Consider the following 56,247-nt stretch of genomic DNA (forward strand, 5'->3'; position numbering starts at 1 on the left):
CGAAGAAGGCGGCGCAGAAGCCCGGCAAAGGCGCGGACAAGGCCGCCGAGAAGTCTGCCGACAAACCCGGGGAGAAGACCGGCAGCATCAGGGCCGCGGCCAAGCCCGCCCCGACGGCCCCGGCCGCGAATGCCGGCACGCGGGTCGCGGCGGTGGGGGCACCCAACCTCGGCGCCTCGCTTCAGGACGCCGACCCGGCCGCCGTCGTGACGGCGGCCAACGCCTACTTCAACGGCTTCCAGACCCTGACCGGCTCGTTCATCCAGATCGGCGCGGACGGGCGCCGCATCGGCGGCAAGCTGTCGCTGGCCAAGCCCGGGCGCCTGCGCTTCGAGTACGACCAGCCCTCTCCGCTCGAAGTGGTGGCCGATGGCACCTCGGTGGCGGTGCGCGACCGCAAGCTCGGCACCCAGGATCTCTACTTCATCTCGCAGACGCCGCTGAAATTCCTCCTTCGCGAGAAGATCGACCTCGCCCGCGACCTCACGGTCACCGAAGTCACCAACGATCCGGGCGGCGTGCGCGTCGGCCTGGAGGACCGTTCGACGCTCGGCGGCACCTCGAAGATCCAACTGTTCTTCGACGCCGAGGTGAAGACCCTGTCGCAGTGGCGGATCACCGATCCGCAGGGCTATCTCACCACCGTGCAGCTCTCGAACCTGCAGAAGGACAAGGCGGTCGACGGATCGCTGTTCTTCATCAATTACGGCCGTGCCGAGGACAAGGCGATGCAGCGCCAGATCGAGAGCCAGAATCCCTGAATGGCCCCCGGGGACCAGAGACGACGACAACATGGCCGGCGAAGAGCGGTTTCGACCTGTCGCGGATGACGGGCGGCCGGCTCCGCGCCGTGCTGCACGGCCTCGCGCTGGAGGAAGAGGCCGCCGCGGCGTGATATTCCCGACCCGTGCGGGTTGGGCTAACGGAGCGTGATCCCCCGCCCCGCTCCGCAGGCTTCTTCCGTTGCGCCTCACCGTCACGACCTGGAACATCAACTCGGTGCGGCTGCGCATCGAATCCGTGCTGCGCTTCCTGCGCGAGGCCCGGCCCGACGTGCTCTGCCTCCAGGAGACCAAGTGCCCCGACGACCTCTTCCCGCTCAAGGCGCTCGAGGGGTCGGGCTACGAGAACGTCGTCTTCGCCGGGCAAAAAGGTTATAACGGCGTCGCGATCCTCTCGCGCTTTCCCCTGCTCACCCGCGACGTGATGAGCTTCTGCCAGCGGGCGGATGCGCGCCACGTCTCGGCGGTGCTCGGGCCCGAGGCGGGCCCGGCGGCGGGCATCGTGCTGCACGATTTCTACGTGCCGGCCGGCGGCGACGTGCCCCACCGCGACCTCAACCCGAAATTCGCGCACAAGCTCGACTTCCTCGCCGAACTGCGCGCCTGGGGCGGGCGGCGCGTCGCGGGCCCGGCGATCCTCGTCGGCGACCTCAACGTGGCGCCGCTGGAGCATGACGTCTGGTCGCACAAGCAGCTCCTCGACGTGGTGAGCCACACCCCCGTCGAGACCGAGGCGCTGGAGACCCTGCGCGGCGAAGCCGGCTGGATCGACGCGGCCCGGCTCCTCACTCCGGAGCCGGAAAAGATCTACACGTGGTGGAGCTACCGCTCGCCGAACTGGGAACGCGCCGACAAGGGCCGGCGCCTCGACCACGCCTGGGTCTCGCCCGACCTCGCCGGCACGGTGCGCAAGGTCGCGGTGTTTCGCGAAGCGAGAGGCTGGGAGAAGCCCTCCGACCACGTGCCGGTCACGTTGACGCTGGAACTGTAGCCCGGGAACGCGGGCGCCTTCCCGGGCATTTGGCCTCCGACCTCACCGTATCGAAGGGAGCCCGCCCGAATGCGTTCGATCCTGCGCCAGATCCTCGTCGTCTTCCTCCTGCCCAGGGCCATCGCCTACCTGCGCCGCCGCTACGGCGGCGGCCGCGCCGCGGGTTCCCACCGCGGGTCCTGAATCCGGGTTCCCAAAGGGATCATCCCTTTGGCGGGGCGCCGGGGTGGAACCCCGGCTTCCCTTCAACCAGGGCTCTGCCCTGGACCCGCGAAAGGACTCGTCCTTTCGAAACCTGGACTTGCTGCGACCCGCCGACGGCCGTAGCCGAACCAGATCGCCAGCCCGAGGCCGAGCCAGACCAGCAGGCGCAGCCACGTGTCGCCGGGCAGGCTCGCCATCAGGGCGAGGCAGGCGAGAATGCCCAGCACCGGCACGAGGACGCCGCCCGGCACCCGGAAGGGCCGCGCCCGCTCCGGCTCCGTCCGGCGCAGGATCAGCACGCTGGCGCAGACGAGGATGAAGGCGAGCAGCGTGCCGATGCTGACGAGTTCGCCGAGGATGCCGATCGGCACCAGCGCCGCCACGAGGGCGGTGGCGAGCCCGATCAGCCCCTGCGCCACGAACGGCGTCCGGCTCCGTTCGCCGATGCGCGAAAACAGGTCCGGCAGCATCCGGTCGCGGGCCATGGCGTAGCCGATCCGCGCCTGCCCGTAGAGCGCGGTGAGCGCCGCCGTCGTCAGCCCGATCAGCGCGCCCGCCTTGATCGCCACCGAGAAGCCGGTCAGCCCCGTCACCGTGATCGCCTTGGCGATCGGATCGGCGACGTCGAGGTCGCGGTAGGGCACGAGGCCGGTCAGCACCGCGGCCACCGCCACGTAGAGCGCCGCGGTGACGATCAGCGAGCCGATCAGCCCCACGGGCGCGTCCCGCTGCGGATCGCGGGTCTCGCCGGCCGCGGTCGAGACGGTCTCGAAGCCGACATAGGCGAAGAACACGACGCCTGCCCCGCGAAAGATGCCGCTCCAGCCGAAGGCCCCGAACGCGCCCTCGTTTTCCGGCACCAGCGGGTGCCACAGTTCGGGCCGCAGGTGAGCGGCGCCGACGGCGAGGAAGGCGAGGATGATCGCCACCTTCAGCGCCACCAGCACGGCGTTGGTGCGGGCCGCACCCCGGTTGTCGCGCATCAGCAGGGCGGTGAGCGCCAGCGTCACGAGCGCAGCCGGCAGGTTGACCACCCCACCCTCCCCCGGCGCCGCGGCGAGCGCAGCCGGCAGCCTGAGCCCCGCATCGGCCATGAGGCTCTGCGCGTAGCCGGACCAGCCGACGGCGATGGTGGCCGCGGCCATGGCGAATTCGAGCACCAGATCCCAGCCGATGATCCAGGCCGGCAGCGCGCCCAGCGTGGCGTAGGTGTAGGAATAGGTCGAGCCCGCCACCGGGATCATCGCGGCGAGTTCGGCGTAGCACAGGGCGACCAGCCCGCTCGCCACCGCGCCGAGCACGAAGGAGAGCATCAGCCCCGGCCCGGCGAAGTTGGCCGCCGCGGTGCCGGTGAGCACGAAGATCCCGGCCCCGACCGTCGCGCCGACGCCGATGCAGACGAGGCTGAAGGCGGAGAGGTTTTTTGCCAGTGACGGACCGCCCGGGCCGGAATCGTCGGCGATCAGGGCGGCGACGGGCTTGCGGGCGCCGAGGGCGGGATGGGGCATGGGGTCTCGCTGAGCTTGGTGCGGATCACGCCCGGCCACGCGAAATCCGCGCCGGTCGTGAATGTCTCCACGAAACCCTTACCGCACCGCCGCGGCCGGAGACGAGCAGATCGAGTGATCGGAAGTTTTGCGAGGCACTCCGAGGCCGTGCGGGGCGCTTGTCGGAGACCCCGAATGACGGGCGGGGGCAAGAGGAGCGCCGGTCAGGAGCCGTTGCCCGAGTTCGGAGCCATGCCGAGCACGGCACTGGCGCTTCCCACGGTTTCGTGTATGGTCCGCGCCGCCTCGACCCGGCTCACGGGCGGGGCTTGTGCCGCTTGCGGCTGACCGTGCTGGACGACATCCCGGCACCGGCCCGACCGCGAGTTTTTCAAAGGTGCCCTTCCCCTCACCTGGGCGGCGCCTCCGATCGAACTTCCATCTGAAAGGCCTGCGATGTCGATCACGGCAGAGCGCAAGACCGCGCTCATCAAGGAATACGCCAAGGGCAACAAGGACACCGGCTCGCCGGAGGTCCAGATCGCCATCCTCACCGAGCGGATCACCAACCTGACCGCCCACTTCAAGACCCACGGCAAGGACAACCACTCCCGCCGCGGCCTCCTGAAGCTGGTCTCGCAGCGCCGCTCGCTGCTCGACTACCTGAAGCGCAAGGAAGAGGCGCGCTACCGCACCCTCATCGAGCGCCTCGGCATCCGCCGCTAAGGCCTTTCTCGAAGCGTCGCGCGGTCCCTCGGGACCGCGTTTTCACGATCCGCGCACTCGGCCGAAGGGGACGCCGGTTCGGCGTGAAGAGGGCGCGGCAAAGCAAGAGGGACCGTTCGGGCATGGGGCCCGGCCGGTCCGTCCCCGGGTGGCTTGAAGGCGAAGGGCGCCAGGGCAGGATCGCGAGACGCTTCCATCGAGGCAAGCGTCTCGCCGTCTTGCCTCTGGCGGCGCCGGGCTCACCCGACCCGTATGTTCGAAGGCAAGAGACACCATGTTCGACGTCCAACGCGAAGAGCTGATCTGGGGCGACCGCAAGCTCGTCCTCGAAACCGGCAAGACCGCCCGCCAGGCCGACGGCGCCGTGGTCGCCACCTACGGCGAGACCACCGTGCTCGCCACCGTGGTCGCGGCCAAGGAGCCCAAGCCCGGCATCGACTTCATGCCGCTGACCGTGAACTACCAGGAGCGCGCCTACGCCGCCGGCCGCATTCCCGGCGGCTACTTCAAGCGCGAGGGCCGCCCGTCCGAGAAGGAGACGCTCGTCTCCCGCCTGATCGACCGGCCGATCCGCCCGCTCTTCGTCGAGGGCTGGCGCAACGACACCCAGGTCGTCGTCACCGTCCTCAGCCACGACCTCGAGAACGATCCCGACATCGTCTCGATGGTGGCGGCCTCCGCCGCGCTGACGCTCTCCGGCGTGCCGTTCATGGGCCCGATCGGCGCCGCCCGCGTCGGCTACATCAACGGCGGCTACAAGCTGAACCCGCTGGTGACCGAGGTCTCCGAGTCCACCCTCGACCTCGTCGTCGCCGGCACGCAGGACGCCGTGCTGATGGTCGAGTCCGAGGCGCGTGAGCTCTCCGAGGACGTGATGCTCGGGGCCGTGATGTTCGGCCACAAGCACTTCCAGCCGGTGATCGAGGCGATCATCCGGCTGGCCGAGAAGGCCGCCAAGGAGCCGCGCGCCTTCGCTCCGCCGGAGAACGCCGACGTCGAGAAGGCGGTGCTGGAGATCGGCGAGGCGGAGCTGCGCGAGGCCTACAAGAAGACGGTCAAGCAGGAGCGCTACGCCGCGGTCGACGCCGTGAAGGCGAAGGTCGTCGCCGCGCTCTGCCCCTCCGAGGGCGAGCAGACGTTCGCTCCTGAGAAGGTCAAGGCGGCCTTCAAGGAGGCCCAGTCGAAGGTGGTCCGCTGGAACATCCTCGACACGGGTTCGCGCATCGACGGCCGCGACGTGAAGACCGTCCGCCCGATCGTGTCGGAAGTCGGCGTGCTGCCCCGCGCCCACGGCTCGGCGATGTTCACCCGCGGCGAGACCCAGGCGCTGGTCGTCGCCACGCTGGGCACCGGCGAGGACGAGCAGTTCATCGACGCGCTCGAAGGGACGTACAAGGAGCGCTTCCTGCTCCACTACAACTTCCCTCCCTACTCGGTCGGCGAGACCGGCCGCATGGGCTCGCCCGGCCGCCGCGAGATCGGCCACGGCAAGCTCGCCTGGCGCGCGATCCGGCCCGTGCTGCCGCCGGCCCACGAGTTCCCGTACACGATCCGCGTGGTCTCCGAGATCACCGAGTCGAACGGCTCCTCCTCCATGGCCTCGGTCTGCGGCGGCTCGCTGTCGCTGATGGATGCGGGCGTGCCCCTGCGCCGTCCGGTGGCCGGCATCGCCATGGGCCTGATCCTGGAAGGCGAGCGCTTCGCGGTGCTCTCCGACATCCTCGGCGACGAGGACCATCTCGGCGACATGGACTTCAAGGTGGCCGGCACGGACGAGGGCATCACCTCGCTCCAGATGGACATCAAGATCGCCGGCATCACCGAGGAGATCATGCGGGTGGCGCTCGCCCAGGCCAAGGACGGGCGCGCTCACATCCTCGGCGAGATGGCGCACGCCCTGACCGCGGCCCGTCCGGAGCTCGGCGAGTACGCACCACGCATCGAGACGATGCAGATCCCCACCGACAAGATCCGCGACGTGATCGGCACCGGCGGCAAGATCATCCGCGAGATCGTGGAAAAGACCGGCGCCAAGATCAACATCGAGGATACCGGCGTCGTGAAGATCGCCTCCTCCGACGGCAAGGCGATCAAGGCGGCCTACAACTGGATCCGCTCCATCGTCGCCGAGCCGGAGGCCGGCACGATCTACGACGGCACGATCGTCAAGATCATGGAGTTCGGCGCCTTCGTGAACTTCTTCGGCGCCAAGGACGGCCTCGTCCACATCTCCGAGCTCGCCCCGCAGCGGGTCGCCAAGGTCGGCGACGTCGTCAAGGAGGGCCAGAAGGTCAAGGTGAAGTTCCTGGGCGCCGACGAGCGCGGCAAGATCCGCCTGTCGATGAAGGTCGTCGATCAGGAGACCGGCGAGGACATCACCGAGCGGCTCAAGGCCGAGCGCGCGGAGCGCGGCGAGCCGGAGCGCGAGGAGCGGGGCGACCGCGGGGATCGTGGCGATCGCGGCCCCCGCCGCGACCGCGGCGAGCGCCGTCGGGAGTCGTCGGGCGAGTAAGCGCCTCACACGGCACGAAAAAGGGCGGCCGGGAGGCCGCCCTTTTTCTTGTCCGGTCGATCAGGACCGCAGCGCCTCCAGTATCGGCCGGAGCTTGCACACTTGCGGCGGTGGCGCTCGATCAGGCTGGGGATGGGAGCAGGGCTTTCCTCTCGCCCTGCCGTTGCCTGACGAAGACACGTCGGCCGGCCGAACAGGCTCTCGGATCGGCGACGCGGTGCGGGTGCCGGTGACCATCGAAAACCTGCCTCCCCACGGAACGGCGCCGCCCGCCCGGCGTTCGCCCCGCGAACCCGAAAAGGGCATCCGAGAAGGAGCGTGTTTTCCGTGAACGAGATGATCGAGGACATTTTCTCCGGCGAGCCGAACCTGGGCATGACCGAGCGCGCGGTCTCCGTCGCGCTGGGGCTCGGCATCGCCGCCGCGGCGGCCCAGCCGCGGCCGAACAAGCTCCTGAGCCTCGCCGCCCTGGTGGTGGGCGTCGGCCTCGCCGTGCGCGGCGCCACCGGCCACTGCGCCGTCAAGGCGGTCGCCGGCGGCGGGCGCGACCTCACCGCCTGATCGCCTTCGCAAGCCCGACGAGAAGGGGGCGCCCCTCGCGGGAGCGCCCCCTTCTCGTTCGACGCAGGGCCCCGGCGGTCAGAGCGAGCGGCTGCTGGTCCGGCCGGCGATGAAGCCGTAGATCGCCAGCACGATGCAGGCGCCGACGATGGAGCCGATGAAGCGGGCGCCCTCGTTCGGCCCGTACCAGCCGATCGCCTGGCCGATGAAGGTGGCGACGAAGGCGCCGACGATGCCGAGGATCGTCGTCATGATGAAGCCGGCGGGCTCCTTGTCGCCGGGCATGATGAACTTGGCGATGACGCCGGCCACGAAGCCGATGATGATGGTCCAGAGAATTTCCATGTCGTCTCAACCCCGAAGAACGTCGCCGCACCGAAGGTCCGATGCGTAGACTTGACCGTATTCGGGTGACAAACGCACGAGCGACGATGCCGGTTGCCTCGCAAACCGCCCGAGAACCGAAAAAAGCCCGTCGGCGCGCGGCGGGCCTCCCGGCAATCGGCACGAGCCCCTTTACGGGCAACCACCTGCGGCGGCAGAAGGGTCAGCCTTCCAATGAACCCGAGACCGGCACCCGACCCATGACCATCGAACGCTACGAGACCGGCCCCCGCATGAGCCAAGCGGTCGCCCACGGCGACCTCGTCTTCCTCGCGGGGCAAGTGGCCGCCGACGTGGTCGGCACCGGCGTGACCGCGCAGACGCAGCAGATCCTGGAGCAGATCGACCGGCTGCTGCTGGCGGCGGCCAGCGACAAGTCCCGCATCCTGTCGGCCACCGTCTACCTCGCCGACATGGGGGGCTTCGCCGAGATGAACGCCGCCTGGGACGCCTGGGTGGACCGGGAGAACCCGCCCGCCCGCGCCACCGTCGAGGCGCGGCTCGCCGGCCCCGAATACTACGTCGAGATCGTCGTCACCGCGGTGCGGACCAAGCCGTGATCCGGCGGCGCCTGCTGGCGGGGCTCGCGGCCCTTCCCTTCGTGCTCGGCTGCGCGGCCGGTCTGCGGGCGCAGGAGCGCGTCGTCAACATCTACAACTGGTCGGACTACATCGACCCGAAGGTGCTCGACGACTTCACGAAGGCGACGGGGATCAAGGTCGTCTACGACACCTACGACAACAACGAGATCCTCGAGACGAAGTTGCTCGCCGGCCGATCCGGCTACGACATCGTCGTGCCCTCCGGGCCCTTCCTGCAGCGCCTGATCAAGGCGGGGGTCTTCCTGCCCCTCGACAAGGGGAAGATCCCCAACCTGAAGAACGCCTGGCCCGAGATCGACAACCGCCTCCAGGCCTACGATCCCGGCAACACGTTCGCCGTCGATTACATGTGGGGCACCACCGGCATCGGCGTGAACGTGGCGGCTTTGCGCGAGCGCCTCGGGGCCAACGCAGTCCTCAACAGTTGGAGCCTCGTGCTCAATCCGGGCTCGATCGGCAAGCTCAAGGATTGCGGCGTCATGCTCCTCGATTCCCCCGAGGACCTGATCCCCTCGATCCTGCCCTTCTACGGCTTCAAGTCGGACTCGAAGCGCTGGGACGACATCACCACCGTCACCGACGCCCTCTACAAGGTCCGCGGCTCGGTGCGGAAGTTCCATTCGTCGGAATACATCAACGGGCTCGCCAACGGCGATCTCTGCCTCGCGGTCGGCTATTCCGGCGACGTGATGCAGGCGAAGCGGCGCGCCGAGGAATCGAAGAACGGCGTCGAGATCGCCTACTTCATCCCGAAGGAGGGCACGCTGATGTGGTTCGACGCCTTCGCGATCCCGAAGGACGCCGCCCACCCGGCCGAGGCCCACGCCTTCATCGACTACATGATGCGCCCCGAGGTCGCGGCGGCCAACACCAACTTCGTGTCCTTCGCCAACGGCAACCTCGCCTCGCAGGCCTTCGTGAAGCCGGAGATCATGGGCAATCCCGGCATCTACCCGGACGAGGCGACGATGCAGCGGCTCTCGATCAACACCGCCTGGAACGACTCGACCCAGCGCTTCGTGACGCGCGCCTGGACGCGGGTGCGCACCGGCCGCTGAGCGCCCTGCCCCTCATCCCGTTTCCGGTCGATCGCCTCGGGTTTCGCCCCAGTCCGTCATCGCGAGCGGCAGCGAAGCGATCTACCGTGTCTCAGGTCAAGCGGTCTGGAAGGTCTTTCCGGCGCGGACCATGGCGTTGAGGGTGGTGACGAGCTTTCGCACGACGGCGATGAGGGCGAGTTTGTGGGGCTTGCCGGCTTGGCGCAGGCGCTCGTAGAGGCGGCGGAAGACGGGGTTGTGGCGGCTGGCGGTCAGGGCGGCCATGAACATCACGTCGCGCAAGGCTTTGCGTCCGCCGGTGATGCTGGCCGAGCGGATCGAGGAGCCGCTGTGGCAGGTGATGGGCGCCACGCCGACCAGAGCCGCGACCGTGCGCCGGTTCAGGCGGCCGAGTTCCGGCAGCCACGCCAGCAGGGCACGACAGGCCACGGGTCCGACGCCCTTGCACGTGCGCAACAGGGCGGCGGTGCGAGCCAGTTCGGCATCGGCGGCGATGGCTTCGTCCAAGGCCGCGCCGATCGCGGCGATCTGGCCGTCGAGCAGGGCGAGGCTGGCGGTGATCGAGGCGCGCACGATCGTGCTCTCGGTGCGTTCGGCCCGGCACTGCTCGGCCTGTCGCTGATCCTTGAGCTGGCCGAGCCGGGTCATCAGTTCGGCGAGCGCGCGCTGAGCCGGGCTCGGCAGCGGCGGGGCGACTTCGTCCACGGTAAAGGCCGCCAAGGCGGCCAGGACGGCGGCGTCGATCCGATCGGTCTTGGCCAGCCGCGCCTGGGCGCGGGCGAACGCCCGGGCGCGGCCGGGATGGATCCGGCGGATCGGCAGCCCCAGCGCCGTGGCGGCTTCGATCAGCGGCCACTCGTAGCCGCCGGTGGCTTCGCACACGAGGTTGGCGCAGGCGCGCCAGTGCGGCTTGGACAAGGCGGCCGTCAGGGCCGCGACCGTGTTGTCGATGCGGGCGGTGCGTCCGCGCGTGTCGGCCAGATCGACCCAATCCTTCGAGACATCGGCGCCGAGAAAGCAAGGGGAGGCTGGCGCGGTGTGGGCTGGCGAGGCTACCATGACGAGGCCTTTCGCGAGACAGGCAAGGTCCTCTGGCACGGGATTGTAAGCTCGGGCTGCGCCCGCTCTACCGTTCGTGCTCAAGACCGTGGAGGCGCCGCCGACGGATCAAGATTGCTTGCGACCTCGCAGTCGATCCAGAAGCGATCCCGCCGGCGGCCCTCCCGTTGTCGCTCCGGTTCCGTCGCCGGAAAAGACCGACAAACCCAACGTACAATCCAGGGCGCGACATCTCCGAAAAGGGCGCGCCCTGGATTGCTGGCGCCGAGCCTCGCGATGGCGGAGGAGAGCCCGAACACCAACCGGATGCCGTATCGTCCGCTCGGCGGGATAGCTGGGCAAGCGCCCCGGCTCTCGCGAGCCGGGGCCTTTTCATGTCGTGGTCCCGAAGGGAGCGACCGATTACTCGGCCGCGGCCGGGGGCAACTCGCTGAGCTCGGCGGCGTTGGCCGCGTTCTCGGCGGAGCGCTGCTGCAGGATCAGGCTGTCGCGGCGGCGGGCGATGGAGCGGATGTCCGCCGCGAGCGAGCCGGTGCCGGCCGGGATGAGCGAACCGACGATGACGTTCTCCTTGAGGCCTTCCAGGGTGTCGACCTTGCCGTTGACCGCCGCCTCCGTGAGGACGCGGGTGGTCTCCTGGAACGAGGCCGCCGAGATGAACGACTTGGTCTGCAGGCTCGCCTTGGTGATGCCGAGCAGGACGGGCACGCCCTGGATCGGCTTCTTGCCCTCGGCGAGCAGCTTCTCGTTGAACTCGGCGAGTTCCGTCCGGTCGATCTGGTCGCCGGTGAGGATGTCGGAATCGCCGCCGTCGGTGATCTCCACCTTCTGCAGCATCTGCCGGACGATGACCTCGATGTGCTTGTCGTTGATCGACACGCCCTGGAGCCGGTAGACCTCCTGGATCTCGTTGACGAGGTAGGCGGCCAGCTCCTCCACGCCCTTGATCGCCAGGATGTCGTGCGGCGCCGGGTTGCCGTCGACGATGTAGTCGCCGAGCTCGACCACGTCCCCGTCCTGCAGGTGGATGTGCTTGCCCTTGGGGATCAGGTACTCGACCGGCTCCGAACCGTCGTGCGGCGTCAGCGTCAGGCGACGCTTGTTCTTGTAGTCGCGGCCGAACTGGATCGAGCCGGACTTCTCGGCGATGATCGCCGCATCCTTCGGGCGACGTGCCTCGAACAGCTCCGCCACCCGCGGCAGACCGCCGGTGATGTCGCGGGTCTTGGCCGATTCCGTCGAGACGCGGGCGAGCACGTCGCCGGCCTTCACCTTCGCCCCCGGATCGAGACCGATGATGGCATCGACCGGCAGGAAGTAGCGGGCATCCGAGCCGCGCGGCAGCTTCACCGCCTTGCCGTCCCGATCCAGCACCAGCATCGCCGGCTTCAGGTCGGAGGTGCGGGCCGAGCCGCGCCAGTCGATGACGACGCGCTTGGCGATGCCGGTCGACTCGTCGGTGGTCTCGGTGATGGACTGACCGTCGTAGAGATCCTCGTAGCCGACGATGCCGTCCACCTCGGCGACGATCGGACGGGTGTAGGGATCCCACTCGGCGATCCGCTGCCCGCGCTTGATCGTGTCGCCCTCGTCCACGCGCACCTTGGCGCCGTATTGCAGGCGGTGGACCGCCCGCTCGGTGCCGTCGGAACCGACGATCACCACCGCGACCGAGCGGCCGGTGGCGATGAGGTCGCCGTCCGAGTTCTTGGCCAGCGACCGGTTGCGGATGCGGATCGTGCCCTCGAAGCTCGACTCGATGAAGGACGAATCCGCGATCTGCGCCGCGCCGCCGATGTGGAAGGTGCGCATGGTGAGCTGGGTGCCCGGCTCGCCGATCGACTGCGCCGCGATGACGCCGACGGCCTCGCCCATGTTGACGGGCGTGCCGCGGGCGAGGTCGCGCCCGTAGCAGGTGGCGCAGACGCCGCTCTTGGTCTGGCAGACCAGCACCGAGCGGATCTTCACCTCCTGGATGCCGGCGGCGTTGATCGCCGGCAGGTGGCGCTCCTCGATCGTCTCGCCGGTCGCGACGATGACGCTGCCGTCGCTCGCCACCAGATCCTCGGCCGCGGCACGGCCCAGGATGCGGATGGCGAGCGGGGCGACGACCTGGCCGGCATCGATGATGGCGCGCATCTTGATGCCGTTGGTGGTGCCGCAATCCGTCTCGCGGATCACGGCGTCCTGCGCCACGTCGACGAGGCGGCGGGTGAGATACCCGGAATTCGCGGTCTTCAGCGCCGTGTCCGCGAGGCCCTTGCGGGCGCCGTGGGTGGAGTTGAAGTACTCGAGAACGTCGAGGCCTTCCTTGAAGTTCGAGATGATCGGGGTCTCGATGATCTCGCCCGAGGGCTTGGCCATGAGGCCGCGCATCGCCGCGAGCTGCTTCATCTGCGCCGGCGAACCGCGGGCGCCCGAGTGGCTCATCATGTAGATCGAGTTGACCTGACGGTCGGCCCCCTTGTCGTCCTTCTGGACGGCGGAGATCCGGCCCATCATCTCGGCGGCGAGCTTGTCGGAACACTTCGCCCAGGCATCGACGACCTTGTTGTACTTCTCGCCCTGGGTGATCAGGCCGTCGTTGTACTGCTGCTCGTAATCCTTCACCAGCGCGCGGGTGTCGTCGACGATCGACCACTTGTTCTCCGGCACGACCATATCGTCCTTGCCGAACGAGATGCCGGCGCGGAAGGCGTGGCTGAAGCCAAGCGCCATGATGCGGTCGCAGAAGATCACCGATTCCTTCTGACCGCAGTGGCGGTAGACGGTGTCGATCATCGCCGAGATCTCCTTCTTCGTCATCAGCTTGTTGACGACGTCGAAGGGCACCTTCGGGTGCCGCGGCAGCACGCCGGACAGGATCACGCGGCCCGGGGTCGTGTCGTAGATCTTCGACACGGGCTCGCCGTCCGGCCCGAGGCCGCGCCAGCGCCACTTGATCTTCGAGTGCAGCGACACGGTCTTGGCCGCGAGCGCGTGCTCGAGCTGACCGATATCGCCGAACACGCCCTGCATCGGGTTGTTCCTGTCGCCGGCCTTGTGCTCGCCGACCGCGCCGTCGGCGACGATCGAGAGGTAGTAGAGGCCGAGAACGATGTCCTGCGACGGCACGATGATCGGCTGGCCGTTGGCCGGGTGCAGGATGTTGTTGGTCGACATCATCAGGACGCGCGCCTCCAACTGGGCCTCGAGGCTCAGGGGGACGTGCACGGCCATCTGGTCGCCGTCGAAGTCGGCGTTGAACGCGGCGCAGACCAGCGGGTGGAGCTGGATCGCCTTGCCCTCGATCAGCTTCGGCTCGAACGCCTGGATGCCCAGCCGGTGCAGCGTCGGCGCGCGGTTGAGCATGACGGGATGCTCGCGGATGACCTCATCGAGGATGTCCCAGACCTCCGGCTTTTCCTTCTCGACGAGTTTTTTTGCTTGTTTGACGGTCGCGGAAAAGCCCTTGGCGTCGAGGCGCGCGTAGATGAACGGCTTGAACAGCTCCAGCGCCATCTTCTTCGGCAGGCCGCACTGGTGCAGCTTCAACTCCGGGCCGACCACGATGACCGAGCGGCCCGAGTAGTCGACGCGCTTGCCGAGCAGGTTCTGGCGGAAGCGGCCCTGCTTGCCCTTCAGCATGTCGGCGAGCGACTTCAGCGGACGCTTGTTGGCACCCGTGATGACGCGGCCGCGGCGGCCGTTGTCGAACAGCGCATCGACCGCCTCCTGAAGCATGCGCTTCTCGTTGCGGATGATGATGTCGGGCGCACGCAGCTCGATCAGCCGCTTCAGGCGGTTGTTGCGGTTGATGACGCGGCGATAGAGGTCGTTGAGGTCGGAGGTCGCGAAGCGGCCGCCGTCCAGCGGCACCAGCGGGCGCAGGTCCGGCGGGATGACCGGCACGACCGTCAGGATCATCCACTCGGGGCGGTTGCCGGAGAGCTGGAACGCCTCGATGATCTTGAGGCGCTTCATCAGCTTCTTGGGCTTCAGTTCGGAGGTCGTCGTCGCGATCTCCTCCTTGAGCGCGGTCGCGATGCCTTCGAGGTCGAGTTCCTGCAGGATGCGCCGGATCGCCTCGGCGCCGATCATCGCCGTGAACGAATCCTCGCCGTACTCCTCCTGCGCGCGCAGGTACTCCTCCTCCGACAGGAGCTGACGCTCCTTGAGGGGGGTGAGGCCCGGCTCGATGACGACGTAGGACTCGAAGTACAGGATTCGCTCGAGATCCTTGAGCGCCATGTCGAGCAGCAGGCCGATGCGGCTCGGCAGCGACTTCAGGAACCAGATATGCGCGACGGGGGCGGCCAGCTCGATATGGCCCATGCGGTCGCGCCGCACGCGCGCGAGGGTGACCTCGACGCCGCACTTCTCGCAGATGACGCCCTTGTACTTCATGCGCTTGTACTTGCCGCACAAGCACTCGTAGTCCTTGATCGGCCCGAAGATGCGCGCGCAGAACAGGCCGTCGCGCTCGGGCTTGAAGGTGCGGTAGTTGATCGTCTCGGGCTTCTTGATCTCGCCGTAGGACCACGAGAGGATTTTTTCCGGCGACGAGATCGAGATCTTGATCTGGTCGAAGCTCTGCGGCTGGGCCTGCTGATTGAAAAGGTTCATGACCTCTTGGTTCATGATCCGCTCCTTGCTCGCCGGCTGCCCCGCGCCTGGGCAGTCCCGGCTTGATCCTCATGGCGCCGCGCTCGTCCGGAGCGCCGCTGGCCGTCGTCGGTCGGAAGGCTCCGCCCCTTCCCGCTCGACCGCGGCGGCGCCTCGCGAGAGGCACCGCCGCGGGAGGTGAACCCGGTCGTTACTCGGCGGCGTCGGCCGGCGGCTCGATCTGGTCGTTGGCCGCCTGCTGCTTGGAGTTGGTCAGCTCGACGTTGAGGCCGAGCGAGCGCATCTCCTTGACGAGCACGTTGAAGGATTCGGGGATGCCGGCCTCGAAGGTGTCGTCGCCGCGGACGATCGCCTCGTAGACCTTGGTGCGGCCGGCCACGTCGTCCGACTTCACCGTCAGCATCTCCTGCAGCGTGTAGGCCGCGCCGTAGGCCTCCAGCGCCCAGACCTCCATCTCGCCGAAGCGCTGGCCGCCGAACTGCGCCTTGCCGCCCAGCGGCTGCTGGGTGACGAGCGAGTACGGGCCGATCGAGCGCGCGTGGATCTTGTCGTCCACGAGGTGGTGCAGCTTCAGCATGTAGATGTAGCCCATGGTGACCTTGCGGTCGAAGGGCTCGCCGGTGCGGCCGTCGTAGAGGGTCGACTGCGCCGAGCGGTCGAGCCCGGCCATCTCCAGCATCGTCTCGATGTCGGCTTCCTTGGCGCCGTTGAACACGGGGGTCGCCATCGGCACGCCGCGGCGGACGTTGTTGCCGGCCTCCGCCAGATCCTCGTCCGACAGGCCTTCCAGCTCCGCGGGGGAGTAGATCGCCTTCATCTCCTCCTTGAGCGGGCCGATGTCCTGCGTCTTCAGATAGGCATCGACCGCCCTGGACACCTTGCGACCCAGGCCCGCGGCCGCCCAGCCGAGGTGGGTCTCGAGGATCTGGCCGACGTTCATGCGCGAGGGCACGCCGAGCGGGTTGAGCACGATGTCGGCATGCGTCCCGTCCTCCAGGAACGGCATGTCCTCGATCGGCACGATGCGCGACACGACACCCTTGTTGCCGTGGCGGCCGGCCATCTTGTCGCCGGGCTGGATCTTGCGCTTCACCGCCACGAAGACCTTGACCATCTTCATGACGCCGGGAGGCAGCTCGTCGCCGCGCTGCAGCTTCTCGACCTTGTCGAGGAAGCGCTGTTCGAGGCGCTTCTTCGACTCGTCATACTGCTTCTGCATCGCCTCGATCTCCGTCATCAGACGGTCGTCGACGACGGCGAACTGCCACCATTGCGAGCGGGGATACTCGCCGATGATCTCCCGGGTCAGCGTCGTGTCCTTGTGGAAGCCCTTCGGACCGGCGATCGGCGCCTGACCGATCAGCACCTCGGCGAGCCGGGCGTAGGTGTTGCGGTCGAGGATGGTCTGCTCGTCGTCGCGGTCCTTGGCGAGACGCTCGATCTCCTCGCGCTCGATGGCCTGCGCGCGCTCGTCCTTGTCGACGCCGTGGCGGTTGAACACCCGCACCTCGACGATCGTGCCGGTCACGCCCGGGGGAACCCGCAGCGAGGTATCGCGCACGTCGGACGCCTTCTCGCCGAAGATGGCGCGCAGGAGCTTCTCCTCCGGCGTCATCGGGCTCTCGCCCTTCGGCGTGATCTTGCCGACGAGGATGTCGCCGGCATGCACCTCGGCGCCGATATAGACGATGCCGGCCTCGTCGAGGTTCTTCAGCGCCTCTTCCGAGACGTTCGGGATGTCGCGGGTGATCTCCTCCGGACCCAGCTTGGTGTCGCGGGCCATCACCTCGAATTCCTCGATGTGGATCGAGGTGAACACGTCATCCTTCACGATCCGCTCGGAGAGCAGGATCGAATCCTCGAAGTTGTAGCCGTTCCACGGCATGAACGCGACGAGCACGTTGCGGCCGAGCGCGAGCTCGCCGAACTCGGTGGACGGTCCGTCGGCGATGATCTCGCCCTTCTTCACCGGCTCGCCGACGCGCACCAGCGGCTTCTGCGTGATGCAGGTCGACTGGTTCGAGCGCTGGAACTTCTGCAGGCGATAGATGTCGACGCCCGGCTTCGTCGGGTCCGTTTCTTCCGTGGCGCGGATGACGATACGGGTGGCGTCCACCTGATCGACGATGCCGGAGCGGCGGGCGGCGATGGCGGCGCCGGAATCGCGGGCGACCACGGCCTCCATGCCGGTGCCGACGAAGGGCGCGTCGGCGCGAACCAGCGGCACCGCCTGGCGCTGCATGTTCGAGCCCATCAGCGCGCGGTTGGCGTCGTCGTTCTCGAGGAACGGGATCAAGGCCGCTGCGACCGAGACGAGCTGCTTCGGGCTCACGTCCATGAGGTCCACGCGGTCGGGGGCAACCACGATGACCTCGCCCGCGCGGCGGCAGACCACGAGGTCGTCCGTCAGCCGGCGCGCCGCGTCCATGCCGGCATTGGCCTGGGCGACGTAGTACTTCGCCTCCTCCATGGCGGAGAGGTAGGCGACCTCGTCGGTCACCACGCCGTCCTTCACCCGGCGGAACGGCGTCTCGATGAAGCCGTACTTGTTGACGCGGGCGAAGGTCGCCAGCGAGTTGATCAGGCCGATATTCGGGCCCTCCGGCGTCTCGATCGGGCAGATGCGGCCGTAGTGGGTCGGGTGCACGTCGCGCACCTCGAAGCCGGCACGCTCGCGGGTCAGACCGCCCGGGCCGAGGGCCGACAGGCGGCGCTTGTGCGTCACCTCCGACAGCGGGTTGGTCTGGTCCATGAACTGCGAGAGCTGCGACGAGCCGAAGAATTCTCGCACGGCGGCAGCCGCGGGCTTCGCGTTGATCAGGTCCTGCGGCATCACCGTGTCGATGTCGACCGACGACATGCGCTCCTTGATGGCGCGCTCCATCCGCAGGAGGCCCAGACGGTACTGGTTCTCCATCAGCTCGCCGACCGAGCGGACGCGGCGGTTGCCGAGATGGTCGATGTCGTCGATCTCGCCCTTGCCGTCGCGCAGGTCCACCAGCGCCTTGACGACCGCGAGCATGTCCTCGCGGCGCAGCGTGCGCACGGTGTCGGCGGCGTCGAGGTCGAGGCGCATGTTCATCTTCACGCGGCCGACCGCGGAGAGGTCGTAGCGCTCGGCGTCGAAGAACAGCGAGTGGAACATCGCTTCCGCCGTGTCGAGCGTCGGCGGCTCGCCCGGACGCATGACGCGGTAGATGTCGAACAGCGCACCCTCGCGGGCCGAGTTCTTGTCGACCGCGAGGGTGTTGCGGATGTAGGGGCCGACATTGACGTGGTCGATGTCGAGCACCGGGATCTCGGTGACGCCGATCTCGTCGAGCGCCTTGAGCAGCTTCTCGGAGATCTCGTCGCCGGCCTCGGCCCAGATCTCGCCGGTCTTCACGTTGACGAGGTCCTCGGCGATGTACTGGCCGACGAGATCCTCGTCGGTCGCACGCAGGAACTTGGTGCCCTTCTCGGCGATCAGGCGGGCGTTGCGGGCGTTGAGCTTCTTGCCCGCCTCCAGCACCACCTCGCCGGAATCGGCGTCGATGAGGTCGACGGAGGCCTTGAAGCCCTTCAGACGCTCGGCGTCGAACGGCACGCGCCAGTCCGCCCCGTCCCGCTCGTAGGTGACGCGGTTGTAGAAGGTCGAGAGGATCTCCTCGCCGTCGAGGCCGAGCGCGAACAGCAGCGAGGTCACCGGCAGCTTGCGCTTGCGGTCGATGCGCACGTGCACGATGTCCTTGGCGTCGAACTCGACGTCGAGCCAGGAACCCCGATAGGGGATGATGCGGGCGGCAAACAGCAGCTTGCCCGAGGAGTGCGTCTTGCCCTTGTCGTGGTCGAAGAACACGCCCGGAGAGCGGTGCATCTGCGAGACGATGACGCGCTCGGTGCCGTTGACGATGAAGGTGCCGTTGTCCGTCATGAGCGGCATGTCGCCCATGTAGACGTCCTGCTCCTTGATGTCCTTGACCGACTTGGCGCCGGTGTCGGGATCCACGTCGAACACGATCAGGCGCAGCGTCACCTTGAGCGGGGCCGCGAAAGTGATGCCGCGCTGGCGGCACTCGTCGACGTCGTATTTCGGCGCCTCGAAGGTGTAGCGCACGAACTCCAAGAGCGCCGTCGAGGCGAAGTCCGAGATCGGGAACACCGACTTGAAGACGCTCTGGAGGCCCTCGTCGGCGCGTCCGCCTTCCGGCTCGTCCACCATCAGGAACTGGTCGTAGGACGCCTTCTGAACCTCGATGAGGTTCGGCATCTCGGCGACTTCCCGGATCTTGCCGAAGAACTTGCGAATGCGCTTGCGACCGACCAGCGTATTGGCCATGAGACCTCGCTCCACCACCTCAGCGTAGGGTGCCCGGGGAAGGCGAAACACCTCCCGTCACCGGGCTCGAAGGGCCGCCCCGCCGGACGGTCGGCCCACCCGAACCGAATTCGTCTTCCGTATCGCCGCGCGCGCCCGCCCTCGGGAACCGCGGCCGCCCGAAGCGGCGTTAGCCCGCGAGCCGGAGCCCGCGGGCGTCTGGCCGGCGCACCTCCGAGGAGCGCGCGCCGGATGCGATGGGCCGGGAACGGCCCATCGACGGATTACTTGAGCTCGACCTTGGCGCCGGCCTTCTCGAGCTGGGCCTTGATCTTCTCGGCCTCGTCCTTGGCCACCGACTCCTTGACCGGCTTCGGGGCGCCCTCGACGAGGTCCTTGGCCTCCTTGAGGCCGAGGCCGGTGATCGCGCGGACCTCCTTGATGACCTCGATCTTCTTGTCGCCGGCCGCGGCCAGGACGACGGTGAACTCGGTCTGCTCCTCGGCGGCCGGGGCGGCGGCACCACCCCCGGCCGGGCCGGCGGCGACGGCGACGGCGGCAGCGGCCGAGACGCCCCACTTCTCCTCGAGGAGCTTGGCGAGCTCGGCGGCCTCGAGAACGGTCAGCGAGGAGAGATCCTCGACGATCTTGGCGAGATCAGCCATGTGAATGTCCTTTGCGTATATCGGTTTGAACGGATGGTTTCGCTAGGGGGAAACGGCTCAGGCCGCCTCGTCCTTCTTGGCATAGGCCCCGAACACGCGGGCGAGCTTGGCCGCCGGCGCGTTGACGACCTGGGCGACCTTGGTCGCGGGAGCCTGGATGAGGCCCACGAGCTTGGCGCGCAGTTCGTCGAGGGACGGGAGCGAGGCGAGCGCCTTCACGCCGTCCGGGTTCAGGGCAGTCGTTCCCATGGCGCCGCCGAGAATCACGAGCTTTTCGTTCGTCTTGGCGAAGTCCACCGCAACCTTGGCGGCCGCGACCGGATCGCTCGAATAGGCGAGCAGGGTCGGGCCCTTCAGGAGGGGCTTGATGGAGGCGACGTCCGTGCCATCGAGAGCGATGCTGGCGAGCCGGTTCTTGGCGACCTTCACGGTGGCGCCGGCCTGCTTCATCTGCGAGCGCAGCTTCTGCATGTCGGCGACCGTGAGGCCCTTGTAGTGGGCCACGACGACGACGGCGTTCGCGGTGAACACGCCGTTGAGCGTCGAGACGAGATCAGCTTTAGCTGTCCGGTCCACTGGTGCTCTCTCCGGTTGGCGGAACCTGAGACAGGTCCGCCGGTTGCACTTGCCGCCCGGAACGGATCTCGGCTGAGAAGCCGGAACCGTCGCCCGGGCGACGTCTCACGGCCCTGTCCCCTTGAAGCGCCCGTGAAGGCGCCTCGCGGGTGAGATTGGTTCAAACCGATGCCTCCCTCCGGTGCCGGTCGGCCCCGAAGCGAGGTGTGTCAAAATTCGGTCTTCCCCGTCTGTGCAGGCTGTCGCCGATTAAGCCGGTTGCCCGGCGCCTGCAGTCTCGGACAGGACATAGCCGGAAACGGCGCTCGGAGCCGCTGCCCCAAGTCCCTTCCGGCCATCACCGCCCGGTCGCCCGGGCGGCATCTCGAACGGAAACCGACCGATCGGCCGATCCCTTCCAATGGGTGAATTCGTGGAGCGCGGTCTATAGCGGCGTGCAAGCCGCCTGCCAAGTCCCGCACCGCGACTTTTCCGTCGCAGGCAAGGGCGCATCGAGGCGCATCGGGCGGGGATGCGGGGCAGGCCCGCGCGCCACCGTCCGCTCGCGCTGTCGTCCGCGACACCGGCCCCGGCACCGCCCCCCCGTGTGCGCCAGCGCATCCGCGTGGAGGCGGAAGCCGGCCTACACCGCCGCGCCCGAGCTTTGAGGGCAGGCGTTGAGGATGTTTCGGGCGATGGCCTCGAAGCTGCTGCCGGTGCTGAGCGTGCTCGTCTTCGTCGTGGACGGCCATCTGCCGGGCATGCGCGAATTGCGCAACCCGGATGCGGAGGGCGGCAAAGGCGCCGGGCGCACCACCGTCCTGTCGAAGCAGGCCGAGGCGTGACGACGGCCCGCCGCCCGACCGAAGCGGCGGGCCCGGTCGTCACGTCCGCGCGGCGCCCTGGGGAGGGGGCCACCCGCCTTCCCGAAGGGATCGACCGGATGCCGCCCGGCGCCGATCAGTAGTTGATCTGCAACTGGCCGCGGAACAGGTCGCCTTCGGCCCGGCCGAAGCGTCCGACATTGGCCTCGCGCCGCTTCATGTTGGCGTAGGCCAGGGTGAGTTCGACCGCCTTGATCGGCTGGAACTCGATGCCCAACTCGAACTCGTCGGTATCGAGCCGCGGGGCGTTCGTGCCGACCTTCCAGCCGCCATCGTAGGTCTGCCAGCGGGCGTAGGGCATGAACGGGCCGACCGGGGAGTGGTCGACCTTGTACATCGCCTGGACGTAGCCGCCCTGGAGCGGCTTGGTCTGGATCGCCCGGGCGATGGGATCGTATTCCGGGCCGCGGCCCCAGTTCCACTCCGCCTGGAGACCGAAGGGCTGCGGATACAGGATCGCGTGCAGGCCGACGCGTTCGTCGTCGTAGCCGTTGCCGAGTGTCGTGCCGACGACCTCGGGCCTGAAGCGGTTGCGGTAGGCCGAGCCGCCGACCTCCAGCACCTGCCCCTTGAAGATGTCGCCCAGCCCGTCGAGCTCGAACGGCCAGGTCGCCATCATGACCGTCATCAGGTCCTTGTTGCCCTCGAGCCGATTGATGGTCTGGCCGTTGTAGATGCCGACGCCGAAGGCGCCGTAATTGCCGAACAGCTTCTGTCCGCCCTTGGCCAAGCGGTCCCAGATGCGCTGCACGTGCCAGGGCGTGTAGTAGAACGAGATACCGATGTCGCGCTCGCCGGGCACCGCGCTGTTGATCGCATCGGAGCGGTCGAGCGTGAGGCGGTTCTGCGAGGATTGCAGGTTTTCCCAGCCATACTGCACCTTCTGCTGGCCGAAGCGCAGGCGGGTGCGGCGCTCATCGTCGAGGAACACGTCCGCGTAGGCGTCGCGCAACTGCGTGAAGTGCTGGCGATCGCTCACGCCGACAGCGAAGTCGGGCTGGATGTAGATGAACACCCGCTCGTGGATGTCGCCTTGCAGGATCAGGCGCACCCGGCGGAAGAGGAAGTTGCTGCGGTCGCTGATGCTGCTGTCGTGGACGGAGCGCAGGCGCGAGAGGCCGGCCGGAGCGGTGTCGTCGCCGGACAGGAACTCGTTGCCGCGCAACTGCGTGTAGCCGCGCAGCGACAGGCGCTCGAACCAGGTCTTGGGCCGGGACGCATGGTTCGGCCCGTCTTCGAGCAGTTGCGGCGCGGGCGGCACCAGGGCGTCGTACCACGTTTCCGGTTCGTCGATGGCGAAGCGGTGGGGAACCAGGCCGGGAACGGCCGGCTGCGCCACCGCGGATTCGATCGGCCGGCCGGCCGCCGGGAAGGTGCCGGCATCGGTGGTGCGGGCGTTCGCGGGCCGCGTGGCGACGGGGCCCGCACGCCGGGGCCCCCTGCCCTGCGCCTCGGCCTGCGCCTTGATCATCGCCTTCAGCTCATTGATCTGGCGCTGCAGCTCCGCGACCGTCTGGGCCCGGGCCTGCGTGCCCGGCAGCACCAGGGCACTCGACAAGAGCAGCGCGGTCAGAAGACGTCGTTTCATCTCTCGAACCCCCTTTAGCCGCATTCCGGGCCGGCGTGATGACGCTCGCCGTGTTGTGCCGGAATGCGCCCAGCCTTCGGTTGCCAATCGTCAGGCGCAGCACGCACGCCGATCGGCCGAACGGAACATCCTCGCCGCACGCACCACGGAAGGCGCGGAGACCGGCGAAGTCGTTAGTCGGCTCAATCGCTTAGCGACCCCGGCGGCGCGTCCCACAGCCATGCTTGGCCGATAGCACCGGGCTGGAAGGATTAAAAGTAATTCGCGACAAAACACGAGGATTAATCAGACACATTATTTGTATTACGGGCGATAACGCCAATTAATCCGATGTTTTGCAAGTTTATTTCGTCATAAAAGTGACGTCATAATGTGATTTACTGTATCTTTGAACCATCTCGATTGGCCGTTTTTTCGACGACCATCTGCCCGGACGGGTTGCGCAGGAATCGCGTGATCGGGGCGGTGAGAGGCGAAATCGTCACGGGCAAGCGTCGGCGGGCGCAGACTTCGCCGGATCGAGCGGCTTTCCGCATGCATTCGCCGCATGCCACTGCCGCCGCTGCCGTTTCAGGACCCGGATGTGTCCTCGAAGCCGCACCAAATCGCGGGAGCGCCGGGCCCGGGCGGCGGGCTCGCACGCGTCGTGCGGCGGAGCTTCGGTCCAAGAGCCGGATTCAGGTGCCCGCAAGCATCGTGTCGCGCCAAAGAGGGGACGCCAACGCGACGGGCTGTGCTAGATAGGGGACCATGCGATGCCCCCTTCCCGTCTCGTCCCGCCGGCGCGTCCTGTGCGTCTTCCCCGCCTACACGCCGTCCTTCGGCACCTTCTCCCACGCCTATCCGCTGATGGGCGGGGTCAAGGCGTTCATGCCGCCCCAGGGCCTCCTGGTGATCGCGGCCTACATGCCCGAGAGCTGGGAATGCCGCTTCGTCGATGAGAACATCCGGCCCGCCTCGCCGCAGGATTTCGCCTGGGCCGACGCGGTGTTCGTCTCGGGGATGCACATCCAGGAGGGCCAGATCCACGACATCGGCCGGCGGGCGCACGAAGCCGGCAAGGTCGCGGTGCTCGGCGGCCCCTCCGTCTCCGGCGCGCCGGAGAAGTACCCGGACTTCGACTACCTCCATGTCGGCGAGATCGGCGACGCCACCGACCGGCTGATCGAGATTTTGGACCGCGACCTGACGCGTCCGGCAGGCCAGATCGTGCTCGACACCAAGGACCGGCTGGCGCTGGCCGACTTCCCGGCCCCGGCCTACGAGGCGGTGCCGCTCAAGCGCTACCTGATCGGCTCGCTGCAATTCTCCTCGGGCTGCCCCTATCGCTGCGAGTTCTGCGACATCCCGCAGCTCTACGGCCGGCAGCCGCGGCTGAAGAGCCCGGAGCAGATGTGCGCCGAGTTGGACGCCATCGTCAGCCAGCCGGGCCACCCGGCGGTGGTCTACTTCGTCGACGACAACTTCATCGGCAACCGCAAGGCGACCCGCGAGATGCTGCCGCATCTGGTGGAGTGGCAGAAGGAGAACGGCTACCCGCTCCAGTTCGCCTGCGAGGCGACGCTGAACATGGCCAAGCAGCCCGAGATCCTCGAACTGATGCGGCAGGCCAACTTCATGACGGTGTTCGTCGGCATCGAGACACCGGAGGCCGACGCGCTGAAGGGCATCGACAAGACCCACAACGCCGCCGTGCCGATGTACGAGGCGATCCAAACGCTCAATTCCTACGGGCTGGAGGTGACCTCGGGCATCATCCTCGGGCTCGACTCGGATACCGACAAATCCGAGCAGAACCTGATCGACTTCATCGACCGGTCGGCGATTCCGGTGCTGACGATCAACCTGCTCCAGGCGCTGCCCAAGACCCCGCTCTGGGACCGGCTGGAGCGCGAGGGCCGGCTCGTCCACGACGCCAGCCTCGAATCGAACGTGCTGTTCAAGCGCCCGCACGACACGGTGGTGGGAAGCTGGCGCCGGGCCATCGCCCACGCCTACGCGCCCGAACAGCTCTTCGAGCGCTTCAAGCACCAGTGCGACGTGACCTACGGCAACCGCATCGCCACCCCGACGAAGGGCAAGCTGACGAAGACGAACCTGCGCCGCGGCCTGATCCTCGGCTTCAACATCATCACCCGGGTGGGCCTCTTCTCCGACTACCGCCGGCCGTTCTGGCAGGCGGCGGGCCACGCCCTGAAGCGCGGGCAGATCGAGGCGGTGTTCAACATGGGCTTCGTCGCCCACCACCTGATCCGCTTCACCCGCGAAGCCCTGCGCGGGGAGCACAACGCCTCCTTCTACGCCGCCAAGGCGGCGGAGGCCGAGGCGCAGCGCCGGCGCAGTTGGTGGGAGAACGCCCGCCGCCGGTTCGTGCCGGAGCGCGAGGCGGCCTGATCCCCCGGGTTTCGAAAGGGGCCATCCCTTTGGCAGGCTGCCGAAGAAGTCCCGGACAGGAGCAGGAACTTCTCCGCCGGCCGACTGGCGTTGCCGGCGGGCAGCGGCGACCCGCGGCTGCCATGTGCGGGTCGCCGCCTCCAACCGAGCCCCGGTCGGTCGGGAGAAGGTCTATCTGCCTCGCCAGAGTTTTTCAGCGGCCTGTCATATGACATTCAGTTGATGACTTCGGCCTCTCCTGCGTCATTGCGAGGCGAAGCCGTGGCCATCCAGGGCGCGACCTTTCCGGACCTTTCGCGTCCTGGATCGCTTCACTGCCGCTCGCGATGACGGAGTTGTGGCGAAACCCGAAGCGATCAATCGGAAACGGTATCAGAGCCTGTTTGACTGCGGTGATCCCATCTCGCCCCTCATCCTGAGGCGCCGGAGCGTCGCGGAGCCTCGAAGGGTGCTCCAGGCATCGCGCGGCGGGCTCTGGAGGATCCTTCGAGGCCCGCTGGCGCGGGCACCTCAGGATGAGGCTGTAGATAGGATAGCCGTGGTCGGGCGCAGTTCGGCCAGCATGCGCTTGGCCGCCTGCACCAGCAGGGCGTCGCCCGCCGCATGGCCGTGGACGTCGCTGACGGGCTTGAAGCGATCGAGGTCGAGACAGTAAGGGATCGCTTTCCGCCGCGCCGGGCCGAGGCGGGACCGGCGCGGGCTTCTTCGCAGGTCAGTACTTGCGCACCAGCGGGGCCGGAACGACGGCCGCGGGCGCGTCCCACTGGTAGCGGAAGCCGACCGAGACGACGTCGGCGCTGGCGTCGGTGAAGGCCGCGAGCGGGATGTTGGCGACGTTGTAGTCGCGGCCCGCGCCCGCCAGCAGGCGGCTGCGCTCCAGGAAGACGTGCGCGTAGCTCGCCGTCAGCAGCACCTTCTCGCTCCAGCGGTAGCTGCCGCCGACCGAGACGATGTAGCGGTCGTTGTCGGGCAGGCGCGCCGAACGGTTCGAGAAGTCGATCGGCCCGTCGTCGTAGGCGAAGCCCGCCCGCAGGGTCAGGTTCGGCGACCAGTCGTACTCGGCGCCGATCGCGTAGAAGAACGAATCCTTGAAGTTGAGCGGCAGGTGGTTGACCGGTACGCCGAGCGCCTGCGAGACGATGCCGATATCGCCGAGCCTCGACCAGTTGTCCCACTCGAAGCCGAGATTGAGCCGCGTGACCGGGTTGATCTCCTGGGTCAGGCCGACGCTGACCTTCTCCGGCGTGTTGAGGTTGGCCCGCACGACGCCGAGCGCCAGGGCCTGCCGCGGGTCGGGGAAACCGATCGAGCCTTCGAGGTCGTGATGGACCGAGGAGCGGTAGCCGACGCCGATCACCGTGCCGGCGGCGGGGGTGACCGTCACGCCCGCGGTGAAGCCGACGCCCCAGGAATCGCCCTTGAGGAAGCCCGACGGATAGAGGGCCGGGGACAGGCCGGGCACGGGCACCGCCTGGCGCAGGGTCAGGCGGAAGTACTCGATGTTCGGGCCGGCGGCGACGGACAGCCAGTCGTTGACCTTGAAGCCGACCACCGGGTTGAAGGCGAGCGAGAAGATCCGCGAGGAGCGGGCGTAGACCGAGCCCGCCCAGTCGTTGCGCGGCTTGGTGACGAGGCCGTAGGGCGCGCCGGTCTGGATGCCGACCCAGAGCCGGTCGGTGAGCTGGTAGGAGGTGGCGCCCGAGGGCACCACGGCGCCCTGGCCGATCTCGCCGGAGGAGCCGAAGGGCAGCAGCCCCGGCGCGGTGCCCACCGTCGGCGTGATCTCACCCGAGAGGTTGATGAAGGTCAGGCTCTGCTCGCTGGCAAATCCCGGCCGCATCGTCACGGTCGCCGGGTTCCAGAAGATCGACGAGACGCCCGCCCCGCCCGAGGCCGCGCCCGCGAAGGCGACGCCCAAACCCTGTGCACTCTGCTCACGCAGGCCGAAGGCACCGGCCTGCGCTCCCGTCACGCCCGCCATCGAAGCGGCCGCAACGGCTCCCGCGAGCCCGAGCGCGCGGATCGTCCCCCCAGTCATCTTGTCTCTCCGAAGCGTCTTCTTGCAGACCCAAGTTGCACCGACGATCGAAGAGGATTGCGCGCTCCCGGTCCAGAGGGAAAAAGCCGAAAGCTGAATTATAGATCAATTGAGGAGTTTATGTCACGGAACCACGGCTGTCCCGGGCGCTCTCGGGAGGCAGAGGCTGAACCGAGGCCCCGCTTGCACCCCGGACCGGCGACGGCCATGGTCTGGCGCCCCAAGGCAGGCCTCGGGCAGGACGGAGACGGAGACGCCGACGATGAAGTTGATCCGGCACGGTGCGAGCGGTGACGAGAAGCCGGGCCTCGTGGACGCGAAGGGCGGCTTGCGCGACCTCTCGGGGACCCTGCGCGACATCGCGGGAGCGGGCCTCGCGCGGGAATCGCTCGACCGGCTCGCGCGAATCGATCCGCAGAGCCTGCCGCTGCTGCCGCCCGACACCCGCCTCGGCCCCTGCGTCGGCGGCACCCGCAACTTCGTGGCGATCGGCCTGAACTACGCCGACCACGCCGCCGAGACCGGCGCCGCGATTCCGCCCGAGCCGATCGTCTTCAACAAGGCGCCCTCCTGCATCGTCGGCGCCAACGACACGGTGATCCTGCCCAAGGCCTCCGCCAAGACCGACTGGGAGGTGGAGCTCGCCGTGGTGATCGGCGCCCGCGCCTCCTACGTCCACGCCAACGAGGCCCTGCGCTACGTGGCGGGCCTGTGCATCTGCAACGACCTGTCCGAGCGCGAATTCCAGTTGGAGCGCGGCGGCACCTGGACCAAGGGCAAGGGCTGCCCGACCTTCGGCCCGCTCGGTCCCTGGCTCGTGACGCTGGACGAGATCCCCGACCTGAGGAACCTCTCGATGAGCCTCGACCTCAACGGCGAGCGGATGCAGACCGGCTCGACCGCGACGATGATCTTCGACGTCGCCCAGATCGTGGCCTACGTCTCGCACTTCATGATGCTGGAGCCCGGCGACGTCATCACCACCGGCACCCCGCCGGGCGTGGGGCTCGGCATGAAGCCGCCGCGCTTCCTCAGGAGCGACGACGAGATGGTCCTGCGCATCGATCGTCTCGGCGAGCAGCGCCAAAGGGTCGTGGCCTTCGACGACTGGACCGCGAAGGTCGCCGCGGGCGAGCCGACGAACTGACGGCCCACCGGTCGATGAAGGGCGCGGCGGGCCGCTTCGAACAGTCAGGCGCGGAACGGCGAGGCTTGATTTTCCCCCGCCTTCGCCCTCAAGGATGCGCATGAGCGACGCCGTGGTCTCCCTCGCCTCTTCGCCGGCCTCTGGCCCGGCCCCCGCCGCCATCCGTCACGACTGGACGCTGGCCGAGATCCAGGCGATCCACGACATGCCGCTGCTCGATCTCGTGCATCGGGCGGGCCTCGTGCACCGGGCGCACAACGACCCCGCCGACATCCAGCGGGCGGCTCTGCTGTCGATCAAGACCGGCGGCTGCCCGGAGGATTGCGCCTATTGCCCGCAATCGGCCCACCACAAGGGAGCCAACCTGCCCCGCGAGCGGCTGATGCCGGTCGAGGCCGTGCTCGAGGAGGCCGCCGCCGCCAAGGCCAACGGGGCGCACCGCTTCTGCATGGGCGCGGCGTGGCGCAAGCCGAAGGACGGGCCGGACTTCGACGCGGTGCTGGAGATGGTGCGCGGCGTGCGCGGCCTCGGCATGGAGGCCTGCGTCACCCTCGGCATGCTGACCCGGAGCCAGGCCCAGCGCCTCGCGGAAGCGGGGCTGACCTCCTACAACCACAACCTCGACACCGGCCCCGAATTCTACGGCGACATCATCTCGACCCGCACCTACGACGACCGGCTCCAGACCCTGGAGCATGTCCGGCAGGCGGGCATCGGCGTCTGCTGCGGCGGCATCGTCGGGATGGGCGAGCGGGTGCGCGACCGGGCCGAGATGCTGCTCGTGCTCGCCAACCACGCGCCGCATCCCGAGAGCGTGCCGATCAACGCGCTCGTCGCCGTCGAGGGCACGCCGCTGGCGGACCGCCCGCCGATCGATCCCCTCGACCTCGTGCGGATGTGCGCCACCGCCCGCATCGTCATGCCGAAGGCTCGCGTCCGCCTCAGCGCCGGCCGCAAGAGCCTGACCCGCGAGGCGCAGATCCTCTGCTTCCTCGCCGGCGCCAACTCGATCTTCTACGGCGAGCGCCTGCTCACCACCGCCAACAACGAGGCCGACGCCGACGCCGAACTGCTGCGCGACATCGGCGTGCCGGTGCCCGAGGTGACGCTCGCCGCCGCGGAGTAGGCGGCACGGCCCGAGGCGGGTCCGCCGAGCGGCCCCGTCGCCTTGACTTCACCCGCCTCCCGTGAATGGTGCCGGCTCCTTCTCAAGAGCCCGTCATGCACCGTTACCGTACCCATACCTGCGGGGCGCTTCGCCCGTCCGACGTCGGCGCGAGCGTCCGCCTGTCCGGCTGGTGCCACCGCGTCCGCGACCATGGCGGCGTGCTCTTCATCGACCTGCGCGACCATTACGGCCTGACGCAGTGCGTGATCGATTCCGACTCGAAGGCCTTCAAGGCCGCCGAGACGGCGCGCTCCGAATGGGTGATCCGCATCGACGGCCGCGTGCGCACCCGGCCCGCCGGCACCGAGAACCCGGAACTGCCGACCGGCGCGGTCGAGGTCTATATCGACGACCTCGAAGTGCTGGGCCCCGCGGGCGAACTGCCGCTGCCCGTCTTCGGCGACCAGGAATACCCGGAGGAGACCCGGCTCAAGTACCGCTTCCTCGATCTGCGCCGGGAGAAGCTGCACGCCAACATCATGAAGCGCGGCGCGATCATCGACAGCTTGCGCCGCCGCATGCGCGAGGGCGGTTTCTTCGAATTCCAGACGCCGATCCTGACCGCTTCGAGCCCCGAGGGCGCCCGCGACTACCTCGTGCCGTCCCGCGTGCACCCCGGAAAGTTCTACGCGCTGCCGCAGGCGCCGCAGCAGTTCAAGCAGCTCACGATGATCGCGGGCTTCGACCGCTACTTCCAGATCGCGCCCTGCTTCCGCGACGAGGACGCGCGGGCCGACCGCTCGCCGGGCGAGTTCTATCAGCTCGACATCGAGATGAGCTTCGTCACGCAGGAGGACGTGTTCCAGGCGGTCGAGCCGGTGCTGCGCGGCGTGTTCGAGGAATTTTCCGCGGGCAAGCGCGTGACGGACAAGTTTCCGCGCATCACCTACGCCGATGCGATGCTGAAATACGGCGTCGACAAGCCGGACCTGAGGAACCCGCTCCTCATCGCCGACGTCACCGACGAATTCGCCGACGACGCGGTGGCGTTCAAGGCGTTCAAGGGCGTGATCAAGTCGGGCGGCGTGGTGCGCGCCATCCCCGCCACCGGGGCGGCGGGCCAGCCGCGCTCGTTCTTCGACAAGCTCAACGACTGGGCCCGCTCGGAAGGCGCGCCGGGCCTGGGCTACATCGTGTTCGAGGAGGAGGGCGTGCATCTCTCCGGCAAGGGGCCGATCGCCAAGTTCATTCCGCCTGAGATCCAGGCACGGATCGCCGAGAAGGCCGGGGCGAAGGCGGGCGACGCGGTGTTCTTCGCCGCCGGCACCGAGGCGAAGGCGGCGGCGCTCGCGGGCAAGGCGCGCATCCGCATCGGCGACGAACTGAAGCTCTCCGACACGGACCAGTTCGCTTTCTGCTGGGTCGTCGATTTCCCGATGTACGAGTGGAACGAAGAAGACAAGAAAATCGACTTCTCCCACAACCCGTTCTCGATGCCGAACTTCGACCGCGACGAGTTCCTCGCGCTCGGCGACGGAGACTCGGAAAAGATCCTTGGGATCAAGGCGTTCCAGTACGACATCGTCTGCAACGGCATCGAGCTGTCCTCGGGCGCGATCCGGAACCACCGCCCCGACGTGATGGAGAAGGCCTTCGCGATCGCCGGCTACGGCCGCGACGTGCTGGAGGAGAAGTTCGGCGGCATGCTGAACGCGCTGCGCCTCGGCGCCCCGCCGCACGGCGGCATCGCGCCGGGCGTCGACCGCATCGTCATGCTGCTGTGCGAGGAGCCGAACATCCGCGAGGTCGTGCTGTTCCCGATGAACCAGCGCGCCGAGGACCTGATGATGGGCGCGCCGGCCGAGGCGACCCCGAAGCAGTTGCGCGAGCTGCACATCCGCCTCAACCTGCCCGAGAAGAAGGGGTGAGGGGCCCAGCAGAGTGCCGAGCGCATCGTCCTGGAAATCGGCTCCAGGACGATGCGCTCGGCTCTTGTTTTTGCATCGTCTTTTTCCGAAAGCCGGAGGCCACCTTTCGGGACGATGCTCTAGCGAGACTGAGCCTCGCGCACAAAATTTCGTTCATAACTCCGAATCCCATCGCCGATGCCGGCAGGGAGGGCGTTCTAGTGATAGCCTCTGGAAGGTGGAGTGATCGACATGAGCAAAAAACTTACCAATCTTCTAGATCGGGCCAAAGCGATTGGAATGTCGTTAAATGAGCGTGAAACACAGCGCAGAAGCTTTGCTTATGGATCCGCTCATATCGAAAATGAACGCGTAACACGCGACACAATCCGATTGGCTGAAGAAGATCTCAAGCGCCACAAAGGTGCGACAGGCGATGTCAGATAGACACAGCGAAACTGATGAGCCGGATCTGATCAAGGATCCGGCAGAGCGAGCATTTGCAGAAGCAAGGAATGCTCTTCGACAGTTTGATGTCGGAATGCTTTTACTTGACCACTGGCTTGATGTGGGCCGTCCCTACATCAGGCCGTCGGATCTATTAACTCTTAATCGCTTTGCCATCGCCGGTATTCATAAATTCGCTGGGACATTTCGTAACAGTGAAGTTCGGATTGGAGGCAGCCAGCATCAGCCGCCAAACGCCGCATTCGTGCCTGAGCTCGTCGAAGACTTTTGCGCATATCTAAATGCCAATTGGGATTCGAAGACCGCCGAACATTTAGCAGCCTACGCCCTCTGGAGAATGAACTGGATACATCCCTTTGCAGATGGCAATGGAAGAACTGCCCGCATACTCTCCTATATCGTACTATCAGCAAAAAGCGGGTTTCGGTTACCTGGAACAACAACTATTCCAGAGCAAATCGCGGCCAACAAATCGCCGTACTATGCCGCCCTTGAAGATGCGGATCGCGCCTTTCTGAGAGGACGCATTGACGTATCTAAAGTCGAAGATTTGATTGAGGAATGTTTAGAAAAGCAAATTCTTTCGGCAGAATCACGGCCGGCTACCTCTTCAAAGAGTGAAGATAGGCGCGTCATCATAGACTCGGAATTGCTAGACTCATTGATACCGACAATCGAGCGATCGTTGCTAACGGTACCTGGACGCGAGAAGCACATTTTAAAAATAATCGAGAAAAATCCAGTACTTTTCAATGGATTGTTCAGTCTGCTTTCGGGGATTGGAGGTGCAGCGCTCGGGGCGATTCTAACTCTCACGCTAAGCAAGTAATGCACCTCGAAGCGCTGTGCGCGATCGTTGTCGCCCACGACAGCGCGGACGCCCTGCCCGCCTGCCTCGCGGCGCTGGCCCGCGAAACCGTCCCGGCGATCGTGGTCGACAACGCCAGCCGCGACGGCTCGGTGGCGGTGGCCGAGGCGCACGGCGCGCGGGTGATCGCCAACCCCCGCAACGAGGGCTACGGGCGGGCCAACAACATCGGCGTGCGCGCCGCCGACGGGGCAGGGCACGTCCTCATCCTCAACCCCGATCTCGTGCTGCAACCGGGCGCCGCCGCCGCGCTTCTCGCCGCGGCCGAGGCATGGCCCGATGCCGGACTGCTGGCGCCGCGCATCCACGAGCCGGACGGGCGCTTCTTCTACCAGCCGCGCTCGCTGCTCGCGCCCTACCTCACGAATCCGAAGGGCAGGCGCGCCCTGCCCGAGGGCGATGCCTGCGCCCCGTTCCTGTCCGGCGCCTGCCTGATGGTCGAGCGCGCGTTCTTCCTCGGACTCGGCGGCTTCGACCCAAAAATCTTCCTGTTCTACGAGGACGACGACCTCTGCCGCCGGGTGGCCGAGGCCGGCCGCACGCTGGTCCATGTCCACGGCGCGGTGGCCCTGCACGGGCGCGGGCGCTCCTCGGCGCCGGAGCCGGGCCGCGTGTTCCGCACCCGCTGGCATCAGGCGTGGTCGCGCGCCTACGTCTCGAAGAAGTACGGCCTGCCCGATCCGAGTCCCGGGATGCTCGCCACCAACGTCCCGAAGGCGGCGCTCTCCGCCCTCGCCTTCCGCCGCGCGGGGCTGGAACGCTACGGCGGCTCGGCGGCGGGCGCCCTGGCGGCGCTGCGGGGACGGAGCGCGCTCGCCCGCGAGGGTTTGGAGCCGTGAGCGGCCTCCTCTGCGGTCCCACGGTCGCACAGGCGCTGGCGCGCCCGCACAACGCCTTCTCGGCCCTGCGGCTGGCGCTGGCCCTGATGGTGGTGGTCTCCCACGCCTTCAGCGTCGTCTCCGGCCAGGCGCTCGACGAGCCGCTGGCCCGCGCCACCGGCTTCTCGCTCGGCGAGCACGCGGTGAACGGCTTCTTCGCCGTCTCCGGCTTCCTCGTCACCATGAGCTTCGACCGGCGCGGCTGGCGCGACTACGCCATCGCCCGCTCGTTGCGCATCGTGCCGGGTCTCGTCGCCGCGACGCTGCTCGTGAGTCTCGGCCTCGGCGCGGCCCTGACCCGACTGCCGCTCGCCGAGTACTACGCCGCGCCGGAACTGTGGCGCTTCGTGCGCGGCACGCTCCTGTCCTTCAAGAGCCACGCGAGCCTGCCCGGCCTGTTCGAGGCCAACCCGTTCCGCAGCCCGCTCGGCACGGTCTGGACCCTGAAATACGAGACGATCTGCTATGTCGGCGTGCTGGTCGTCGGCTTGTTCGGATTGTTGCGGCGGCGCTGGGCCGTGCCGTCCCTCACCGCCGCCCTGGCGCTGACCCTGGCCGGGCTCGAAACCTTCCGGCCCGACATGCCGAAGGGCGCCGAGACGGCCCTTCGCCTGCCGCTGATCTTCGCGGCCGGCGCCTGCCTCTACCTGTGGCGCGACCGCGTGCGGCTCGGGGCGTGGCCGCTGCTCGGCCTCGTCGCGGCCGCCCTCCTCCAGGGGCACGCGCCCTCCCGCACGCTGCTGTTCCTCTCGGAGAGCTGCGCGGCGATCTGGCTCGCCTTCCTCCCGGCCCTGGCCCGCCCCGCCTTCGATCCCCCCGCCGACCTCTCCTACGGGGTCTACCTCTACGGCTGGCCGATCCAGCAGAGCCTGCACGCGCTGTTCCCCGCGGCCTCCGCTCCGGTGCTGCTGGTCCCCGCGCTCGGGCTCGCCCTCCTCGTCGCGGCGCTCTCCTGGTACGCCGTCGAGAAGCCGGCCCTGCGCCTGAAGGCGCGGGCGCTCGGGCGGCGCACGCTGGGCACCATCGAGCCCGCCGCGCCCTGACGCGCGATCGATCCGATGGCCGGCTCGCCGCGTTTCCCGCTCCATCGGGAGCGTCAGGCCGCCGCCGTGGCGAGCGGACGGCGCCGCCCTAGCTTATCGCGTCGGCCCGCCGGTTCCGGCGGCCTCCCCGCATCGGCACAGGCAGAGCGAAAGCCTCCCCATGAAGGTCGTCGTGGATCTCAACCGCTGCCAGGCCTACGCGCAGTGCATCTACGCGGCGCCGGGGCACTTTGCGCTGCACGGGCGCGAGGCCCTGGTCTACGACCCCTCCCCCGACGAGGCGGCGCGGGGCGCGATCGAGCGAGCCGTCCAGGCCTGCCCGGTCCGGGCGATCACCGCCTTTCCGGACGCCCCCGAGCAGGCCGGAGAGGCGTCGTGACCGCACGACCCGAGCGCATCGTCGTCGTCGGCGCCTCGCTGGCGGGCCTGGCCGCCGCCCATCGCTTACGCGAGCGCGGCTTTGCCGGCTCCCTCACCCTGGTCGGCGACGAGCCCCACCTCCCCTACGACCGGCCGCCGCTCTCCAAGCAGGTGCTGCGCGGGCTCTGCACCGCCGACACCACCCTGCCCCGCCATCCCGACCTGCGAGCGGAGTTCCGCCTCGGCCGGCCGGCGACCCGGCTCGACCCTGCTGCGCGTACGGTCGAACTCGGCGATGGCAGCCGCCTGCCCTACGACCGCCTGCTGATCGCCACCGGCACCCGGGCGCGGCCCTGGCCCGCATCGGAAGAAGCGGCCCTCGCCGGCGTCTTCACCCTGCGCGGCCGGGACGACGCGCGGCGGCTCGGCGCACGACTTCAGGCGAAGCCGCGCCGCGTCGTCCTCGTCGGCGGCGGCTTCATCGGCTTCGAGGTGGCCTCGACCTGCCGCGACTTGCGTCTCCCCGTCACCCTGCTGGTGCGCGACGCCGTACCGTTGGCCGCCGCCCTCGGTCCGCGCCTCGGCGGCCTCGTCGGCGAGGTGGCGCGCGAAAAGGGCGTCGACCTCCGCCTGAAGACCGAGATCGAGCGGATGGAGGCGGAAGGCGACCGGCTCGCCGCCGTGACCCTGAAGGACGGCGAGCGGATCGAGACCGATTGCCTCGTCGCGGCGATCGGGACGCTGCGCAACGTCGAGTGGCTCGACGGCTCCGGGCTGGAGGCCGACGCCAAGGGCTTGCGCTGCGACGCCTTCTGCCGGGCCCTGCTCCGCGACGGGAGCGTGGCCGCGGGCGTGTTCGCGGCCGGCGACGTGGCGCGCTGGCCGAACCCGCACGACGACGACGCGCTGGTGGCGGTCGAGCACTGGGGCAACGCCCGGGCGCAAGCGGAGACCGTTGCGGACAACATGCTGGCCGGCGACGCCTCGGCCATGCGCCGCCACGACCACCTGCCCGATTTCTGGTCGCAGCAATTCGGCCTGACGATCAAGCTCGTCGGCCTGACCGAGGGCGCCGATGCCTTCGCGGTGATGCACGGCTCCCTGGAGGAGCGCCGCCTCGTGGTCGCCTTCGGACGTGACGGCCGCACCATCGCCGCGGCCTCGATCGACAGCGCCCGCTGGCTGCCGGCCTACAAGGCCGCGATCCGCGAGCGCGCCCCCTTCCCGCCGATCGGGGATGCCCTCGACCAGACCCGCATCCGTGTGCAGGACCCGTGATTCACATTCCAAAGCCCGCGCGGCGCCTGAGCGAAGCGGATTTTCCGCATCGCGCAGCGATCCATCGGAAAATCCCATGAGCGGAAGCACGCTGTTCGAACGGATCCTCGATCCCGCCAACCGGGCGAACCCCTACCCGCTCTACGCGGAGATGCGAAAGACCCCGGTCGCGCGGCAGGAGGACGGCACCTACGTCGTCAGCACCCATGCCGAGCTGGCGCGGCTGATCTCCGATCCGCGGATCAGCTCGGACGATCTGCCCGACCCCCGGAAATTCCGCTGGACCGGGCATCCGGTCACCGACCTGCTGGTGCGCCCGGTGCGGGCCGAGATCCGCAAGCGGCACCGCCCCTTCATCTTCCGCGATCCGCCCGACCACGACCGCCTGCGGGCGCAGGTGATGCGCTGCTTCACGCCGGAGCGGGTGCGCGGCATGCGCGACAAGACGCAACGCATCACCGACGACCTGATCGGCAAGATGCGGGGGAAGGGACGCATCGACCTCGTCGACGACTTCTCCTACCCACTGCCCGTCACGGTGATCTGCGAGCTGCTCGGCGTGCCGCCGGAGGACGAGCCGCGGTTCCACGGCTGGGCGACGCAGCTCGCGACTGCCTTGGAGCCCAACCAGCGCGACGACGCGGAGACCCAGGCCAGGAACGAGGTCTGCTTCAATGAGATCGCCGACTACATCCGGGACCTGATCAAGGACAAGCGCAAGGCGCCGCAGGAGGACATTCTCTCCGATCTCGCGACCGACCGGGACGGGATGAACGACTACGACCTGATCGCCACCGCCGTGCTGCTGCTGGTGGCGGGCCACGAGACCACGGTGAACCTGATCACCAACGGCATGCTGACGCTGCTGCGCTTCCCCGGGCATCTGGAGCGCCTGCGGGCCGAGCCGGAGACCGCGCCGCGCCTGATCGAGGAATTGCTGCGCTACGAGCCGCCGGTGCACTACCGCACCCGGCTGGCGCTGGCCGACATCCCGGTCGCCGGCACCACCATCCCGAAGGACGCGCCGGTGATCCTCCTGCTCGCCGCCGGCAGCCGCGATCCCCTCCGCTTTCCCGATCCCGACCGCTTCGACCCGGACCGGCCCGACAACCGCCATCTCGGCTTCGGCGGCGGCCTGCACTACTGCGTCGGCGCCCCGCTCGCGCGGATCGAGGCGGAGGTGGCTTTGGTCTCCCTGGTGCGGCGGCTGAAGGGGCCGTCGCTGGTCAAGGACCCGCCGCCCTACCGCCCGGGTGCGTCGCTGCGGGGCCCGCGGCATCTGCCGCTGGCGCTGGAGGGGGTGGCGGACGAATGATTTCACCCGGGCGCCGGGCCCCTCTCCCCGCAAGCGGGGCGAGGGGATGCGCACGCGGCGCGCCGGAAAAGATGCGTCGGACGCCATCCGGTCGATGCGTTCGTGTCCTGCGTCCTTGCGAGGCGAAGCCGTGGCAAACCAGGGCGCGCCCTTTCCGGACCTGTCGCGCCCTGGATCGCTTCGCGGCCGCTCGCGATGACGGCGTGAGGCGAGACCCGAAGCGATCAAGCGGAAACGGCAAAAAGAAAAGCGCCCGGCCTCTCGGTCGGGCGCTCTCGCAAAGACGTCCCTGCGGACGCGTCCTACGCGGTCAGGACCGTGGAGGGTTCGACCTTCACGCCCGGGCCCATCGTCGAGGTGACGGCGATGCGCTGGATGTAGGTGCCCTTGGCGCCGGCGGGCTTCGCCTTGGCGACCGCGTCGGCGAAGGCCTTGATGTTCTCGACGAGCTTCCGCTCGTCGAAGGACACCTTGCCGACGCCGGCGTGGATGATGCCGGCCTTCTCGACCCGGAACTCGACCGCGCCGCCCTTGGCGGCGGCGACCGCGCCCTTCACGTCCATGGTGACGGTGCCGACCTTCGGGTTCGGCATCAGGCCGCGCGGGCCCAGCACCTTGCCGAGACGGCCGACGAGCGGCATCAGGTCCGGTGTCGCGATGCAGCGATCGAACTCGATCTTGCCGCCCTGGACGATCTCCAGAAGATCCTCGGCGCCGACGATGTCGGCACCGGCTGACCTAGCGTCGTCCGCCTTGGCGCCGCGGGCGAAGACCGCCACACGGACCGTCCGGCCGGAGCCGTTCGGCAGGTTGCAGACGCCGCGGACCATCTGGTCGGCGTGGCGCGGGTCGACGCCGAGATTCATCGAGATCTCGACGGTCTCGTCGAACTTGGCCGAAGCCTTCGACTTCACCAGCTTGACCGCCTCGTCGATGGCGTAGAGCTTGGTCGGCTCCAGACCCTCGCGGGCGGCGCGGATGCGCTTTCCTTCGCGTGCCATGTCGCCCTCCCTCAGGCCGTGACTTCGAGGCCCATGGCCCGCGCGGAACCGCGGATCATGGCGACGGCGGAATCAACGCTGTCGCAGTTGAGGTCGGGCATCTTCTTCTCGGCGATCTCGCGGAGCTGGGCCTCGGAGATCTTGCCGACGGTCCCGCCCTTGCCCGGGGTCTTGGAGCCGGAGGCCGGCTTCTTGCCGAGCTTCAGGCCCGCCGCCTTCTTCAGGAAGAAGGTGACCGGAGGCTGCTTCATCTCGAAGGTGAAGGAGCGATCCTGATACGCGGTGATGATCACCGGGATCGGGGTCCCCTTCTCCATCTGCGCGGTCTTCGCGTTGAAGGCCTTGCAGAATTCCATGATGTTGAGGCCGCGCTGACCGAGCGCGGGGCCGATCGGCGGCGACGGGTTGGCGGCGCCGGCCGGGACCTGAAGCTTCACGTAGCCCGTGATCTTCTTCGCCATGGGACTGCTCCCAAGATTTGCGCGTCCCCGCGCTGCCTCGGCACGGACGGACGGGCGGTTGCAGGTCGCGGTGCGATCCGAACGCGATCCCGGAGGCGAAGCCGGGCGGATCTCCCGCGGTCGATGGCGAATGGCGAATGGCGAATGGCGAATGGGGCCGTGCCCCAGCTCGCCGGTCGCCAACGACATTGCCGGAGGACGATCGGCGGATGGCTCGGCGCCGGAAGGCCTGACACCTTCCGTTCGCCATTCGCCATTCGCCATTCGCCCCTTACGATCAGGCCTTCTCGACCTGCCCGTATTCCAGCTCGACCGGGGTGGCGCGGCCGAAGATCGACACCGCCACCTTGAGGCGCGAGCGGGCCTCGTCGATCTCCTCGACGGTGCCGTTGAAGGAGGCGAAGGGGCCGTCTGAGACGCGCACCGTCTCGCCGATCTCGAAGGAGACCGTGTGCTTGGGGCGGTCCACGCCCTCCTGCACCTGCCCCTTGATGCGCTCGGCCTCCGCATCCGGGATCGGCACCGGCTTGGCCTTGTCGGCGCCGAGGAAGCCGGTCACCTTCGGGGTGTTCTTGATGAGGTGGTAGACCTCGTCCGTCAGGTCGCACTTCACCAGCACGTAACCGGGGAAGAATTTCCGCTCGGCATCGACCTTGCGGCCTCGCCGGACCTCGGTGACCTTCTCGGTCGGCACCATGACCTCGTCGAACAGCTCGGTCAGCCCGCGCTGGGCCGCCTGGTCCTTGATGGACTGGGCGACCTTGTTCTCGAAGTTCGAGTAGGCGTGGACGATGTACCAGCGCTTCGACACGGGTCTTCTCAACTCCTCGGCGTTCTCGAAGAACGCCCGCGATGATTCAGGCGCCGATCCCGAGGATCAGGCTGACGGCGAAGCGCAGCACCTGATCGACGGCGACGAAGAACAGGCTCGCCACCACCACCATGATGAACACCATCACGGTGGTGATCGTGGTCTCCTTGCGGGTCGGCCACGTGACCTTGCGGGCCTCGTCGCGCACCTCGCCCAGGAACTCCGCCGGGCCCACGCGCTTCGGCGCGGGACGGGCCGGCGGGGTCGCGCGCTGGGGCGCTGCGGGCGCCGCGCCGCGATGGGGTCCGCGCGCCGCGTCGGCTTTCTTGGTCGCTTCGTTCGATGCCATGGCGCAACTGAAACCGGACAGGGTTCCGGGAACCGCCGATCGCGGTGCGGGGACGGAAACGTCCCGCACCGACGGCCTCTGAGGATCTCGGAATGCGCCCGCTCTAGCGCAAGTGATCCGGCTTGTCGATGGGTTCGGAAGGGCTGCCGCTCGCGGGCGGTTCGCGGGCGCCGTGGCAGGAGTGGAGGGACTCGAACCCCCAACCCCCGGTTTTGGAGACCGGTGCTCTGACCAGTTGAGCTACACTCCTACGGCGCGCGCGGCGCGGTTCGCCTCATGCCGCAAGCGGGCGCTTAAAGCAAGGGCGGAACGCGGCGTCACCAGGGCCATCGCTTGAAGCGATGGCCCTGGTTTTCTTGCCAGCCTCAGTCGCCGGCGCCCGCCTCCGCGGGCTCAGGCTTTCGCTCCGCTCGATGTTTCTCAGGACGAATGTCCTGAAAAACCCGCTCCGCGCGGCGCTCTTGCCCGTGTCCCTTGGCGCCGCGAAGCCGCTTGAGCGGCTTCGAGCGATGCCCTGGCGGCATCACACGGGGCGCCGGCCGTCTTCTCCCTCGTCCGGCTCGCATTCGCCATCCGCGAACGGATAGGCCGCCTCCACGAGGTAGGGACCGCCGCCGCGGGAGGTTCGGGCCGAGAACAGGGCGGCGCGGTGCGCCGTGAAGGCCAGGCGGGGAAACACGCCGGCCTGCGTCAGCACCCGCGCCACCGCCTCCGGCGTGGCCTCGCGGTTGAGGCGGGCGAGCGTGACGTGGGGCGTGAACTTGCGCCGCTCCGGCGCGGCGCCGGCCCGGCGGGCGATGCGCTCGTGCTCCTCCTGCAGGCCGGTCAGCGCCGGCGTGGGCACGACCGAGGCGTAGAGCGCCCGCGGCCGGTCGCCGCCGAAGCTCGCGAGGCCGTCGAGCGTGACGGCGAAGGCCGGGCGCGCCCGCGCCTCCCGCAGGCCGGCATCGACATCGGCGGCGACCACGTCGTCGATCTCGCCGAGGAAGCGCAGGGTGACGTGGTGGTCGCCCGGCTCGATCCAGCGGGCGCCGGGCAGGCCGCCGCGGAAGAACGACAGCCGTTCGGCGATCGCCGCCGGGATCTCGAGACCGGTGAACAGGCGCGGCATCGCTACGGACCCTTCCGCTCCAGGCGGTCCACGAAGGTCTCGGCGGTGGGCAGGATGCCCTCGACGATCCGCTCGACGCCCTTGGCCGTGGGGTGCAGCCCGTCATCCATGGTGTCGGCGCGCCGGCCCGCCACGCCGTCGAGGAAGAACGGGTAGAGGACGAGGCCGTGCGCCTTGGCGAGATCGGGATAGATCGCGTCGAAGCGGGCGCGGTACTCGGTGCCGAGATTGGGCGCGGCCAGCATGCCGGCGAGCAGCACCGGGATGCCGCGCTCCTTCAGCCGCACGATGATCGTGTCGAGCGCCTTGCGGGTCACCGTCGGATCGGTGCCGCGCAGCATGTCGTTGGCGCCGAGTTCGAGGATCACCCCTTGGGTGCCCTCGGGCACCGACCAGTCGAGCCGGTCGAGCCCGCCGGTGCTGGTGTCGCCCGACACGCCGGCATTGGCGATCTCGACCCGGTGCCCCTTGGCCTTCAAGGCCCGCTCCAGCACCGCGGGGAAGGCGGCCTCGGCCGGCAGGCGGTAGCCCGCGGTGAGGCTGTCGCCGAAGGCGACGAGCTTGAGCGGCGCGTCGGCGGCCCGCCCGGCGCCGGGAAGGAGGCCGGCGGCGCCCGCGAGCGTGGCTGCGGCGAAGAGGAGCATCAGCACGGCCCTGCGCCGGGGGCGGGGCGGCCCCACATCGGGGCGGGGCGTCTCGCGCCGGGGGCGCGAGCGTGACACAAGCCCGTCACCGGATTCGGCTTCCGCCTCGTGCGCGTGGTGCAAGGCCGTGTCCTGGTGCAAAGCCGTGTCCTTTCGCTCGAACCTGTCCGTGTGGCTCTCAAGCCCCTTGCCAAGATCGGTCGGTGCCTGATGTCGAACAAGGCCGTCTCCCTGTCGCAGATCGAGCTGAGCCTCGGCCGTGGCCCGGCGCGGGTGCATGTCCTGCGCGGCATCTCGCTCGATGTCGAGCGGGGCGAGGCGGTGGGGCTCGTCGGCCCCTCGGGTTCGGGCAAGTCGACCCTGCTCACCGTGATGGCCGGGCTGGAGCGGCCCGATACCGGCCGCGTCACCATCGCCGGCACCGATCTCGGCGGCCTCGACGAGGACGGGCTCGCGCGCTTCCGCGGCCGCAACATCGGCATCGTGTTCCAGGCCTTCCACCTCGTGCCGACCATGACCGCCCTGGAGAACGTGGCGCTGCCCCTTGAACTCGCCGGCGCGGCCGATCCGCACGGGCGGGCGGCGGCGGAACTGGAAGCGGTGGGGCTCGGCCACCGGCTGCGGCACTACCCGGCCCAGCTCTCCGGCGGCGAGCAGCAGCGGGTGGCGATCGCCCGCGCGCTCGCGCCCGATCCGGCGATCCTGGTCGCCGACGAGCCGACCGGCAACCTCGACGAGGCGACCGGGCGGCAGATCGTGGAGCTGCTGTTCGGCCTGAAGCGCGACCGCGGCGCGACCCTGGTGCTGGTCACGCACGATCCCGGCCTCGCCCGGCTGTGCGACCGCACCGTGCGCCTGCGCGCCGGCCGGATCGAGGCGCCCGCCGAGGCCTGACGGCAGCGCCTGGAGCGTCGTCTTTTCAGACAAGCCGGCAGCCACCTTTCGGGACGAGGCTCTTAAGCGGAAAACCTCTCGGAGCGCGGCAACCTCCGAAAGGCGAGAAAGCCCAAGAAAGCCGTTGAGTGGTTCAGCCGACCTTCCTCGCACGGCGTCTCGACGCGTGCCGAGGGCGCGGAAAAGCTCAGGCGCTCGGCGGTGCGCCGATTCGGGCGCGGAGCCGGGCCCGCAGGTTCTGGTTGGCGGCGCTGCGGTCGGCATCGAGCGCCCACATCAGGCGCAGGAGCCGGCTGATCGGCAGGGCCCGGTCCTCGATCGCTTCGGCAACCTGCTGCTGGAGGGATTTCGAGGTCGTCATCACCGTCTCGGCCGTGCTCTGCATGGATCGCATCCGGAAGCGGGCTCGCCCCCGCGGGGCGCGCTCTTAAACGGTTCCAAATCGCGACGCCATAGGTTTGCCGGCTCGCGGTTAGCGGCTCCCTCAAGCGGCGGATCGACAGCCCACGGGTTTTCGACGCCCGCTCCCCTCATGCGAGCGGCGAGCGGCCGTAGCCGTCGAGCAGATCCTGCGGATCGCGGTAGATCGCGACGCAGCCGGCCGCCGACAGCTCGGCCTCGGGGAAGCCGCCGCACAGGACGCCGATGGTGGAAAGCCCAGCGCGTGCAGCGGCTTGCGCGTCATAGGGCGTATCGCCGACCATCATCGCCGCCTCCCTGGGAATGCCGGAGAGCTTCTCCAGCACCGCCTCGAAGATGTCGGGATGCGGCTTCGAACGGTCGGCGGCGTCGGAGGTGGTCACCACGTCGACGAGACCGGCGATGCCGAGGATCCTTTGGTACTTCTCCACTTCGTCGGCCTTGCCCGAGGAGGCCAGCGCGACAATCTGGCCTGCATCGCGCACATGGCTCAACAGCGCCTGCACGCCGGAAAACGGCTCAGCCTGCGCCAGATAGGCCCGCTTGAACAGGTCGGAGCGGTAGGATTCGATCGCTTCGCCCTCCCGGGCGAGCCGCGCCGCGTCCACGAAGACGGGCAGAAGCTGGTCGCCGCCCTTGCCGATCTGGCGGCGAACGTCCGCCTCCTGCACACGAATCCCGAAATGCGCGAAGGCCTCGGCCCAGGCGCGGGCGTGCAGGTCGACGCTGTCGAGGAGGGTGCCGTCGATGTCGAACACGACGGCCCTGATGCGGGCGCTCATCCGAAAAGCCGGCGCTCAGCGCGGAAAGATCCGAAGGCCGTCGTCCGGCAGGAGGTTGCGGGCCGGACCGCCGGTCTGCTGGCCGCGGCCCTGCTGGTAGTAGGGCAGTTCGGGCCGCCGGTCGTTGCCGCTGCCGGAATCGTATTCCCAGGGCGCATTCCAGGGCGCCCGGCCGCCGACCGCCGGGACCGCGGGCGCGGCGTCGAACGCCGCGTCGCCACGCCCGGGCCCGGCCGCGGCGGGCAGAATCGCCAGGGTCGCCGCGCCGAGCAGCGCGACCGCAACACTCCGTCCGATCAGCGCCTGCATCGCGAAGTCCGTCCCCGGTCCGTGAGATCGCCGCCGCGCGTCGCGGGGCGTGCGATGGGCAACGGCCGGGCCTGCCCCGCGTTCCCCGCGGCCGTTCGTGTGCGCGAAAAGCCTCCCCGAAAAGCGAAAAGCCCGCCGGCCCCGAGGGGCGGCGGGCTCTCGAACCGCATCGGCCTGAAGGTTTTCAGTGCAGGACGGCGGCCTCGGCCCCGGCGCGGGCCTTGGCGCGGCGCGCGGCCGGCTTCTCCGCGGATTTCGCGGAGACCTTGGCAGGAGCCTTCGCCGACTTGGCAACCTTGGCAGCCTTGGCGACGCCCGCCAGCACCTCGGCCGGCGCCTTCACGGCAACCGTTTTCGCCGCGGCCTTGGCTTCCACGGTGGTCTTGGCCACGGTGGTCTTGGCACGGTCGGCCCGCGGCTTGGCGGCCTCGGCCGGCGCGGCGTCCGCCCTGGCCTCGACCGTCACGCCGGTCCGGCGCAGCTCGGCCTCGGCCTGCAGCCAGTGGGCCTCGGCCCGGCCGAACACCCGGCCCTCGCCCTCCCAGATGTAGTAGGCGCGCTCGCGCACGCTCGTCTCGCACAGCACCATGAAGCTCTCCTGAAATCGTCCGACCCGAGCCCGAACGATGGAAGCCGATGGTTAAGGTACGGTTAACCGCGTTTCGCACCGCGGGAGAGACGGCGCTGGTTCGCCCGGACCTTGCGACGGTAGCCGGCCACCACCGTGCCGTGCGAGGCGCCGGTGGCGAACTGCATCGCCGCCTCGCCGGCGGCGAACACCTTCTCGCTGACCATGCGCTGCGCCTCCAGATGGGCGGCGCTGCCGCCGGTCGCGAGCTTGGCCATCCGCAGGGCGATCACCGACTGCGCCTCGAAGGCGAGCATGGTCGTGTCGAGGCCGAGCTTCCACCACGATGCGAACATCGAATCTTCCCAAGCCGTCCCGAGACATCGTTTCCGAGCGCGACGGCCGCCTTCGGGAACGATACGCATCACAATACGAGGATCGAGGCCGCTCCCGTTCGCCCGGCGAACGGGAGCGGCCCGAACTCAATCGAAACTGCGGCCCTTGGCGGCGGAGCCGCCGAGGCTGATCTTGACCTTCTTCGGCGGGGCCGCCTGGGCGCCCCGGCCGGCGGGAACCTCGACCTCGGGGGCGGCCTGGGCGGGTTTGAGCCGCGACTGGCCGTAGATCACCGCGCCGATCTCGCCCACCGCCCGGATCAGGTCGTCGCGCTCGCAGGCGCGGGCCACCTTCAGGCCGAGCTGGTGCATGTGGCTCTTGCCGTAGAGATAGGCCGCGAGCTTGGCCCGCGTCAGCGCCGGGATCGTCTCCAGGATATAGGGCAGGTCGTACTCGTCGGCACGGTAGACCGCGCCGAGTTGTTCGAGGGAGACCGGGCATTCCGGATCGACGGTCGCGCCGGTGGTCGGATGGGCCTGGGTCATGGATCACCTGCTGTCGGTGCGAAGGGTGAGGGGACGGGCGGAGGCGTGTCGGAGCCCGGGGCTTCCGCCACGGACGAGGGCATGAACGCGCGCAACGTGGAACGCGGGGCGAGACATCCGGCGCAGACCGAGGCGATCGCGATCCGGGCGCGCCGGTCGCTGCGCTCCCACACGGATTCTTCGCGCGGGGGCGCATCGGCGGCGGGCCCGGATGCCGGCCCGGATGTCGGCCCTTGCGCGGCGGCCCCGTCGAGCGGGGCCTCCGGGTTCGAGCGGATTCGCAGGTAGAGCGGTTGCTCGGCCCGGACAGCGGGGACAGGCCCGCAGAGGCTCGCGAACAGGGCGGCGCAGAGAAGCGTCCGCCTGCGCCCGCCCCGATCGACCGGGGCCATCCGCCGTGCGGTGCGGACTGTCGTGCCGGGTGTCATGCGGATGCCGGGTCTCGCCGTGGCGGTTGCGGGCGCCGGCGCGCGGGCCCCGTGCCGGCAGGATCGGCCAGGATGGTAAGCGAGACCTTAACCGCGGCCGTCGCCCGAGGCGAGGCGCCCGACGCGAAAAAGCCCGGCGCGCGGCCGGGCTTTTCCGAGGACGACCGGCCGTCCGATGAGGGACTGCCGGCTGTTCGGTCTCAGTACGAGCCGAACTTGTAGTTCAGGCCGGCGCGGACGACGGCGAACTCGGTGTCGCGCACCTGCTGGCCGCCGCTGACGAGCACGACGCCCGGGCTGGTCACGGTGACCGTGCGGCCCTGGTTGTCCACCGCGAAGGCGCCACGGCCGCCGGTGCCGCGGTCGAGGTTCACGTAGAGACCTTCGACCTTCAGGGTCACGGCCGAGGACTTGAAGAAGTTCAGGAACGAGTCGGTCGGGAGAGCGTACTCGATACCGCCGCCCGCGGCCCAGCCGGTCTGGAAGTCGTCGCTCGACACGCCGGTGCCGAAGTCGCGGCCGCCGCCGGAGCCGTAGGCGAAGCCGCCGGTGCCGTACACGAGGGTGCGGTCGAAGGCGTAGCCGAGGCGGCCGCGGACGGTGCCGAAGAAGTCGAGGCCCGAGAGACCGGCCGGGTTGAACACCTGCTGGGCGGCCAGCGGGCTGGTCGTCAGGAAGCGGTTCCGGCTACGGCCGAAATCGGCGTACTGGGCGTCGGCCTCGACACCGATCACGAAGCCCGAGCCCGGGGTGAACTGGTAGTTGTAGCCGATCTGGCCGCCGCCGACGAAGCCCTCGTTGGCCTCGCGGTTGTTGAAGGCCACCACGGCCGTGGTGCCGGCGGGGACGAGGAGCGAGGCCGGGCCGACGCCGAGCACGGTCGGGGCACGGTCGTCCTGGGTGCCGAAGCCGTAACCGGCGTTGAAACCGGCATAGAAGCCCGTCCAGGTGAAGACCGGCACCGGCTGGAACACCGGCGGGGGCGCCGCGCGGCGGGGCAGGTCGGCGGCCGAGGCGGCGACCGTGGCGGCAACGAGCGCGCTCGAAGCGAGAAGCAGGCTTTTCATCGTGTCGTGTCCTGGTTTGGCGGGAGCCGGTGCTTGTGTGAAGTGGTCCGGGGGATCTCCCCGGTATCCGTCGCCCTCCTGCGATGAAGCGATGAATGCACCCGAACCCGTCAACGAAAGGTGAAGCTTACCCGGCCGTGAGCGTCCGCCCCGGCCCGATGTGCCGTTGCGCACATCGGCGGCTCGCCCTGTCGAAAACCGGCAACAGTCAAACGTTCGGACGAAACCTAACGCCGATACGGTTAACGGAACCCTGCGGCGCCTGGGCAGGTCCTTGGGGCGAGTCCTTGGGGCAGGTCCTCGGGCAAGTCCGCATTAACCCTGTCCGGGCGATGCTGGCCCCTGCCGGCACTCCGCTTCCGGGAGCGGCCGGGCGGACGGATGCGCGCCCATGTCCCTCGATTCCGGCTCCTCCAGACCGCGCGGTCCCCTCGCCTGGTCGATCAAGGTGACACTGGTCCTCGGCCTCGCCGCCACGGCGCTCGCCCACCACGCCGCCAAGCCGACCGACCCGCACCGGCGCTCGGCCCGCCTGCCCGGCGACCCGGAGGTGACCGGCTCGATCGGCCCCCGGGCGCAGGCGACGCGGCTCGACCCATGCGCGCTGGGAGCGCCCCTGCGCGCGGGCGTGCGGTAACTGACGGCACCGGTCCCCGCCGGGCGAATAACAGCGTTGCGGACGCGCGCAGGATGTCCACGGGTGCAGCCGTGCCTTCCCGATGCCCGCGAAGGCCTCAGGCCGCCGCAGTCGATTGACAAGCAGGCACAGGGGTCTAAGTGTCGCGCGCGTTCGGACGCGTGACGGCGTACCGCGCACGGCTCTCGCGATCAGCCGCCGGCGCGAGTTCTGAGCCCCCGATCGGCCCATCCCACGCGCACAATGGTTTTTCCGACCCGATGTCTTTTGCCGATCTTGGACTGAGCGACAAGGTTCTCCAGGCCGTGTCCGCGGCCGGCTACACCGAGCCGACGCCGATCCAGGCCCAGGCGATCCCGCACGTGCTCGCCCGGCGCGACGTGCTCGGCATCGCCCAGACCGGAACCGGCAAGACCGCCGCCTTCACCCTGCCGATGCTGACCATGCTGGAGTCGGGCCGCGCCCGGGCCCGCATGCCGCGCACCCTGATCCTCGAACCGACCCGCGAACTCGCCGCGCAGGTCGAGGAGAATTTCGAGCGCTACGGCACCAACCACAAGCTCAACGTGGCGCTGATCATCGGCGGCGTCTCCTTCGCCGACCAGGACGCCAAGCTCACCCGCGGCACCGACGTGCTGATCGCCACGCCGGGGCGCCTGCTCGACCATTTCGAGCGCGGCAAGCTGCTGCTGACCGGCGTCGAGCTCCTCGTCATCGACGAGGCCGACCGGATGCTCGACATGGGCTTCATCCCCGACATCGAGCGCATCGTGAAGATGGTGCCGTTCACGCGCCAGACGCTGTTCTTCTCCGCGACCATGCCGCCGGAGATCGAGCGGCTGGCGGACATGTTCCTCTCGAACCCGCAGCGGGTCGAGGTCGCCCGCCCCTCCTCCACCGCCACGACCATCGAGCAGCGCCTCGTGGCCACGGGCGCGGAGGGCCACGAGAAGCGCAGGATCCTGCGCCACCTCATCCGCTCGGCGGATGCGTTGAAGAACGGCATCATCTTCTGCAACCGCAAGCGCGACGTGGCCCAGCTCCAGCGCTCGCTGACCAGCCACGGCTTCAACGCGGCGGCGCTGCACGGCGACATGGACCAGCGCGCCCGCATGGCCGCCCTCGACGGCTTCCGCACCGGCGAGACGCCGCTGCTGGTGGCCTCCGACGTCGCCGCCCGCGGCCTCGACATCCCGGCGGTGAGCCACGTCTTCAACTTCGACGTGCCGCACCACCCCGAAGACTACGTCCACCGGATCGGCCGCACCGGCCGCGCCGGCCGCGCCGGTCACGCCTTCACCCTGGCGAGCCGCGCCGACGAGCGCTCGCTCTCGGCGATCGAGAGCCTGATCGGCCGGCCGATCGAATGGCTCGACGGCGGCCTCGCGACCCTGCCCGAGGACGCGGAGGGCGACGAGCCGCGCCGCCGCCGCGGCAGCCGCCGGGCCAAAGGGCCCGAGAAGGGCGGCGACCACGAGAGCGACCGGGGCGGTGAGAGGGCGGGCGAGGGCCGCTCCCGCGGCGGGCGCCGCCCGGCCGCCGAGCGCGGCCGCGGCGAGGATGCGCGGCGCGATCCGGTCCGCGAGCCGGAGCCGGTCCCGCCCGTGCGCGAGGCCGCCCGCGGCGTCTCCGAGCGCCCGCGCGGCGAGCGGCGCCCCTCCCGCCGGGACGAGGACGACGACACGCCGGTCGGCCTCGGCTCGCACGTACCGGCCTTCCTGCTGAAACCGACCGGGTTCGGGAAGAGCAAGTAGCGGCAGGTTCGCGGATTCAGCCGCGGGTTGCGACGGGGATCGGCGGACGGCGCTTTCCGGCATCTTCTTAACGTCCTGGCGAGGTTCTGGAGCGACACTCCGGGCGCCGGATCAGATTTCGAGGGCGCCGCGCCCCGTCCGGAGGAGTCCACGTCACCGGATGAGCCACGGCCCCGATCCCGACCGTGAACGCAGCCTCGTCCTCGCGCAACGCAGCTTCGAGTTGATGCGCGACTACTGCACCTGCGCCACCCCGCGCGCCTACGCCGTGTGGTATCTCTACGTGGCCGGCACGCAGCCGCTGATGAACGACGCGATCAAGCGGCTCACCACGCAGCACGGCACGCTGACGAGCGCCGACATCGAGCAACTGCACGACACCTACATCGACCGGCGCCGCCTCGCGGTCGAGGTGGACCGGATGAATTCCAGCCTGATCGCCGAGGTCGAGGGCATCATGGAGATGATCGAGGTTTCGATCCGCTCCACCGCACAGTACGGCGAGTCGCTCCAGGCCCTGACCCACGACATCGCCAACACGGCGACCAGCCGGACGAGGCTGCGCGAGATCGTCACCACGATCATCGCCAACACCCGCGACGTGACCGCCAACAACCGCACCCTCGAAGCGCGGATGCGCGAGAGCCGCAGCGAGATCGAGACGCTGCGCGAGACGCTGGAGGCGGCGCGCCTGGAGAGCCTGACCGACGCGCTGACGGGATTGGGCAACCGCAAGAGCTTCGAGGAGGCCCTGCGCCGGACCGTCGGCGTGCCGTCGGCCCCCGGGCGCGGCGGCCGGCCGACCAGCCTGATCGTCCTCGACATCGATTTCTTCAAGCGCTTCAACGACCTCTACGGCCACCTGACCGGCGATCAGGTGCTGCGCCTCGTCGCGATCGTGATGCGCGAGCATGTGGGCCACGAGAACGCCACCCTCGCCCGCTTCGGCGGCGAGGAGTTCGGCATCGTCCTGCCGGAGACGGTCGGAACGGAAGCCCGCGTCATCGCCGAGCGGGTGCGCACCGGCGTGACAGGCCGCGAACTGGTGAAGCGCTCGACGGGCGAGTCGCTCGGCAAGGTCACCGTCTCGCTCGGGGTCGCGACCCAGCGCGAGGACGACAACGCCGTCTCGCTGCTGGAGCGGGCGGATGCCTGCCTGTTCGCCGCCAAGCGCGCCGGCCGCAACCGCACCCTCGACGAGACCGAGGTCGCCGGCTTGCGCGACGTGGCGTGAGGCGGGCCGGCTCCGTCGTCGCCGGAGCGAAGCGTTCCGGCACCCGCGACCTTTTCGGACATCACGGCGCACTGGATTGCTTGCGCCGAGCCTCGCAACGACGGAGAGGCAGACCAGAACCGTCCGCGAGGCGTCAGGCAAAGCCATCTTAAGGGCGCGACGGCGCCGGGAGGGACCATTTCAGGGCTGCCCGACATCGTTCGCCCGCCGTATCGGTCTCGCCTAATGACGGGCGGCGGACTTCCGATCAGGCCGGGGCGCCGGCCGCCAGGCGGTCGGGATTCGCCGGCGTGATCGCCACGGACTCACCGCAGCCGCAGGCCGAGGTCTGGTTCGGGTTGTTGAACACGAACTGGGACGACAGCTTGGTCGTCCGGAAATCCATCTCGGTGCCGAGCAGGAACAGCACCGCCTTCGGATCGATGAACACGGTCACGCCCCGGTCCTCGATCACGTCCTCGCCGGCTTTCCGCGCCTCGGCATATTCCATCGTGTAGGACATGCCGGCGCAGCCGCCGTTCTTCACGCCGACGCGCAAGCCGGCGATCGGCCTCTCCGCATCGGCCATGATCGCCTTGATCCGATCCGCCGCCCGGTCGGTCAGCGTGATCACCTTGAAACCTGACATCGTCGTCTCTCTCCTGCGGCCGGGTTCAAGGCCCGGGCGGGTGAGTCTTTTTCGGGTCTCGAAGAGATAAGCACTCCCGGGGCGGGGGTCCACTGCGAGACCCGATGCGCCGAGTGATTGCAGCCGTGCTATGCTGAATCGGTGACGGAGGGTGCGATGGCCGATCCTGCGCAGCGTCTGATGACGCCGGACGCGTTTTTCGCGTGGCAGCTCCACCAGGACGAGCGCTACGAACTCGTCGACGGCGTTCCGATCCTGCGCCATCGGATGATGACGGGCAGCAGCCCGCAGCACGACCGAGCCACCGTCAACATCATCGCTTCGCTGCATGCACAATTGCGTGGCTCGGGCTGCCGGCCGACGACGGCAGACATCGCGATCCGAACCGGCATTCGCGATCTGCGACGCCCCGACGTGATGGTCGAGTGCGCCGAACTCGTCCGTGACACCGACGAGGCCCGCGAACCGCGGCTGGTCGTCGAGGTCGCCTCCCCCTCGACGAGTGCCGTCGACCGAACGCGCAAGCTGGAGGAGTACAAGCGCCATCCCACTCTGCGCTGCATCCTCCTCGTCGAGACAATCCTGCCGCAGGTTCTTCTCTATCGCCGCAACGACGAGGGCTGGGCGATCGAGACGTTCGACGGTCTCGAGACGATCGTCGATCTGCCCGAGATCGGTGCGCGGCTGACGCTGTCGGACATCTACGACGGATTGACGTTCGGACCGCGCTGGGACCCGGCCGCCCCCTCGCCGGAGGGCTGAATCCTGCCGACCTTGCGGGGGGACGCAAGGTCGGTCGATTGGATCGTCCCTCACCACATGTCCAGCGCGACGCGGGCCTCGTCGGACATCCGGCTCTGGTCCCACGGCGGGTCGAACACCATCGTCACTTGGCAGGACTGAACGCCCGGCACCGCCGAGACCGCGTTCTCGACCCAGCCCGGCATCTCGCCGGCCACGGGACAGCCCGGGGCGGTCAGCGTCATGTCGATCAGCACGCGCCGGTCGTCCTCGATCTGCACCCGGTAGATCAGGCCGAGTTCGTAGATGTCGGCGGGGATCTCGGGATCGTAGACGGATTTCAGCGCGACGACGATCTCGTCCGTCAGGCGGTCGATCTCTTCCGCGGGGATCGCGGAAGCGGCCGCGAGGGCGGGGGTGTTGGTGCCGCCGGTGATGGTGGCGTCGGTGCTCATCGGATCACTCCTTCCGGCCCCCCGCGTCCGGCGGCCGAAACTCCTTCAAGAACTTACGCGAACAACATCTCGGCCTTGGCCAAAGCCTCGGCGAGCGCGTCGATCTCGTGGATCGTATTATACAGGCCGAACGAGGCGCGACAGGTGGAGGTGACGCCGAAGCGGTTCAGAAGCGGCATGGCGCAGTGGGTGCCCGCGCGCACGGCCACGCCCTGACGGTCGATCACCGTGGCGATGTCGTGGGCATGCGCGCCCTTCATCGCGAAGGCGATGACGCCGCCCTTGCCCCGGGCCGTGCCGATCAGCTTCAGCGCGTTCATCGCACCGAGCCGCTCCTGCGCGTAAGCCGTCAGCCCGGCCTCGTGCGCGGCGATCCTGTCGCGCCCCACCGTCATCATGAACTCCAGGGCGGCGCCGAGGCCGACCGCCTCGACGATGGCCGGGGTGCCGGCCTCGAAGCGGTGCGGCGGGTCGTTGTAGGTGATCGCGTCCTGCGTGACGGTGTGGATCATCTCGCCGCCGCCCTGGTAGGGGGGCAGCCGCTCCAGCCACTCCTTCTTGCCGTAGAGCACGCCGATGCCGGTCGGCCCGTAGACCTTGTGGCCGGTGAAGACGAAGAAGTCGCAATCGAGCGCCCGCACGTCGATGGGGCGGTGGACGGCGCTCTGAGCCCCGTCGAGCAGCACCGGCACACCGTGGGCGTGGGCGATTGCCACGATGTCTTCCGCCGGCGTCACCGTGCCGAGCACGTTCGACATGTGGGTGAGCGCCACCATCCTGGTGCGCGGACTGAACAGCTTTTCGTATTCCTCGACGAGGAAGTTGCCCTCGTCATCGACCGGCGCCCACTTGATCACCGCCCCGCGCCGCTCGCGCAGGAAATGCCAGGGGACGATGTTGGAGTGGTGCTCCATGATCGAGAGGATGATCTCGTCCCCCTCCCCGATCAGCCCGGCCCAACCCATGGAGGAGGCGACGAGGTTGTAGGCCTCCGTCGCGTTGCGGGTGAAGACGATCTCGTCGGTGGAAGCCGCGTTGAGGAACTGGCGCGTGGTCTCGCGCGCGCCCTCGAAGCCTTCGGTGGCGGCATTGGCCATGTAGTGCAGGCCGCGGTGGACGTTGGCGTAGCCCGTCTCCATGCAGGAGACCATGGCGTCGACGACCGCCTTGGGCTTCTGCGCCGAGGCGGCGTTGTCGAGGTAGACCAGCGGCTTGCCGTAGACCTTTTCCGAGAGGATCGGGAATTCCTTTCGAATTGCCTCGACGTCGTAGCTCATGGTGCCTCGATCGGTGCGCAGTGGTGCGTTCATGGCGTCGCTCCGTCGGCAAGTCCCGCGAAGTCGTCGTGGATCAGCGTCCCGTAGAGGCCAGCGATGGCTGCCGCGATCACGACGGATGCGAGAACCGTCGCGCCCAGTGCGAGGCCGGTGCCGGCGCGGGCATCGAGACCCGTGGCTTCGGACAGGCAGAGGCCGGCATAGGCCGTCCACAGGCCTAGCATCAGAACCCCGCCGACGGTCTCGAACCCGGCGAGGGAGGCCACCAGACCGGTGGCGAGGATCGGGAGCGTCGAGACCCAGCTCGCGACCGCGACCGCCGTGCGCAGGGCCGCGAACGCGGGCTTGGCGGGACTCGGCCGCGTGAACAGCCACAGCGTTCCGGCCACCCCGCCGTAGAAGAGCGGCAGAACCGCGAGGAGGCAGACGCTCCACAGGGCGACCTCCCCGAGTGAGGCCGCAAGGGTCGCCCTGTTCGCCGCCTGCGCGGCGACGAAACGCGGAAAGCCGTCCTCGGCCGGATCCGCCAGCACGACGATGGCGCCGGACAGGATGACGAGGCCAAGCCGCCGCCCCTCGCCGATCGTCCTTCCGGCCTCGCGCATCGCCGCCCGCGGCGATCGCCAGCCGAGCGCCAGATGGCGCCCGGCCGTCGCAGCGTCGGAGCGGTCTCCGCTCACCCCCGTGCCGCCAGCCACGCCTCGATCCCGCCGATCAGCGCGTCGCGCGCGCCCTCGTGCGTGACCGATTCCACCGCCTCGCCGACGAAGGCCTGGACCAGCAGGCTCTCGGCGGCGGCGCGCGGCAGGCCGCGGGCCATGAGGTAGAACAGCAGATCCTCGTCCGGCGCGCCGCAGGTGGCACCATGGCCGCAGGCCACGTCGTCGGCGAAGATCTCCAGTTCCGGCTTGTTCATCATCTGACCGTCGTCGGCCAGCAGCAGGCAGTCGGACTTCATCTTGCCGTCGGTCTGCTGCGCGACCTGCCGGACGATGATCTTGCCCTGGAACACGCCGGTGGAATCGCCGTCGATCACCGTCTTGAACATCTCGCGGCCCACGCCCCCGGTCGCCGCGTGGTCGGCGAGCAGGGTCGAGTCCGCGAGCTGGCCGTGGCCGAGCAGCGCCGCGCCGTTGACCACGGCGTCGGCGTCCTCGCCCGCGACGTGCAGGTAGATCTGATGGCGCGAGAGCCTGGCGCCGGTGACGAGGTTGACGGTCTCGAGTCGCGCCCGGGCGTCGAGCCGCACCGAGAGCGTCGAGAGGGCGATGGCCGCATCCCCCTCCCGGTTGAGCCGGGTGTGGCGGAAGGCGGCCTCGTCACCGATGCGCACGTCGAGGGCGTCGTTGGGCTGGTAGGTCAGCCCGGCCGGGCCCTCGTGGCTCTCGAGCAGGAAGAACTCGGACGCCGCGCCGAGTTCGACCAGCACGCGGGTCGCGGTCGAGAACGCGGCTCCGCCGGTGCCGACGAAGCGCAGGTGCACCGGAACCTGCGGCTTGGCACCGGGGGCGACCGAGATCAGCGCGCCGTCCGCCAGGAAGGCGGTGTTGAGCTGATAGATCGGGTTCTCGCGCACCTGCTCGACGGGGGCGAGCAGCTTCAGGCGGGCATCGCCCTGCGCAAGCGCTTCGTTGAGCGGCGTGACCGTCACGCCCTCGGGCAGGCGGCCGAGATCGGACAGCGCGGCCACGAGATGGCCGTTGACGAAGGTCAGGCGCGCGGCCTCGATCTCGTCGAAGCCCGTCGCACCGGCAACCGCGGCCTTGGCCGCATCCTCGGACGGCGCCTCGGCGGGCGGGGCGGCCTCCGTGATGGCGGCGCGCAGGTCCGTGTACTTGAACGCCTCGACCCGGCGGCTCGGCAGGCCGGTCGCCTCGAAGAAGCGGAACGCCTCCTCGCGGCTGATCGCCTGCTCGGTGGCGAAGCTTTTCCGCGCGGACTCGAAGAGTTTGGAGAGGCCGGCCTCGGCGGGGGAGCGGAGATTGGTGACGTCGGCCATCACGCAGCCTCGCTCGCGCGGTACTCGGCGTA

General features: G+C 68.9%; 53 protein-coding genes and 1 tRNA gene (2 of these 54 cut by a window edge). 24 read left to right on the forward strand and 30 right to left on the reverse strand.

The window, feature by feature from the left end; translation table 11 throughout:
* On the forward strand, positions 1-761 hold the 3' portion of the coding sequence (locus PGN25_22635; protein ID MEH3120300.1) for an outer-membrane lipoprotein carrier protein LolA. The gene continues 175 nt to the left of window position 1, outside the view; the window shows 761 of its 936 coding nt (coding positions 176-936); its start codon lies beyond the left edge, outside the window; its stop codon occupies positions 759-761.
* Between the two features lie 202 nt (positions 762-963).
* The gene (gene xth, locus PGN25_22640) at positions 964-1,773 is read left to right on the forward strand and encodes an exodeoxyribonuclease III (GenBank protein ID MEH3120301.1); all 810 of its coding nucleotides are present in this window, start codon (positions 964-966) and stop codon (positions 1,771-1,773) included.
* Between the two features lie 245 nt (positions 1,774-2,018).
* Here the strand turns inward: xth and PGN25_22645 are convergent, their stop codons facing one another.
* Positions 2,019-3,485, reverse strand: coding sequence for an amino acid permease (locus PGN25_22645; GenBank protein MEH3120302.1), 1,467 nt, complete (start codon positions 3,483-3,485; stop codon positions 2,019-2,021).
* 435 nt (positions 3,486-3,920) lie between these two features.
* Here PGN25_22645 and rpsO point away from each other — a divergent pair, with 435 nt between their 5' ends.
* The 3 genes from rpsO to PGN25_22660 all read left to right on the forward strand — a co-directional run bounded on the left by rpsO (position 3,921) and on the right by PGN25_22660 (position 7,263).
* The gene (rpsO, locus tag PGN25_22650; protein ID MEH3120303.1) at positions 3,921-4,190 is read left to right on the forward strand and encodes a 30S ribosomal protein S15; all 270 of its coding nucleotides are present in this window, start codon (positions 3,921-3,923) and stop codon (positions 4,188-4,190) included.
* 274 nt (positions 4,191-4,464) lie between these two features.
* Positions 4,465-6,702 carry a polyribonucleotide nucleotidyltransferase gene (gene pnp / locus PGN25_22655; protein ID MEH3120304.1) on the forward strand — a complete coding sequence of 746 codons (2,238 nt, stop codon included), beginning with the start codon at positions 4,465-4,467 and terminating at the stop codon, positions 6,700-6,702.
* Between the two features lie 327 nt (positions 6,703-7,029).
* Positions 7,030-7,263 (forward strand): DUF2892 domain-containing protein, encoded by a 234-nt coding sequence (locus PGN25_22660; GenBank protein MEH3120305.1) that lies wholly within the window; start codon positions 7,030-7,032, stop codon positions 7,261-7,263.
* A 78-nt stretch (positions 7,264-7,341) separates the two neighbouring features.
* On the opposite strand, the gene PGN25_22665 is transcribed toward PGN25_22660, so the two are convergent.
* Positions 7,342-7,608, reverse strand: a complete 267-nt coding sequence (locus tag PGN25_22665) for a GlsB/YeaQ/YmgE family stress response membrane protein (protein MEH3120306.1) — start codon at positions 7,606-7,608, stop codon at positions 7,342-7,344.
* A 239-nt stretch (positions 7,609-7,847) separates the two neighbouring features.
* Here PGN25_22665 and PGN25_22670 point away from each other — a divergent pair, with 239 nt between their 5' ends.
* The gene (locus PGN25_22670; protein ID MEH3120307.1) at positions 7,848-8,207 is read left to right on the forward strand and encodes a RidA family protein; all 360 of its coding nucleotides are present in this window, start codon (positions 7,848-7,850) and stop codon (positions 8,205-8,207) included.
* Positions 8,204-9,307: a polyamine ABC transporter substrate-binding protein gene (locus PGN25_22675; protein MEH3120308.1), complete on the forward strand. Its 1,104-nt coding sequence runs from the start codon at positions 8,204-8,206 to the stop codon at positions 9,305-9,307. The genes PGN25_22670 and PGN25_22675 overlap by 4 nt, the downstream gene beginning before the upstream one ends.
* 96 nt (positions 9,308-9,403) lie before the next feature.
* On the opposite strand, the gene PGN25_22680 is transcribed toward PGN25_22675, so the two are convergent.
* The 5 genes from PGN25_22680 to rplJ form a co-directional block, all read right to left on the reverse strand.
* Positions 9,404-10,366, reverse strand: a complete 963-nt coding sequence (locus PGN25_22680; GenBank protein ID MEH3120309.1) for an IS110 family transposase — start codon at positions 10,364-10,366, stop codon at positions 9,404-9,406.
* Between the two features lie 402 nt (positions 10,367-10,768).
* Positions 10,769-14,986, reverse strand: a complete 4,218-nt coding sequence (gene rpoC, locus PGN25_22685) for a DNA-directed RNA polymerase subunit beta' (protein ID MEH3120310.1) — start codon at positions 14,984-14,986, stop codon at positions 10,769-10,771.
* 175 nt (positions 14,987-15,161) lie between these two features.
* A complete protein-coding gene (gene rpoB / locus PGN25_22690; GenBank protein ID MEH3120311.1) occupies positions 15,162-19,289 on the reverse strand; it encodes a DNA-directed RNA polymerase subunit beta in 4,128 nt (1,375 codons plus the stop codon).
* Between the two features lie 263 nt (positions 19,290-19,552).
* Complete coding sequence (gene rplL, locus PGN25_22695; protein MEH3120312.1) at positions 19,553-19,933, reverse strand: 50S ribosomal protein L7/L12; 381 nt, start codon at positions 19,931-19,933, stop codon at positions 19,553-19,555.
* 57 nt (positions 19,934-19,990) lie between these two features.
* The gene (gene rplJ, locus PGN25_22700; protein ID MEH3120313.1) at positions 19,991-20,509 is read right to left on the reverse strand and encodes a 50S ribosomal protein L10; all 519 of its coding nucleotides are present in this window, start codon (positions 20,507-20,509) and stop codon (positions 19,991-19,993) included.
* A gap of 674 nt (positions 20,510-21,183) precedes the next feature.
* Here rplJ and PGN25_22705 point away from each other — a divergent pair.
* Positions 21,184-21,333, forward strand: coding sequence for a hypothetical protein (locus tag PGN25_22705; GenBank protein ID MEH3120314.1), 150 nt, complete (start codon positions 21,184-21,186; stop codon positions 21,331-21,333).
* Between the two features lie 115 nt (positions 21,334-21,448).
* On the opposite strand, the gene PGN25_22710 is transcribed toward PGN25_22705, so the two are convergent.
* Positions 21,449-22,960 (reverse strand): porin, encoded by a 1,512-nt coding sequence (locus PGN25_22710; protein MEH3120315.1) that lies wholly within the window; start codon positions 22,958-22,960, stop codon positions 21,449-21,451.
* Between the two features lie 750 nt (positions 22,961-23,710).
* Here PGN25_22710 and PGN25_22715 point away from each other — a divergent pair.
* Positions 23,711-25,354: a B12-binding domain-containing radical SAM protein gene (locus PGN25_22715; protein MEH3120316.1), complete on the forward strand. Its 1,644-nt coding sequence runs from the start codon at positions 23,711-23,713 to the stop codon at positions 25,352-25,354.
* Between the two features lie 510 nt (positions 25,355-25,864).
* On the opposite strand, the gene PGN25_22720 is transcribed toward PGN25_22715, so the two are convergent.
* On the reverse strand, positions 25,865-26,014 hold the full coding sequence (locus tag PGN25_22720; GenBank protein ID MEH3120317.1) for a diguanylate cyclase: 150 nt from the start codon (positions 26,012-26,014) through the stop codon (positions 25,865-25,867).
* 52 nt (positions 26,015-26,066) lie between these two features.
* Positions 26,067-27,392 (reverse strand): OmpP1/FadL family transporter, encoded by a 1,326-nt coding sequence (locus PGN25_22725; GenBank protein ID MEH3120318.1) that lies wholly within the window; start codon positions 27,390-27,392, stop codon positions 26,067-26,069.
* Between the two features lie 262 nt (positions 27,393-27,654).
* Here PGN25_22725 and PGN25_22730 point away from each other — a divergent pair, with 262 nt between their 5' ends.
* From PGN25_22730 to PGN25_22775, 10 genes are all read left to right on the forward strand, one after another.
* The gene (locus PGN25_22730) at positions 27,655-28,539 is read left to right on the forward strand and encodes a fumarylacetoacetate hydrolase family protein (protein ID MEH3120319.1); all 885 of its coding nucleotides are present in this window, start codon (positions 27,655-27,657) and stop codon (positions 28,537-28,539) included.
* 100 nt (positions 28,540-28,639) lie between these two features.
* On the forward strand, positions 28,640-29,665 hold the full coding sequence (gene bioB, locus PGN25_22735) for a biotin synthase BioB (GenBank protein MEH3120320.1): 1,026 nt from the start codon (positions 28,640-28,642) through the stop codon (positions 29,663-29,665).
* 95 nt (positions 29,666-29,760) lie between these two features.
* Entirely contained in the window at positions 29,761-31,575 is a 1,815-nt protein-coding gene (aspS, locus tag PGN25_22740; protein ID MEH3120321.1) for an aspartate--tRNA ligase, read from the forward strand.
* Positions 31,576-31,806: 231 nt separating this feature from the next.
* Positions 31,807-32,001, forward strand: coding sequence for a hypothetical protein (locus PGN25_22745; protein ID MEH3120322.1), 195 nt, complete (start codon positions 31,807-31,809; stop codon positions 31,999-32,001).
* Positions 31,991-32,851, forward strand: coding sequence for a Fic family protein (locus tag PGN25_22750; protein ID MEH3120323.1), 861 nt, complete (start codon positions 31,991-31,993; stop codon positions 32,849-32,851). The genes PGN25_22745 and PGN25_22750 overlap by 11 nt, the downstream gene beginning before the upstream one ends.
* Entirely contained in the window at positions 32,851-33,729 is an 879-nt protein-coding gene (locus tag PGN25_22755) for a glycosyltransferase family 2 protein (protein MEH3120324.1), read from the forward strand. Before PGN25_22750 ends, PGN25_22755 begins: the two co-directional genes overlap by 1 nt.
* Complete coding sequence (locus PGN25_22760; protein MEH3120325.1) at positions 33,726-34,811, forward strand: acyltransferase; 1,086 nt, start codon at positions 33,726-33,728, stop codon at positions 34,809-34,811. Before PGN25_22755 ends, PGN25_22760 begins: the two co-directional genes overlap by 4 nt.
* Before the next feature lie 160 nt (positions 34,812-34,971).
* Positions 34,972-35,190, forward strand: coding sequence for a ferredoxin (locus tag PGN25_22765; GenBank protein ID MEH3120326.1), 219 nt, complete (start codon positions 34,972-34,974; stop codon positions 35,188-35,190).
* The gene (locus tag PGN25_22770; GenBank protein MEH3120327.1) at positions 35,187-36,449 is read left to right on the forward strand and encodes an FAD-dependent oxidoreductase; all 1,263 of its coding nucleotides are present in this window, start codon (positions 35,187-35,189) and stop codon (positions 36,447-36,449) included. The genes PGN25_22765 and PGN25_22770 overlap by 4 nt, the downstream gene beginning before the upstream one ends.
* A gap of 76 nt (positions 36,450-36,525) precedes the next feature.
* Complete coding sequence (locus PGN25_22775; protein MEH3120328.1) at positions 36,526-37,764, forward strand: cytochrome P450; 1,239 nt, start codon at positions 36,526-36,528, stop codon at positions 37,762-37,764.
* Positions 37,765-38,066: 302 nt separating this feature from the next.
* On the opposite strand, the gene rplA is transcribed toward PGN25_22775, so the two are convergent.
* The 7 genes from rplA to PGN25_22810 all read right to left on the reverse strand — a co-directional run bounded on the left by rplA (position 38,067) and on the right by PGN25_22810 (position 42,141).
* Positions 38,067-38,765 carry a 50S ribosomal protein L1 gene (gene rplA / locus PGN25_22780; protein ID MEH3120329.1) on the reverse strand — a complete coding sequence of 233 codons (699 nt, stop codon included), beginning with the start codon at positions 38,763-38,765 and terminating at the stop codon, positions 38,067-38,069.
* 11 nt (positions 38,766-38,776) lie between these two features.
* Positions 38,777-39,226, reverse strand: coding sequence for a 50S ribosomal protein L11 (gene rplK, locus PGN25_22785; protein MEH3120330.1), 450 nt, complete (start codon positions 39,224-39,226; stop codon positions 38,777-38,779).
* 277 nt (positions 39,227-39,503) lie between these two features.
* A complete protein-coding gene (gene nusG, locus PGN25_22790) occupies positions 39,504-40,037 on the reverse strand; it encodes a transcription termination/antitermination protein NusG (protein ID MEH3120331.1) in 534 nt (177 codons plus the stop codon).
* A 46-nt stretch (positions 40,038-40,083) separates the two neighbouring features.
* Entirely contained in the window at positions 40,084-40,386 is a 303-nt protein-coding gene (gene secE, locus PGN25_22795; protein ID MEH3120332.1) for a preprotein translocase subunit SecE, read from the reverse strand.
* A gap of 173 nt (positions 40,387-40,559) precedes the next feature.
* Positions 40,560-40,636: transfer RNA gene (locus PGN25_22800), tRNA-Trp, on the reverse strand.
* Positions 40,637-40,909: 273 nt separating this feature from the next.
* Complete coding sequence (thpR, locus tag PGN25_22805; GenBank protein ID MEH3120333.1) at positions 40,910-41,497, reverse strand: RNA 2',3'-cyclic phosphodiesterase; 588 nt, start codon at positions 41,495-41,497, stop codon at positions 40,910-40,912.
* Between the two features lie 2 nt (positions 41,498-41,499).
* Positions 41,500-42,141: an arylesterase gene (locus tag PGN25_22810; protein ID MEH3120334.1), complete on the reverse strand. Its 642-nt coding sequence runs from the start codon at positions 42,139-42,141 to the stop codon at positions 41,500-41,502.
* 210 nt (positions 42,142-42,351) lie between these two features.
* Between PGN25_22810 and PGN25_22815 the strand changes: the two genes are divergently transcribed.
* Positions 42,352-43,035 (forward strand): ABC transporter ATP-binding protein, encoded by a 684-nt coding sequence (locus tag PGN25_22815; protein MEH3120335.1) that lies wholly within the window; start codon positions 42,352-42,354, stop codon positions 43,033-43,035.
* Between the two features lie 187 nt (positions 43,036-43,222).
* On the opposite strand, the gene PGN25_22820 is transcribed toward PGN25_22815, so the two are convergent.
* The 7 genes from PGN25_22820 to PGN25_22850 form a co-directional block, all read right to left on the reverse strand.
* Positions 43,223-43,420: a hypothetical protein gene (locus PGN25_22820; GenBank protein MEH3120336.1), complete on the reverse strand. Its 198-nt coding sequence runs from the start codon at positions 43,418-43,420 to the stop codon at positions 43,223-43,225.
* A 145-nt stretch (positions 43,421-43,565) separates the two neighbouring features.
* The gene (locus PGN25_22825; GenBank protein ID MEH3120337.1) at positions 43,566-44,237 is read right to left on the reverse strand and encodes an HAD family hydrolase; all 672 of its coding nucleotides are present in this window, start codon (positions 44,235-44,237) and stop codon (positions 43,566-43,568) included.
* A gap of 15 nt (positions 44,238-44,252) precedes the next feature.
* Positions 44,253-44,546, reverse strand: coding sequence for a hypothetical protein (locus tag PGN25_22830; protein MEH3120338.1), 294 nt, complete (start codon positions 44,544-44,546; stop codon positions 44,253-44,255).
* Positions 44,547-44,730: 184 nt separating this feature from the next.
* The gene (locus PGN25_22835) at positions 44,731-45,135 is read right to left on the reverse strand and encodes a DUF2934 domain-containing protein (protein ID MEH3120339.1); all 405 of its coding nucleotides are present in this window, start codon (positions 45,133-45,135) and stop codon (positions 44,731-44,733) included.
* A 62-nt stretch (positions 45,136-45,197) separates the two neighbouring features.
* Positions 45,198-45,470: a hypothetical protein gene (locus tag PGN25_22840; protein ID MEH3120340.1), complete on the reverse strand. Its 273-nt coding sequence runs from the start codon at positions 45,468-45,470 to the stop codon at positions 45,198-45,200.
* Positions 45,471-45,596: 126 nt separating this feature from the next.
* Positions 45,597-45,995, reverse strand: a complete 399-nt coding sequence (locus PGN25_22845) for a hypothetical protein (protein ID MEH3120341.1) — start codon at positions 45,993-45,995, stop codon at positions 45,597-45,599.
* A gap of 628 nt (positions 45,996-46,623) precedes the next feature.
* Positions 46,624-47,490, reverse strand: a complete 867-nt coding sequence (locus PGN25_22850; GenBank protein MEH3120342.1) for a porin family protein — start codon at positions 47,488-47,490, stop codon at positions 46,624-46,626.
* Positions 47,491-47,881: 391 nt separating this feature from the next.
* Between PGN25_22850 and PGN25_22855 the strand changes: the two genes are divergently transcribed.
* From PGN25_22855 to PGN25_22865, 3 genes are all read left to right on the forward strand, one after another.
* Positions 47,882-48,127 (forward strand): hypothetical protein, encoded by a 246-nt coding sequence (locus PGN25_22855; protein MEH3120343.1) that lies wholly within the window; start codon positions 47,882-47,884, stop codon positions 48,125-48,127.
* A gap of 260 nt (positions 48,128-48,387) precedes the next feature.
* Entirely contained in the window at positions 48,388-49,881 is a 1,494-nt protein-coding gene (locus tag PGN25_22860; GenBank protein MEH3120344.1) for a DEAD/DEAH box helicase, read from the forward strand.
* Positions 49,882-50,041: 160 nt separating this feature from the next.
* Positions 50,042-51,115 (forward strand): diguanylate cyclase, encoded by a 1,074-nt coding sequence (locus PGN25_22865; protein MEH3120345.1) that lies wholly within the window; start codon positions 50,042-50,044, stop codon positions 51,113-51,115.
* Positions 51,116-51,362: 247 nt separating this feature from the next.
* Here PGN25_22865 and PGN25_22870 read toward each other — a convergent pair whose 3' ends face one another.
* Positions 51,363-51,743, reverse strand: a complete 381-nt coding sequence (locus tag PGN25_22870; GenBank protein MEH3120346.1) for an iron-sulfur cluster assembly accessory protein — start codon at positions 51,741-51,743, stop codon at positions 51,363-51,365.
* A gap of 156 nt (positions 51,744-51,899) precedes the next feature.
* On the opposite strand from PGN25_22870, the gene PGN25_22875 reads away from it, so the two are divergent.
* A complete protein-coding gene (locus tag PGN25_22875) occupies positions 51,900-52,505 on the forward strand; it encodes a Uma2 family endonuclease (protein ID MEH3120347.1) in 606 nt (201 codons plus the stop codon).
* A gap of 50 nt (positions 52,506-52,555) precedes the next feature.
* On the opposite strand, the gene PGN25_22880 is transcribed toward PGN25_22875, so the two are convergent.
* The 5 genes in view from PGN25_22880 to sufC are tightly spaced (at most 53 nt apart) and all read right to left on the reverse strand, a layout consistent with a single transcriptional unit that may run on beyond the window.
* Positions 52,556-52,939 (reverse strand): SUF system Fe-S cluster assembly protein, encoded by a 384-nt coding sequence (locus PGN25_22880; protein MEH3120348.1) that lies wholly within the window; start codon positions 52,937-52,939, stop codon positions 52,556-52,558.
* 53 nt (positions 52,940-52,992) lie between these two features.
* Positions 52,993-54,249, reverse strand: coding sequence for a cysteine desulfurase (locus PGN25_22885; GenBank protein ID MEH3120349.1), 1,257 nt, complete (start codon positions 54,247-54,249; stop codon positions 52,993-52,995).
* On the reverse strand, positions 54,246-54,914 hold the full coding sequence (locus PGN25_22890; GenBank protein ID MEH3120350.1) for a hypothetical protein: 669 nt from the start codon (positions 54,912-54,914) through the stop codon (positions 54,246-54,248). Before PGN25_22890 ends, PGN25_22885 begins: the two co-directional genes overlap by 4 nt.
* On the reverse strand, positions 54,893-56,215 hold the full coding sequence (locus PGN25_22895) for a SufD family Fe-S cluster assembly protein (GenBank protein ID MEH3120351.1): 1,323 nt from the start codon (positions 56,213-56,215) through the stop codon (positions 54,893-54,895). Before PGN25_22895 ends, PGN25_22890 begins: the two co-directional genes overlap by 22 nt.
* Positions 56,215-56,247: the final stretch of a Fe-S cluster assembly ATPase SufC gene (gene sufC, locus PGN25_22900; protein ID MEH3120352.1), read on the reverse strand. Its footprint extends 720 nt past the window's final position; only the last 33 of its 753 coding nucleotides appear in the window; its start codon lies beyond the right edge, outside the window; it ends in the stop codon at positions 56,215-56,217. Before sufC ends, PGN25_22895 begins: the two co-directional genes overlap by 1 nt.

The sequence above is a fragment of the Methylorubrum populi genome (assembly GCA_036946625.1).
GTDB classification, from domain to species: domain Bacteria; phylum Pseudomonadota; class Alphaproteobacteria; order Rhizobiales; family Beijerinckiaceae; genus Methylobacterium; species Methylobacterium populi_C.

What these genes read in the sequence shown, in the direction of transcription:
- PGN25_22840 (MEH3120340.1), bottom strand. Translation starts at nt 45,470, where the DNA reads ATGTTCGCATCGTGGTGGAAGCTCGGCCTCGACACGACCATGCTCGCC.
- PGN25_22665 (MEH3120306.1), bottom strand. Translation starts at nt 7,608, where the DNA reads ATGGAAATTCTCTGGACCATCATCATCGGCTTCGTGGCCGGCGTCATC.
- PGN25_22850 (MEH3120342.1), bottom strand. Translation starts at nt 47,490, where the DNA reads ATGAAAAGCCTGCTTCTCGCTTCGAGCGCGCTCGTTGCCGCCACGGTC.
- rplA (MEH3120329.1), bottom strand. Translation starts at nt 38,765, where the DNA reads ATGGCACGCGAAGGAAAGCGCATCCGCGCCGCCCGCGAGGGTCTGGAG.
- PGN25_22710 (MEH3120315.1), bottom strand. Translation starts at nt 22,960, where the DNA reads ATGAAACGACGTCTTCTGACCGCGCTGCTCTTGTCGAGTGCCCTGGTG.
- PGN25_22725 (MEH3120318.1), bottom strand. Translation starts at nt 27,392, where the DNA reads ATGACTGGGGGGACGATCCGCGCGCTCGGGCTCGCGGGAGCCGTTGCG.
- PGN25_22865 (MEH3120345.1), top strand. Translation starts at nt 50,042, where the DNA reads ATGAGCCACGGCCCCGATCCCGACCGTGAACGCAGCCTCGTCCTCGCG.
- pnp (MEH3120304.1), top strand. Translation starts at nt 4,465, where the DNA reads ATGTTCGACGTCCAACGCGAAGAGCTGATCTGGGGCGACCGCAAGCTC.
- PGN25_22860 (MEH3120344.1), top strand. Translation starts at nt 48,388, where the DNA reads ATGTCTTTTGCCGATCTTGGACTGAGCGACAAGGTTCTCCAGGCCGTG.
- PGN25_22825 (MEH3120337.1), bottom strand. Translation starts at nt 44,237, where the DNA reads ATGAGCGCCCGCATCAGGGCCGTCGTGTTCGACATCGACGGCACCCTC.
- PGN25_22715 (MEH3120316.1), top strand. Translation starts at nt 23,711, where the DNA reads ATGCGATGCCCCCTTCCCGTCTCGTCCCGCCGGCGCGTCCTGTGCGTC.
- thpR (MEH3120333.1), bottom strand. Translation starts at nt 41,497, where the DNA reads ATGCCGCGCCTGTTCACCGGTCTCGAGATCCCGGCGGCGATCGCCGAA.
- rpoC (MEH3120310.1), bottom strand. Translation starts at nt 14,986, where the DNA reads ATGAACCAAGAGGTCATGAACCTTTTCAATCAGCAGGCCCAGCCGCAG.
- rplL (MEH3120312.1), bottom strand. Translation starts at nt 19,933, where the DNA reads ATGGCTGATCTCGCCAAGATCGTCGAGGATCTCTCCTCGCTGACCGTT.
- bioB (MEH3120320.1), top strand. Translation starts at nt 28,640, where the DNA reads ATGAGCGACGCCGTGGTCTCCCTCGCCTCTTCGCCGGCCTCTGGCCCG.
- PGN25_22745 (MEH3120322.1), top strand. Translation starts at nt 31,807, where the DNA reads ATGAGCAAAAAACTTACCAATCTTCTAGATCGGGCCAAAGCGATTGGA.
- PGN25_22870 (MEH3120346.1), bottom strand. Translation starts at nt 51,743, where the DNA reads ATGTCAGGTTTCAAGGTGATCACGCTGACCGACCGGGCGGCGGATCGG.
- aspS (MEH3120321.1), top strand. Translation starts at nt 29,761, where the DNA reads ATGCACCGTTACCGTACCCATACCTGCGGGGCGCTTCGCCCGTCCGAC.
- PGN25_22775 (MEH3120328.1), top strand. Translation starts at nt 36,526, where the DNA reads ATGAGCGGAAGCACGCTGTTCGAACGGATCCTCGATCCCGCCAACCGG.
- rpoB (MEH3120311.1), bottom strand. Translation starts at nt 19,289, where the DNA reads ATGGCCAATACGCTGGTCGGTCGCAAGCGCATTCGCAAGTTCTTCGGC.
- PGN25_22880 (MEH3120348.1), bottom strand. Translation starts at nt 52,939, where the DNA reads ATGAGCACCGACGCCACCATCACCGGCGGCACCAACACCCCCGCCCTC.
- PGN25_22765 (MEH3120326.1), top strand. Translation starts at nt 34,972, where the DNA reads ATGAAGGTCGTCGTGGATCTCAACCGCTGCCAGGCCTACGCGCAGTGC.
- PGN25_22855 (MEH3120343.1), top strand. Translation starts at nt 47,882, where the DNA reads ATGTCCCTCGATTCCGGCTCCTCCAGACCGCGCGGTCCCCTCGCCTGG.
- PGN25_22755 (MEH3120324.1), top strand. Translation starts at nt 32,851, where the DNA reads ATGCACCTCGAAGCGCTGTGCGCGATCGTTGTCGCCCACGACAGCGCG.
- PGN25_22885 (MEH3120349.1), bottom strand. Translation starts at nt 54,249, where the DNA reads ATGAACGCACCACTGCGCACCGATCGAGGCACCATGAGCTACGACGTC.
- secE (MEH3120332.1), bottom strand. Translation starts at nt 40,386, where the DNA reads ATGGCATCGAACGAAGCGACCAAGAAAGCCGACGCGGCGCGCGGACCC.
- PGN25_22845 (MEH3120341.1), bottom strand. Translation starts at nt 45,995, where the DNA reads ATGACCCAGGCCCATCCGACCACCGGCGCGACCGTCGATCCGGAATGC.
- rpsO (MEH3120303.1), top strand. Translation starts at nt 3,921, where the DNA reads ATGTCGATCACGGCAGAGCGCAAGACCGCGCTCATCAAGGAATACGCC.
- rplK (MEH3120330.1), bottom strand. Translation starts at nt 39,226, where the DNA reads ATGGCGAAGAAGATCACGGGCTACGTGAAGCTTCAGGTCCCGGCCGGC.
- PGN25_22680 (MEH3120309.1), bottom strand. Translation starts at nt 10,366, where the DNA reads ATGGTAGCCTCGCCAGCCCACACCGCGCCAGCCTCCCCTTGCTTTCTC.
- PGN25_22810 (MEH3120334.1), bottom strand. Translation starts at nt 42,141, where the DNA reads ATGCTCCTCTTCGCCGCAGCCACGCTCGCGGGCGCCGCCGGCCTCCTT.
- PGN25_22815 (MEH3120335.1), top strand. Translation starts at nt 42,352, where the DNA reads ATGTCGAACAAGGCCGTCTCCCTGTCGCAGATCGAGCTGAGCCTCGGC.
- PGN25_22820 (MEH3120336.1), bottom strand. Translation starts at nt 43,420, where the DNA reads ATGCAGAGCACGGCCGAGACGGTGATGACGACCTCGAAATCCCTCCAG.
- PGN25_22750 (MEH3120323.1), top strand. Translation starts at nt 31,991, where the DNA reads ATGTCAGATAGACACAGCGAAACTGATGAGCCGGATCTGATCAAGGAT.
- PGN25_22645 (MEH3120302.1), bottom strand. Translation starts at nt 3,485, where the DNA reads ATGCCCCATCCCGCCCTCGGCGCCCGCAAGCCCGTCGCCGCCCTGATC.
- PGN25_22835 (MEH3120339.1), bottom strand. Translation starts at nt 45,135, where the DNA reads ATGGTGCTGTGCGAGACGAGCGTGCGCGAGCGCGCCTACTACATCTGG.
- PGN25_22730 (MEH3120319.1), top strand. Translation starts at nt 27,655, where the DNA reads ATGAAGTTGATCCGGCACGGTGCGAGCGGTGACGAGAAGCCGGGCCTC.
- PGN25_22705 (MEH3120314.1), top strand. Translation starts at nt 21,184, where the DNA reads ATGGCCTCGAAGCTGCTGCCGGTGCTGAGCGTGCTCGTCTTCGTCGTG.
- PGN25_22895 (MEH3120351.1), bottom strand. Translation starts at nt 56,215, where the DNA reads ATGGCCGACGTCACCAATCTCCGCTCCCCCGCCGAGGCCGGCCTCTCC.
- PGN25_22875 (MEH3120347.1), top strand. Translation starts at nt 51,900, where the DNA reads ATGGCCGATCCTGCGCAGCGTCTGATGACGCCGGACGCGTTTTTCGCG.
- PGN25_22670 (MEH3120307.1), top strand. Translation starts at nt 7,848, where the DNA reads ATGACCATCGAACGCTACGAGACCGGCCCCCGCATGAGCCAAGCGGTC.
- PGN25_22830 (MEH3120338.1), bottom strand. Translation starts at nt 44,546, where the DNA reads ATGCAGGCGCTGATCGGACGGAGTGTTGCGGTCGCGCTGCTCGGCGCG.